Below are 45,527 nucleotides of genomic sequence, written 5' to 3' on the forward strand. Positions count from 1 at the left end.
CCGGTGGTGAAGCTGTGGGAGGGCATCGTCGCCGTGCCGCTAGTCGGCACGCTCGACTCGGCCCGCACCCAGGTCGTCATGGAGAAGCTGCTCCAGACCCTGGTCGACACGGGCTCGGAGCACGCGGTCATCGACATCACCGGCGTGCCCGCCGTCGACACGCAGGTCGCGCAGCACCTGCTCAAGACCGTCGTCGCGGCCCGCCTGATGGGCGCGGAGTGCGTCATCTCCGGCATCCGCCCGCAGATCGCGCACACGATCGTCACGCTGGGCATCGAGTTCGGCGACATCGTCACCAAGGCCTCGCTGGCCGACGCTCTCGCGTACGCACTCGGGCGGAGCGGCGTGGAGATCACGGGCGCCGCGCGGACGCGGGTCGCGGTCAGGGCGGAGCGCGCCTGATGGAACGCGTGCCGATTCTCAAGCTCGGCGACATCCTGATCGTCTCGATCCAGATCGACCTGGACGACCAGAGCGTGCTGGCCCTGCAGGAGGACCTGGCAGACACGGTGGTCTCCTCGGGAGCGCGAGGGGTCATCATCGACATCACGGCCGTGGAGATCGTCGACTCGTTCATCGGCCGCATGTTCTCCACGATCGCCGCGATGACCCGCATGCTCGACGCGGAGACCGTGGTGGTCGGCATGCGTCCCGCGGTGGCGATCACGCTGGTCGAGCTGGGGCTGTCGCTCGGCGGCGTGCGCACGGCTCTCAACCTGGAGAAGGGCGTCGCGATGCTGGAGCACGTCAGGGGCGCCGCGGGGTGAGCGCGCCCCGGGAGCTGCCCATCGCCACCAACGGTGACGTCGTAGTCGTACGTCAGCAGGTCAGAAGCCTCGCGGCCGAGATAGGGCTCTCCCTGGTCGACCAGACGAAGATCGTGACTGCCGCCAGCGAGCTCGCCAGGAACGCCCTCGTGCACGCCGGGGGAGGCCGGGTGCTGATCGAGGTGCTCGAGGGCGTGCGGCGGCCGGGCCTGCGGCTCGTCTTCACGGACGAGGGGCCGGGCATCCCGGACCTCGATCAGGCGCTGACCGAGGGCTGGAGCACCGCCGGGGGGCTGGGACTCGGGCTGAGCGGATCGCGGCGGCTCGTGGACGAGTTCGACCTCGTCTCCGCGCCCGGCGAGGGCACCCGCGTGACGGTGACCAAGTGGGCCCGGTGACATGACCATGACGCACCGGTACGAGGACGTCTGGGTGTCCACCGCCGATCCGAGTGTGATCGGCGCGGTGCGCAGGACGGCGGTCGCCTTGGCCACGGCCTCCGGGTTCGACCAGAACCGCACCGGCCAGGTCGCGGTGGCGGTGACCGAGGCGGTCTCGAACCTGGTCAAGCACGCGGTGGAGGGTGCCGTGCTCGTGCGCCCCCACCTGGAGCGGCCTGGCGCGGTCGAACTCGTGGCCGTCGACAAGGGCCCCGGGATCGCCGACCTCGGCCGCGCCCTGCGGGACGGCTACTCCACCTCCGGCACGCTCGGCATCGGTCTCGGCGCGATCGCCCGCATGGCCACCGGCTGGGACGTCTACTCGGTGCCCGGCAGGGGCACCGTGCTGGTCCTGCACTTCACCGCGGACGGCCTGCCCGGGCCGCCGCTGCGGGTGAGCGGGCTGCGCCGTCCCATCGGTGAGGAGAGCGTGTGCGGCGACTCCTTCGCCTTCGCCGACGACGGCGACGCGATCAGCCTGCTGGTCTGCGACGGGCTCGGCCACGGCGGCCTCGCCGCGCACGCCTCCCGCGAGGCCGTGCGGATCTTCATGGAGGACCCGCACGCCCTTCCTGCCGTCGCCCTCGAACGCCTGCACCGGGGGCTGGGCCACACCCGGGGCGGGGCGGTCGCGGTGGTGCGGGTCGGCCGTGAGAGCGTCACGTTCGCCGGGCTGGGCAACATCTCGGGCTGGATCGCCCACGCCGAAGGCCGCCAGGGGATGATCTCGCTGCCCGGCATCGCCGGGCACAAGGGCAGGCGTCCCCGGCAGTACGAGTACGCGCTGCCGCCGCACGCCACGGTGGTGCTCCACTCCGACGGTCTCACCGACCGCTGGGACCCCGCTTCCTTCCCCGGACTGTTCGCCCATTCCCCGGCCGTGGTGGGCGCGACCCTGCTGCGCGACGCGGGCAGCCGCAGGGACGACGCCTGCGTCGTGACCGTCAAACAGGGGCAGTGATGGGCGAGGTGCTCACCCGCGCGGAGATCTGCAGGGACCAGGACGTCTTCGCCGTACGGCAGCTGGGCCGCCAGATCGCCGAACTCGTCGGGCTGGAATCCCAGGACCAGATCCGGGTGGCGACGGCGCTCAGCGAGATCGGCCGTGAAACGCTGGCGCGGGGCGCCGGGAGCGCGGTCGTCTTCGACCTGCGTGAGGACCGGCTGGTCATCACCGTGGACTATCGCGACGGCGCCGACGTTCGGGAGAGCGAGGGCGTGAAGCTGGCCGGTCGCATGGTCGACGAGATCGCGCTGTCGGCCGAGGACGGACGCGTCACGCTGGTGAAGCGGGTCCCCGGGCACCGCAGCCGCCGGCCGCTCGACGGCATCCGCGAGGAGCTGGCCCGTCTCTCGCCTCCCACGGCGGCCCTGGACGTGCTGCGTGAGCAGAACAGGGAGCTGGCCGGCACCCTGGAGGAGGTGCTCCGGCTCAACGCGGAGCTGGCCGAGACCAACCAGGGCGTCCTGGCGCTCTACAACCAGCTGTCGACCGAGCTGGAGGAGACCAACCGCGGCGTCGTGGCGCTCTACGCCGAGCTCGACGAGAAGTCGTCCCAGCTCCGGCAGGCGGCCGAGGCCAGGCAGCGGTTCTGGGCCAGCGTGAGCCACGAGCTGCGGCTGCCGCTGACCTCGATCATCGGGCTGGTCCGGCTGCTGCTCGGCTCCGGCGCGGAACCGCTCAGCGAGGAGCAGGCGCACCAGATCACCCTCATCGGCACTTCCGCGGAGACCCTGCTGGCGCTGGTGGGAGAGCTGCTCGACCTGGCCAAGGCCGAGTCCGGTCGGCTGGACCCGCAGCCGTCGATGGTGGACGTGATCGCCCTGGCCGAGGAGCTGCACATGACGCTCCAGCCCACCGGGCGGGCCGACGGGGTCACGCTGTCGGTCGACGTGTCGGACGAGATCGGCGAGATGTTCGTCGACGAGACCATGCTGACCACCATCCTGCGCAACCTGCTGTCGAACGCGCTGAAGTTCACCGAGTATGGCGAGGTGCGGCTGACGGCCGTCGTGGACCCCGCGATGGCCGAGGTCGTCTTCACCGTCGCCGACACCGGCGTGGGCATTCCCCCCGAGCACCTGGAGCGCGTTTTCGAGGAGTTCTTCCAGGTGCCCGGGTCGCTGCAGCTCAAGACGAAGGGCACCGGTCTCGGCCTGCCGTATGCGCGGAGGCTGACGGAGGCGCTCGGCGGCACGCTGGACCTGGCGAGCAGGCCGGGCGAGGGCACCACGGCCACGCTTCGGGTGCCGCACCGGATGGCCACTCCGGAGGTGGGCCGGGTGCTCGTGGCCGACGACGACGCGGGCTTCCGCGCGGTGGCCCGGCGGATGCTCTTCGGCTTCGCGGACGGGGTGGACGAGGCGGCCGACGGAGTCGAGGCCCTGAACCTGATGCGTGAGCGGCCCCCTGATGTGGTCCTGGTCGACCTCCTCATGCCGCGCCTGGACGGCACGGCGCTGCTGCACCGGATGGCCGAGGACGACGTCCTGCGGGGGATCCCGGCGGTCGTCGTGTCGGTGGTGTCCGAGCAGCCGGGAGCGTCTCACCCGGTGCTGTCGAAGCACGGGTTGCGCAGGGACCAGCTTCTGGAGGCGATCAGGGAGGCCGTACGCGACAAGGCCGGACGAGACGCCGGGAGCGTGGAGGACGACAGGGGGTGGGGCTCGTGATTGACGCCGCAGCGACGGTGCTGGTCGTCGACGACGTCCCCACCAAGCGCTACATCCTGGCGAGCTGGTTGCGCCGTGGCGGGCACCGGGTCGTCGAGGCCGGCGGCGGCGAGGAGGCGCTGGCCGTCGTCGCCGCGCTCAAGCCCGACCTCGTCATCCTCGACGTACGGATGCCCGACGTGAGCGGCATCGAGGTGTGCGAGAAGATCAAGGCGGACCCGGAGACCGCCTCGATCCCGGTGATCCAGGTGTCCGGAAACGCCGTCACCCCGGCCGACCGCGCCGAGGGGCTGGAGCGCGGAGCCGACGCGTACCTGTCGGAGCCGATCCAGCCCGACGAGTTCGCCGCGACGGTGCGGGCGACCCTGCGCTACTACCGGGCGCGGCAGCGTGCCGAGCGGATGGCGGCCAGGCTGAGCGAGCTGGCCGAGATCACGCTGGAGATGAACCAGGCGGAGGACTTCGAACGGCTCCTGTCGGTGGCCGCCGAGGGCTGCTCCCGCCTGCTGGAGCGCTACTCGCGGGTGCTGGCGGTCCCGGCGGACGGGAGAGTGCGCAGGTTCTCCGCCCGGCCGGGGGAGCGCGCGGCGGCGAGGCTGGTCCATCCCGACACCCTGGAGCGCCTGAGCACCATCTCCATCGGGGCGTCCCCCGGAGTGCAGACGTTCGAGATCGACAACGCGACCTGGGCCCGCGTCGTCCCCGACAGCGACGTCGTCGCGCGCGTGTCGGGCATGCTGTGCCGTACGAAGACGGGCCGGCCGCCGGTGTTCCTCGGGGTGGAGACGGACTCGCCGCTCGACGGCGAGGAGCTGAGCCTGCTGCGGCAGCTCGGCCAGGCGCTGGCGCTGGCGGTCGACGCGGCCCGTGCCTACGCGGAGGAGCACACGATCGCGCTCACGTTGCAGCGCAGCCTGCTGCCCGCCGAGATCCCCAGCATCCCCGGCCTGCGGATCAGCGTGCGCTACCAGCCGGCGGTGGACAACGTGGAGGTGGGCGGCGACTTCTACGAGGTGCTGCCCCTCGGCGATCGGGTCCTGGTCGCGCTCGGCGACGTGCAGGGCCACTCGCTGCACGCCGCCACCGTGATGGCGGAGCTGCGCAACGCGCTGCGGGCGTCGGTCATCGACGCCGTCGATCCCGCCCGGTCGATGAGCCTGCTCAACGCCGTCCTGCGGCGCTACCACCCCGGCATGACGGCGACCGTCTGCCTGATGCTGATCGATCCCGCGACGGGGGAGAGCGAGATCGTCAACGCCGGCCACATCCCGCCGCTGCTGGCCGGGAAGGGGGCGGCCTACCACCGGTTCGGCAACCTGTTGCTCGGCGTGGCCCACGAGTGGTATCGGGTGGACCGGGTCCGGCTGCCCGAGAACGCCACCGTTCTGATGTTCACCGACGGGTTGATCGAGGACCGCGACAAACTGCTCGACGAGAGCCTGGAGATCGCCCGGCAGCAGGCCGAGGACGTGAACGACGACCTGGAGGGCTTCTGCGACCGGCTGATCGCCACCTTCGGTGCCCGCGAGGACGACGTGGCGCTGGTCGCCGTCCGCCGCGTGCCGTTCTGAGGCGTCGTCCACAGGCCGAGCGTCGTCCACAGGTGGGCCTGCCGCCGCCACATCGGCTGTGCGGGACCGAATAGCCTTTAACGCATGCGGAGCCCTTTGCTTGACACACCCGGCGCGGTGGCCGCGCAGGCGCCGGACGAGACGGTCGCGGCCCACTACGGCGATCCCTATGCCGAGCAGCGTGCGCTGGCCGGCGGGCGGGCGCTGGTCGACCGGAGCAACCGCGAGGTCGTGCGGATCACCGGGCCCGACCGGCTGAGCTGGCTCAACAGCCTCAGCTCGCAGAAGCTCGACACGCTCCAGCCGGGCGCGCCCACCCAGACGCTGCTGCTCGACCCGCAGGGCCGCGTCGAGCACCACCTCACGCTCGTGGACGACGGCGAGGCCGTGTGGGCCCACGTGGAGCCGGGCACCTCGGCCGAGCTGGTCGCCTTCCTGGAGAAGATGCGGTTCATGCTGCGTGTCGAGGTCGCCGACGTCACCTCGGACTACGCGGTGGTCTCCCTCGCCCCGCCTACTCCGGACGAGAGCGCCGAGGCGCTCGGCGTGACCGTGGAAGGAGCCGTCGCGATCGGCGGCGACCTGCTCGTGCCGCGCGAGCGGCTGGGCGGCCTCCCGGACGCGCTGGGCCTGCGTCCCGCCGGTCTGTGGGCCTACGAGGCGCTGCGCATCGCCGCGTACGTGCCCAGGCTCGGGTTCGAGACCGACCACAAGACGATCCCCCACGAGATCGGCTGGATCGGCGTGGCCGTGCACCTCAGCAAGGGGTGCTACCGGGGCCAGGAGACGGTCGCCCGGGTGCACAACCTCGGCCACCCACCCCGCCGCCTGGTCTTCCTGCACCTCGACGGCAGCGTGGACGAGCTGCCCCCGCACGGCGCCGCGGTGACCCTCGGCGTCGGCACGCCGGTCGAGGCCGAGCCGGAGGCCGCCGTGGAGGGCTCCGCCGAGCCCGGGCAGATCGGCTTCGTGGGCTCGTCGGCCCGCCACCACGAGCTGGGCCCGATCGCCCTCGCGGTCGTGAAGCGGACGGTGCCGGTGGACATCGACCTGCTGGCCGGCGGTGTGGCGGCGGGCCAGGAGATCGTGGTGCCGCCGGACGCCGGGCGCAACGTCAAGATCGACCCTGCCCTCCGCCGCCGCATCCGTTAGGAGCTTCCTGACGGCGGGCCCACCACCTGCGGGTGCACAGGGCCGCGAGCACTGCGCCCGCCGCGTTGAGGATCACGTCGTCCACGGAGCTCACCCGCCCGAGCCGCAGGCCGTACTGGAGGATCTCGACGCCGAGTGAGGCGGTGGCCGCGACGGCGGCCACCGCCGCGAGCGAGGCGAAGCGCGCGGAGCGGACCGGGAGCATCGCGCCGAGCGCGGCGAAGACCAGCAGGTTGCCGCCGATCTGCACGACCGCCGCTCCCGGCGACAACCGCGTGACCTGGCCCGCCAGGTCCACCAGGGGGACGAGGTGCACGCCGTCCTCCGTTCCCGGCGTGAGGATCATCCAGATCCAGGGCGCGGTCGCGGCCACCATGACGACGTCGGCGACGGCGGTGCGGAGGGGAGCGGGATGTCCCCGGCGCGTGCGGCGGCGGGCGAGAAGCAGGACGGCGAGGGCGGCCACGGGAACGGCGCAGACGGTCGCGATGACGACGTGTCCCCATGTGCTCCACGCCTCCCGCATCCGATCATGATGGCAGGCCGGGGGAGACCGTGGCGGTCAGACGTCCAGGACGAGGGTGATCGGGCCGTCGTTGGTGAGGGTGACCTTCATGTCGGCGCCGAAGACGCCCGTCTCCACCCGTGCGCCGAGCTCCCGGAGCTCGGCCACCACGGCCTCCACGAGGGGCTCGGCCACCGGGCCGGGCGCGGCGGCCTGCCAGGTGGGCCTGCGGCCCCTGCGCGCGTCGCCGTACAACGTGAACTGGCTGATCACCAGCAGCGGCGCGCCGATATCGGAGCAGGACTTCTCGCCGTGCAGGATGCGCAGTCCCCACAGCTTGGCGGCGAGCCTGGCCGCCTCGGCCCGCCCGTCGGTGTGGGTGACGCCCACGAGCACGAGCAGGCCGGGTTCGTCGATGGCGCCGACGACCTGACCCTCCACCACAACGGACGCGGAGCTGACCCGCTGAACGACCGCACGCATGGCCCCGAATTCTGCCACGTCCGGGGGCTTCATAGACTGCCCGTTATGTCGGAGATGGTCGTCGAGGTCGTCCGGTCGGGGTTCGTCGAGTCGGTGCACCGCGCACGCGTGCACGTGATCGGGGCGGACGGCGCCCCGGTCATGGTGTGCGGGGACACTTCGAGCCTGGCGTCGCCGCGTTCGGCCATGAAGCCCCTGCAGGCGCTCGCGATGGTGCGGGCGGGCCTGCCGCTCGAGAACGAACTGCTCGCGCTCGCCGCCGCGAGCCACAGCGGCGAGCCCTTCCACATCGACGGCGTACGGAAGATCCTCGCGGGCGCGGGGCTGGACGAGACCTACCTGCGCTGCCCGGAGGACCTGCCGCTCGACGAGGAGGCGCGCCGCCTGGTTCTGCGGGAGCACGGCGACGCCCGCCGGATCTTGATGAACTGCTCGGGCAAGCACGCGGCGATGCTCGCGACCTGCGCGGTCAACGGCTGGCCGGTCGACGACTACCGCCATCCCGGCCACCCGCTGCAGCGGGCCATCCGCGCGACGGTGGAGGAGCTCACCGGCGAGCGGGTCGCGGCGACCGGCGTGGACGGCTGCGGCGCGCCGCTGTTCTTCGTCTCGATGGCGGGGGTGGCGCGGTCCTTCCGCACCCTCACGCTCGCCCCGGCCGGCACGCCGGAGCGGCGCGTCGCCGACGCGATGCGCGCGCACCCCGAGTGGACGAGCGGCACGACCCGCGCCGAGAACCTGCTGATGCGGGCCGTTCCCGGGCTGCTGGTGAAGTCGGGCGCGGAGGCGTTCGACGCCTTCGCCGACGCCGAGGGCCGGGCCGGCGCGGTGAAGATCGTGGACGGCGGCGGCCGGGCCCGTGTGCCGGTCACCGTCGCCGCCCTGCGCGCCGCCGGGATCGACGCCCCGGAGCTGGCCGGGCTGGCCACCGCCCCCCTGTTCGGCGGCGGGGTCCCGGTCGGCGAGGTCCGCGTCCGTCCCGCCTGACCGGCCTCGGGTCACACCCACACGCGGTCGAGGAACGCGGCGATCAGGGGAGCGATCTCGGGGAGCCGGTCCTCCAGCGCGAAGTGACCGGTGTCGAGGACGTGCAGTTCGGCGTCGGGCAGGTCGCGCAGGTAGGCGTGGGCCCCGGGCTCGGGGAAGAACATGTCGTCGCGGCCCCACGTGATCAGCGTCGGCGGCCGGTGCTCGCGCAGCCAGGCCTGCCACAGCGGGTAGCGCTCCACGTTGCTGTGGTAGTCGAAGGCCAGCGCCACCTGGGCCTCCTTGCGCCCCGGCAGGTCGAGGAAGTGCTGGTCGAGGGTCCATCCGTCCGGGGCCACCAGTTGCGGATCGGCCGTGCCGCCCTCGTACTGGCCGCGGGTCATCTCCAGCGTCAGCAGCGCCCGCACCTTGTCCTCGTCGCCCTCGACGTCAGGGCGCAGCGCGACGAAGGCGCGGGCGCCGTCCGACAGGCCCTCCTCGTACGCGTTGCCGTTCTGCACGACGAGGCCGGCGATCCACTCGGGGTGCCGGGTCGCCAGTCGGAATCCCACCGGAGCTCCGAAGTCGAAGACGTACATGACGAACCGGGTCAGCCCGAGCCGTTCGACGAAGCCCTCCATCACGTCGGCGAGGTCGTCGAAACTGTAGGTGAAGCCCGCGGGCGCCTCGGTGTGCCCGAAGCCGGGGTAGTCGGGCGCGATCAGCCGATAACGGGATCCGAGCACGTCGATGAGCCGGCGGAACTGGTGTGACGCGGAGGGGAATCCGTGGAGCAGCAGCATCACGGGGGCGTCGTCGCCGCGCCCGTCCGGCACCGACTCGCGGTAGAAGACCCGCACGCCCCCGACCTCGACGTGCCGGTGGAGCGTGCGCGGAACGGTGAGCAGCGTCATGCCTAATGCCTCCTGATGCTGATGACGCATTAGTTGTAGCGGTCGGCCACCTAATGCGTCAACCGATGGAGGTAGCATTAGCTTCATGATTGATCTGGTCCCCCTCACCGGGGAGCCGCTCGCCCTCGACCTGGTCAACACCCGGCCGCGCACGCCTGACGGCCGGGTCGACCTGATCGCCACCGCCGAGGGGCTGCGCACCTGGCTGGGCCTGCAGGCCGACCGGCTCGGCGGCGCGCTGCCGGAGAGCGGGCAGGCGCCGTCGACGGACGACGAACTGGCCGCGGCGGTGCGCGCGGTGCACGAGGTGCGTGAGCACGCGGCGGCCGCGATCGATCAGGCGAGACGGGGCCTGCGGCCGCCCGAGGACGCGCTGCGCGGCCTCAACCGGGCACAGCGGGCGGCGCCCGCCGTCCGCGCACTGGCCTGGGACGGCGCCGCCGTGACGGCCGTGCCGCACAGGGAAGGCCCGTCGGGCGTCCGGCTGGCGGCGGTGCTCGCCGAGGCGGTCGCCGAGTTGCTGACCGACCCCGCGGTCACGACCGTGCGGGAGTGCGCGGCGGACGACTGCGTGATGCTGTTCCTGCCCGCCCATCCGCGGCGGCGCTGGTGTTCGGCGGCGCGGTGCGGCAACCGGGCCCGCGTCGCCCGGCACTACCGGCGTCACCGCGCCGCCGACTCCGGCTTATAGCGAGCGGAACTGGCGCGAGGTCGAGATCGCCCCGGAGGTGGTCATGACGAACGTCCGCATCGAGTCGGCGAACCTGGACAGGTCCCACTCGGCCGGGCCCTGGTACCAGTACAGGTGGTCGGTCTGCCGCCCGTTGCCGTTGAATGCGCTGACCACCCGCGCCCACCGGTCCACGCTGTCGAAGATCACCGCGTACGGCAGGTAGCGGGAGAACAGCTCCACGCGCTGGCCGGCGGGGACGTCGTCGACGCTCGCCCCGGCGAGGTACTCCCGGAAGCCGAGCGTGTGCGCCAGGGCCGCGGCGCCCTTGGCCGTCTTGGCCGGCATGTACTGCGCGCCGAAGGCCAGCGCCGCTCCGGCGATGATCAGGGCGAGTCCCAGCAGGCCGTACGTCGTGAGCCAGGCGAGCAGGACGGTGGCGATCACCCCGAGCGCGACCACGGCCAGGCCGAGGGTCGTCCAGCGTGACCGGGTGGAGTCGGGCCGCCGGGCGAACCAGCCCTGCGACACGACGTCCTGATACAACGCGTCGCGCACCGTGGCCAGGCGTGCGGAGAACGACCCGTGCAGCTCCGACAGCAGCACCCTGTCGCGGCCGTCGAAGATCGCGTCGTGGAGGGCGCGCTCGTACGGCAGCAGTTGGCCGACCGGGGCGCCGGGCAGCTTCACCAGGCACCAGTCGGGGGTGTCGAAGGTCTGGCGCGGCCGCTCGTCGATCCGCAGGAAGTTGCGCACGGCGAGGTCCACGATGGTCGCGGTCACGTCGACCACGTCGGCCTGCTCGTCGAACAGCGTGCCGATCTGCCCGGGGCGCACGCCGTCCGGCGGGCTGAAGTGCCCGTCGCGGTGGCCGCTGACCGGGGCGGACTCGCTGCCGACCACACGGGCGTCGCGGCCCCGCGTCCAGTAGAGCAGCCCCACGCCGCCCAGCAGCAGCACCAGTAGCGCCGCCAGCGAGCCGCCGGTCACCGCGTTCAGCGTGAACGCGGTGGACAGCTCGAACCTGCGCTCCAGGATCGGCCTGGCCCCCGTCGCGCCCTTCGGGTAGCCGACGACGACCGTGAGCGTCTGGCCCTCCCCGAGGCCCTGCTGTTCGAAGGTGGAGGTGGTACCGGTCTCCTCGACGGAGGCGCTGGTGCAGGCGATGGCCGCGCTCAGCTCACCGGCGAAGCAGGACAGGTTCTGCACCCGGCCCGGGCCGGTCACGGTGACGACCGCGTCCTGCACGGGGCCGGACACCGCGAACCACCGCAGTTCCTCGCCCGACGCCGTGGGCGTCACGGCGCCGGTCACGTCGTACTCCACCGTGCCCTTGAACGACAGGGTCTCCCCGTCGTACGAACCGCCCTTGACGTTGGAGATGCGGTAGACGCGGTCGTGGCCGTCGTCGAAGCGGGTCCGGGTGAGCGGCGTGCGCCTGACCGCCTCGCCGGCGGGGGCGACCGTCTCCTTCACATGGAGCACGCCGTTCTCGCGGAGCTCCATCGTCACCTCGTCCTTCGCCAGAGGCGCGGAAGCCGCAGTGACGGCGTGCGCGGGGGAGGCGGCGAGGACGGCGAGCAGTGCCGCCAGTCCGAGCCGGCGCGCGAGATCCACCATGAGCCGCAACCCTATCGGTCCCGGTGCTCCAACCGGGGATCGGATGCGGGCCGCACGACCGGTCAGGAATCGAGAAGCACGGGGAGCACCGCCGGCCGTAGCGTCATCGGCATGGAACTCACTCTTCACTACTGCTACATCACGGTCGACGACGGCGACGCGGCGCTCGCCTTCTATAGGGACGTGCTCGGCCTCGAACTGCGCAACGACGTCGGCTACGAGGGCGCCCGCTGGCTGACCATGGGCCCGTCGTCGCAGCCGGACGTCAACATCGTCCTCGAGACCGTCAACGCCGACCCGACCGCCTCCCCGGAGGACCGCGCGGCGCTGAGCGACCTGCTCGCGAAGGGCAGGCTGCGCGCCGTCGTCTTCGCCACCCCGGACTGCGACGCGACCTTCGAGAAGATCCGCGAGTCCGGCGCCGAGGTCCTGCAGGAGCCGATCGACCAGCCGTACGGCGTCCGCGACTGCGCCTTCCGCGACCCGGCGGGCAACATGATCCGATTCCAGCAGCTCGACAAGGGCTGACGCGGCGGCGCCGCCGGTGGCCGGCGCCGTGCGAGACGGGGGCGTCCTCCTGCGTATTCCCAGGAGGACGCCCCCTTCGGCGGGGTTCGCCGGATGGGTAGGGTAACCGTCCATGGGACACACCCGGTTGTACCGGAACGGAACCCTGGAGGCCGAGGGCTTTCCGGTCGCCGACGTCTCCGAGCACGTGAAGGACCCGTCGGCGGTGGTGTGGTTCGACATGTGCGCACCCACCGAGGACGACCTCCACGCCATCAGCGAGGAGCTGGGACTGCACGCCCTGGCCGTGGAGGACGCGCTGCAGCACCGGCAGCGGCCCAAACTCGACGTCTACGACAGCCACATGTTCCTCAGCGTCTACGCGTCGGCGTTCGACAGCGAGTCAGGCCAGGTGCGCATCGCCCCCGCCACCGCCTTCATCACGAAGAACGCGCTGGTCACCGTACGCCAGTCGGACGACTTCTCCATCCAGGAGGTGGTCCGGCGCTGGGACGAGGGGGCGGCCCTGTCCCGGCACGGCGTCGCGTTCCTGCTGCACGGCCTGCTCGACTACGTGGTGGACAGCCACTTCGAGACCGTCGAGGCGATGGACGAGCAGGTCGAGGACCTGGAGGGGACGGTGTTCGGCGACCGGCCGGTCGGCCCCGAGGACCAGCGGCGCACGTTCGAGTTGCGCAAGAGCCTGGTGACGCTGCGCCGGATCGTCATGCCCATGCGGGAGGCCGTGAACACGCTCCTGCGCCGCAACGGCCTGAGCGACGACGGTGAGATGACGCCGTACTTCCAGGACGTGTACGACCAGGTGCTGCGGGCCACGGAGTGGACGGAGTCGCTGCGCGACCTGGTCAGCAACATCCGCGAGACGCACCTGACCATGCAGAGCAACCGGATGAACCTCATCATGAAGCGGGTGACGAGCTGGGCCGCGATCATCGCGGTGCCCACGCTGATCACCGGCTTCTACGGGCAGAACATCCCGTTCCCCGGCTTCGGGCACTCGTGGGGCTTCTGGGCGTCCACTGTGCTGATCGTCGTCGCCTCGGCCACGCTCTACCGGGTGTTCCGGGCCCGCGACTGGCTCTGACCCGGGCGCCTCACGCGGCCTTTCACCACGGCCCGTACGGCCCCTGGTTGCCGCCGCCCCGGTAGCCGTTGACCGCGGGCTTCACGTCGGCGAGGTAGATGCCCGCCGCGATGACGGCGGCGATCGTGAAGATGTTGGGCAGCCCCATGCCCATGCCCAGGTAGTTGATCGCGGCGGCGAAGGTGAACAGCGTCGCCAGGCCGAGGATGATCAGCCAGAGCTGCTTGGTCTGCTTGCCGGCCGCGGGGAAGGCGCGTGCGGGGATCCGCAGAGCGTGCACCAGCGCCCAGCCGGACAACACGAAGGCCCCGACGGAAAGCAGCCAGAAGATGATGTCGAGGATGCCGTACAGCCCGAACATGGACGCTCCCACACGGTCACAGTCACTGACGCCCCCAGACTAGTGGGCGGCGCCGACACGTGGCGCGGGCGCGAAGGCCGGTCTCCGCGAACTTCCCGAGGCGCCGCGCCACGGATCCGCCAGGGGCCCGTGAACGGCGGCGGCCCGCCTCCCCCGGAGGGAAGGCGGGCCGCCGCCGTGTCGTTCGCGTGAGCCGCGGATCAGCTCTGGCTCGTGGTGGCGCGGGCGCGACCGGTCCGCTTGGAGGTGGTCTCGGCGGCGATCGCCGGCTCGGCGGTCTCCGAGACCTCCGTCAGCTCCAGCGCGGCCTCGCCGCTCACCCGGCTGACGACCTTGCGGCCGCGGCTGGCCAGGTCGTCGTACAGCCGGTTGAAGCGGGCGGCGGCGGCGTCGGCGTAGCCCTTCGCCTTCTCCGGCAGCTCGCGCGCGACGACCTCCGCCTTGTCCTGCACGGTGGAGGCGTAGGAGCGGGCCTTCTCCACGGCGTAGTCGCCGGCGCCCGTGAGCGCGTAGAACGGCTTGGACTCCGTGATCTTCTTGGCCTGGGTCGTGATGGTCATGGGCTATCCTTCCTTCGAATCCGGTGTAATGCCGTCGCGTGGGAGAACCGGGTCGTCCCCGAGATGCTCAGCCGATTGCGGCGGCTGGGCGGTGTCGGCCCGGTTCTCCTTACGGAACGACTCGTATATGTCGATCAGCACCTGGCGTTGCCGCCCGGTGAGTGTGACGTCGGACCGGATCGCGGCCAGCACGTCGCTGTGCGGCTCGCGGTCCTCGATGAGGCCGGCCTGGACGTAGAGCGCCTGGGCGGAGATGTGCAGACCCTTCGCGATCTGGTTCAGGATCTCCGCGCTCGGCTTGCGCAGGCCCCGTTCCACCTGGCTCAGGTAAGGGTTGGACACACCGGCCTGCGCGGCGAGCTGACGAAGCGAGATCTTCGCCTGCTGCCGCTGCTGGCGGATGTACTCACCGAGCGAGGCGACCTTGGGCAGTTCCATGTCCCCAGTCTGCATCGCACTGCTTGCAATTGCAAACTGGACGGATAATTCCAGCTAGCACCCAAGGTTCACCCAGGAAGCAGCCAAAGCAGCGGGGCGCTGGTGGCGAGCACCACCGATCCGGCCAGGATCAGGAAGCGGTGGGCGGCCGGAAGCGCGACCTCGGGCCGTACGAGCCGGTCGACCCGGGCCATCACGCTGGACGGCGCGGACACGCCGAGCGCGCCCTGCGGCGTGGGCAGCGCGGCCGAGGTGCCGAAGCGCAGCAGGGCGGTGGCCAGCCTGCGGGGGCAGCACCGCTGCCTGGCGCGGTCGTCGGCGGCCATCTCGACCAGCAGCTCGACCGACGCCTGCGCGTCGCGGACCAGCTTCGACCACGGCAGCGCGCGGCGCAGCGCGGCGAACGGCAGCAGCACCAGGTCGTGGCGCTCGCGCACGTGGGCGGCCTCGTGTGCCAGCACGGCCTCCAGCTCCGCGGACGACAGCAGGTGCAGCGTCCCGTCGCTGATGACGACCTGCGACTTGAGCCCCGGCAGGCAGTAGGCGGCGGCCCCGGGGAAGTCGACCACCCGCACGCCGGGCACGGCCGGCTCGTCCCTGGCGACCAGCGCGAGCAGGAGCCGGTGCCGGCGGCGGGCACGCAGCGTCTGCGCCCCGGCCGCGAGAGGCAGGGCCACCAGTACGGCGAGCAGCGACAGGCCCGCGACCAGCGCGGCCAGCCGGAGGTAGTCGTACGGCTGGCGCATGCCGAACTCCACGCTCAGCAGGAACTCCGCGAGCCCGTGCACGACGCCCCTGCGGTAGGGGTCGAGCGCGAAGGCGAGCAGGGCGCCGATGGAGGCGAGCCCCCAGGTCAGCCCGAGCGACTGCCACAGCAGGATCGCCGTGCGCGGGGCGCGCCACGTCCAGCGCGCGAACGTCAGCCGCCACGCGGCCACGGCGCAGATCATCGCGAGCGCCGCTAAGACCGCCGCCGCGATCACTCTTCCTCCAGCTCCGTGAGGGCTTTCAGCAGGATCTCGGCCTCCGAGCCGGAGACGGCGCGGGCGAAGCGGGTCAGCGCCGCGTCGCGGTCGCCGGTCAGGTCCAGGGCCTCGAGCATGAGCTCGGCGACGTACGCGTCACGGCTCGCGGCGGGCTGGTAGCGCCAGGCGCGGCCGTCGCGGGTGCGGGTGAGGAAGCCCTTGCGGGCCAGCCGGTCGAGCACGGTCATCACGGTCGTCGGCGCGAGGTCGCGGTCCTCGATGAGGCGTCCTACCTCGCGAGCCGTGAGCGGGGTGTTCTCCGCCCAGAGGATGTCCATGATGCTGCGTTCAAGCTCTCCCAGTCCCTTCACGTCTTTCAGCCTACCCGGGGTAGTACTACGTCCTGTAGAGAGGTGGGAGGCATGAAAATCGTTCTGATCGAAGGCGACATCACCGAGCAGCGGGTGGACGCGATCGTCAACGCGGCCAACTCGTCCCTGATGGGCGGCGGAGGGGTGGACGGCGCCATCCACCGGCGCGGCGGCCCCGAGATCCTCGAGGAGTGCCGGGCGCTGCGCGCGTCCCGGTACGGCAGGGGACTGCCGACCGGTCAGGCCGTCGCGACCACCGCGGGACGCCTGCCCGCGCGATGGGTGATCCATACGGTCGGGCCCGTGTACTCGCGGAGCGAGGACCGATCCCATCTGCTGGCCTCCTGCTATCGGGAGTCGCTCGTCGTCGCCGACGCGCTCGGCGCCGGCACGGTGGCGTTCCCCGCGATCTCCACGGGGATCTACCGGTGGCCGGTCGAGGACGCCGCCCGTATCGCGATCACCGCGGTACGGCAGGCCGCCCCGGCCGTGGTGGAAGAGGTGCGCTTCGTACTGTTCAGTACCGCAGCCTATGCGGTGTTCGATTCGGCCCTACGGGACATCGGATAAGCATTGGGCCAAAACTTTCAGAGCCACTTGAGCATGTAGATCTCGTCGCGGTCGTCGCCGGGGGCCACCCGGATCGAGCGGGGCACCCGGCCGACCTCCCGGTAGCCCACGCTCGCGTAGAAGCGGTCGACCCCGGTGCCGCCGCGGCAGGTGAGCTGCAACGCCTCAAGGCCGAGCGACCTCGCGGCGTCGTCCGCGGCGAGCAGCAGCGCCCTGCCGTACCCCTTGCCCTGGTGCTTGGGGTGGACCATGACCCGCAGCAGCCAGCGCCAGTGCGCCCGCAGGCCCGAGCCGTTGTCGCCCAGGATGAGCCAGGCGCCCGCGGCGCCGTCGTCACCGAACCCGACGAGGAGGCTGTCGGGGGCCCCCGGCCCGGCGGCCGCGCGCGTGCGGGCGAACGCCTTGTCCGCCGTCGGCCTGACGTCGTCCGGTGTCACGGGAGGCACGAAACCCACCGCGCCACCCGCGTTGGTCACCTCCGCCCAGCAGCTCAGGAGCTCCTCGAAGAGCTCGGGGGTCATCTCCGGGTCGAGGACGAAACGCATGGGCGGGACGTTATCAACCACCGGAATCATCGATCGCGGGGGGAGACGCTGCTCCAGGGCAGGGTCAGTTCGCCGAGCCGCCAGCGGCCGGGGCCGCCGGTCGGCGGGGCCGCCTCCACCGGCCAGTCCCGCGCCAGCAGCTCGGCCGCCCTGATCCAGCGCTGCCGCGTGCCGTAGGCGCCGAAGGAGGCGCAGGTCGCCCAGGCACGATCCCAGTCCGTCAGGAACGCGTGGACGCGTTCGCCCGGGACGTTGCGGTGGATCAGCGTCTTGGGCAGGCGCTCGGCCAGGTCGGAAGGGCGTTCGAAGCCGGTGAACCGGGCCGCGAAGGTGAGCGTCCGCGGCCCCTCGGCGCCGAGCGCCACCCAGGTCGCCCGGTGGCCGACCTCCGAGCAGGTGCCCTCCACGAGCACGCCCGAGGGGTGCAGACCGGCCCGCAGCCGGTCCCAGTGCTCCCACGCCTCGGCCTCGCCGTACTGCCGCAGCACGTTGAACGCGCGCACGATCATCGGCGGGCGGGGGACCGGCAGTTCGAAGCCGCCCCTGACGAACGACAGCCCCTCCCGCTCGTACGGCTTGGCCGCCGCGACCCGCTCGGGGGCGATCTCCACGCCCACCACCTCGACCGTGGGGCAGACCCGGCGCAGCCGCGTGAACAGCTCGGTCGTCGTGGTGTGGGACGCGCCGTAGCCGAGGTCCACCACCAGCGGCGCCGCCCCCGCCCGGGCCGAGCGCAGCAACGGACCGTACACGGCGGCGATCCAGCGGTCGCAGCGGCGCAGCCGGTTGTGCCCGGTGGTGCCGCGCGTGACCGTCCCGACCGGCCTGGTCGGCCTCATGCTCCCGCGCTCATGTACCCGGCGAGACCCGGTGCACCTTGTGCTGGGCGGCCTGCGCGCGCGGCCGGACGACCAGCCTGTCGATGTTCACGTGCGACGGACGGGTCACGGCGAAGGCGATCACGTCGGCGACGTCGTCCGCGCTCAGCGGGTCGGGGACGCCCTCGTACACCTTGGCGGCGCGCTCGGCGTCGCCGCGGAAGCGCGTCACGGCGAACTCCTCGGTCATCACCATGCCCGGCGCGATCTCGACGACCCGCACCGGGTCGCCGCACAGCTCCAGGCGGAGGGTCTCGGTCATCGACGTCTGTGCGTGCTTGGCCGCGCAGTAGCCTCCGCCCCCCTCGTACGACACGAGCCCGGCCGTCGAGGTGAGCATCACCAGGACGCCGTCCCCCGACTGGATGAGCTTCGGCAGCAGGGCCCTGGTCATGCGCAGGGAGCCGAGCACGTTCACGTCGTACATCCGCTGCCAGTCGTCCACCCGGCCCTCGGCCACCGGCTCGAGCCCGAACGCGCCGCCCGCGTTGTTCACCAGGACGTCGCAGCGGTCCAGCGAGGCGGCCAGCGCGTCCACCGACGCCTGGTCGGTCACATCCAGCGTCACCGGGCGCACGCCGGGAACCTCGGCCGCGAGCTTGTCGAGCCGGTCCCGCCGTCGCGCCGCCGCCACGACCCGGTATCCCTCCGCGGCGAGCCGGCGGGCCGTCGCCTCGCCGATGCCGCTGCTCGCGCCGGTCACCACCGCGGTCCTGACCACGGTCTCGGTCGCCGCGGGATTGGTCATCGTCACCGCCATCGTCCTTCCCCATCGCCTCGATCGGCAGGCGACATCCTCTCAGGGCCCCCGGTTCTCACCGATGTCGGGGAATCCAGTGATGATTTTGGTGGTTATAACGCTTTCGGAGGTGGTTCGGGTGTCGGTGTTACGGCGTCGGGTCAACCGCGTCGCGACGATCAGCGTGCACACGTCCCCGCTGGACCAGCCGGGCACGGGGGACGCCGGCGGCATGAACGTCTACATCCTCGAGGTCGCCAAACGTCTCGCGGCGCTGGGCATCGAGGTGGAGATCTTCACCCGCCGCACCGCCCGTGACCTGCCTCCGGTCGCCGAGCTGAGTCCGGGCGTGCTCGTGCGCCACGTCACCGCCGGGCCGTACGAGGAGCTCGACCGCGCCGATCTCCCCGGGCAGCTGTGCGGCTTCCTGTCCGGTGTGCTGCGCACCGAGGCGATGTACGACCCCGGCCGGTACGACGTGATCCACTCGCACTACTGGCTGTCGGGCCAGGTGGGCTGGCTGGCCAAGGAGCGCTGGGGCGTGCCGCTCGTGCACACCATGCACACCATGGCCAAGGTGAAGAACGCGCTGCTCGCCGAGGGCGACAAGCCCGAGCCGGCGATGCGCGTGCTCGGCGAGGAGCAGGTCGTGGAGGTCGCCGACCGCCTGGTCGCCAACACCGCCGCCGAGGCTGAGGAGCTGATCAGCCTGTACGGCGCGCCGCGCGAGCGGGTCGCGGTCGTCAACCCCGGCGTGAACCTCGCCGTCTTCCAGCCCGCGTCCAAGGGCGCCGCACGCCGCCGCCTCGGCCTGCCGCAGGACGCCCACGTGCTGCTGTTCGTGGGCCGCATCCAGCCGCTCAAGGCCCCCGACGTGCTGCTCAGGGCCGCCGCCCGGATGCTCGTGGAGGACCCCTCGCTGCGGTCGCGGCTCGTCGTGGCCTGCGTGGGCGGGCCCAGCGGCAACGGCCTCGCCCATCCCTCCCTGCTCAGCGACCTCGCGGCCGAGCTGGGCATCGCCGACGTCGTACGGCTCGCGCCGCCCGCGCCGCAGCCGGAGCTGGCCGACTGGTATCGGGCCGCCGACGTGACCGTCGTGCCTTCGTACAACGAGTCGTTCGGGCTGGTCGCGCTGGAGTCGCAGGCGTGCGGCACGCCCGTCGTCGCGGCGGCGGTCGGCGGCCTGCGCACGGCCGTCAAGGACGGCGTGTCCGGCGTTCTGGTGGCGGGACACGACCCGCACGACTGGGCGCGCGAGCTCGCCGTGCTGGCCGGGCACCCGGACCGGCTCGCCGAGCTGGCCGCCAACGCCGTGCAGCACGCCACCGCCTTCGGCTGGTCGGCGACCGCCGCCCGGCTGGCCGACGTGTACGCCGGCGCCATGGCCCAGCTCCACCGGACCCCCATCGCGGTCAGCTCATAGGGTGGGGCGTATGAGACCGGATCTGGAAGCCGTCATCGCGTCGGCGCTGGAGTCCGCCGAGCTGTCCTACGAGCGGCCGAAGCCGGGCGCGTTCCTGGTCAGGCTGCCGGGCCAGCACAAGCTCGCCACGCTGACCTGGCTCGTCATCGGCGACCAGGCGCTGAACATCGAGGCGTTCTTCTGCCGGCAGCCCGACGAGAACCACGCCGAGTTCTACCGCTGGCTGCTTCACAAGAACGGCTCGATGTACGGCGTCCACTTCGCCGTCGACGCCACGGGCGACGTGCACCTGGTCGGCCGGCTGCCGCTGGACGCGGTGACCGAGGAGGAGATCGACCGGGTCCTCGGCTGCGTCCTCACCTACTCGGACGAGTCGTTCGACCGCGCACTCGAGCTGGGCTTCGCGACGTCCATCAGGCGTGAGTGGGAGTGGCGGGTCAAGCGCGGCGAGTCGCTGGCCAACCTCCAGGCCTTCGCGCGGGTGGTCGAGTCCTGACCAACGGGACGTCTGCCGCACGCCGATAGGATTGGCCGCATGGCGACTTTGGTGCTGCTGCGGCACGGCGAGAGCGAATGGAATGTCAAAGGCCTGTTCACCGGCTGGGTGGACGTGACACTCTCGCCGACCGGCGAGGAGGAGGCGCGGCGCGGCGGTCAGCTGCTCCTGGAGGCCGGCATCCGGCCCGACGTGGTGCACACCTCGGTGCTCACCAGGGCCATCAAGACCGCCAACATCGCGCTTGAGGCGGCCGACCTGCTGTGGCTCCCGGTGAAGCGCTCCTGGCGGCTGAACGAGCGCCACTACGGCGCGCTCCAGGGCAAGGACAAGGCCCAGACCCGCGCGGAGTTCGGCGACGAGCAGTTCATGCTGTGGCGCCGGTCCTACGACGTGCCGCCGCCGCCGATCGCCGACGACGACGAGTACTCCCAGCTCGGCGACGGCCGTTACTCCCTGCTGCCCTCGGAGCTGGTGCCGCGGACCGAGTGCCTCAAGGACGTCGTCGGGCGCATGCTGCCGTACTGGTACGACGCGATCGTCCCCGACCTGGCGGCCGGCCGCGACGTGCTGGTGGTGGCGCACGGCAACTCCCTGCGCGCGCTGGTCAAGCATCTGGAGGGCATCAGCGACGCCGACATCGCGGGCCTGAACATCCCGACCGGCATTCCGCTGCGCTACGAGCTGGACGCCGACTTCCGCCCGGTCGGCAAGGGCGAGTACCTCGACCCCGAGGCCGCCAAGGCCGCCATCGAGGCCGTCGCCAACCAGGGCAAGAAGTAACCCTCACGTCTCTCACGAAGGCCGCGTCCCTCAGCGGGGACGCGGCCTTCGGTCATTTGTAGACGACCGGCTTCTTCGCCGTGCCGGGGAACACCATGACGAGGAGTTCGACGGCGCCCGGCGGGGGATAGGGCACCTGGTAGACGAGTTCGCGGCCGCGCAGATGGACCCTCACGCGGTATGAGCCCGGGCCGCGCGTGGTCAGCCCCTTCAGCGTCGGTCCCTCTCCGCCGCCCAGCTGCAGGGACCCGGACGGGCTCTCGTACCCGACCTCGACCACCTCGTCCCAGCCTCTGGTCTCCAAGGGCGGGCGCCGGGTGTAGGACTCGACCGTCACACAGGCGGAACCGGCCTCGTCTGCGGCCCAGATCGCCAGCGCGCCCCGGCCGCTTCCCACCAGGTCCTTCAGCAGGTCGGGAGGATTGCCCTCGTAGCCGTCCTCCCAGCCCTCGATGGTCCAGAACTCGGTCCAGAAGGTGGCCCGGCGCTGTCGTACAGGCCTGATCTTCGGCCGGTGCCGGGGATGCGCCGCGCAGGCCCGCTCCTCCCTGGCGACGTACGCGTCCGACTCCGCCTGCCGCCGATCTTCCTCCGCCTGCTGCGCGCGGGCCACCGCAGGGCACAGGCTGGGCAGCGCGATCGCCAGGGACGCCTGCGGGGCCTCGTCGACGGCCCGCGCGCCGACGTCGCCTCCGTGCCGGGTCGCCAGCGCGCATAGATAGCGTCCCTGATCCAGGACGGCCTGGTCGGAGACCTCGTCCCACCGCTCCAGGCCTGAGCCGTACCGGTGGTCGTGGCTGCGGACGACGCAGAGAAAACGCTGCTCCGTCGCGCTCGACCCCTTGACGGTGCCGTCACCGAATCCGGGACAGCCGAGCTCCCACTGCGCGCTCACCTTCCCCGGTGGGGCCGACGCCGCCGGGAGCAGGACGACCGCGGTCACCGCCAGGACGGCCGCCGTCGTGCGGACGACCGCTCCCCGGCGCACGAACGCGCGCCGGGGAGCGCGTACGGCGAACAGGACGAGGACCGGCGGAAGGCAGTCGTAGAGGCCTCGCCCGATCTGCCAGGACAGCAGCTCGGGCGGCCCCCAGATCTGCGTGCACGCGGGGCCGAGCGCCGCATCCAGCGCGGGAAGCAGGAAGTCGGGGAGGTTGAGGACGAGCAGGACGACGGCCACGCAACGGCCGACGACCCTGCCCGGTCCGGCTCGCCCGCTCCGCAGGCTCAGACACCAGCCCGCGAAGCCCAGGACGATCAGCGGTGCACCGTCGTACGAGAAGAGGGGAAAGGCCTTGATGGGGGATGCCCAGGGGGAGACCTGATCGTAGATGTCCCAGCCGAGGCAGGAGCCCGAGGACATCGACCAGTAGCTCCGGCTGCCGTCGTCGCCGGTCAGGATCGACACGGCCCAGAAGTAGAGGGCGGGAGCCGCCGCGGTCAGCGTCGCCGCCGCCCAGAGCACCCATGATCGTCTCGGCACGAGAGCGAAGACTATTCGGCACGTGCGACAGACGACCTACGCCCGGCACTGTGCGAGGGGCACGCGAAAGCCCCGGCCCCCCGAGGACCGGGGCTTCCGCGCCCCCGTACGCCGCCGCGTCAGCCGGCGAGGGCGTCCGCGTCGCGCGTACCCGTGACGAGGTACACGACGTCGCGGGCGACGCGTACGGCGTGGTCGGCGTACCGCTCGTAGTAGCGGCCGGCCAGCGTGATGTCGATGGCGGCCTCGATGCCGTGCTCCCAGTCCTTGGAGAGCAGGACGCGGAAAAGCCGGCGGTGACGGCGGTCCATCGCGTCGTCGTCCTCCTCCAGCTCCTTGGCGAGGTCGACGTCGCGGGAGGCGATGCAGCTGCCCGCCTTGGTGATCAGGTTCTCGGCGATGGCGCCCATCTCGACGAACGTGTCACGCAGCTCGGCCGGGATGGCGGACTCGGGGTGGCGCATCCGGGCGAGCTTGGCGATGTGCTCGGCCAGGTCGCCCATACGCTCCAGGTCGGCGGCCATCCGCAGGGCGGTGATGACGGTACGCAGGTCGACCGCCACCGGCTGCTGCGTGGCCATCAGCTCGAAGATCGAGGCCTCGAGTTCCTTGTGCAGCCGGTCGACCTCGGCGTCCTGGGAGATGACGCTCTCCGCCAGCTGCAGGTCGGCGTCGAGCAGAGCGGTCGTCCCTCTCGACATGGCCGACCGCACCAGGCGGGTCATCTCCACCAGGCGGTCGGTCAGGGCCGCAAGCTCTTCGTGATAGGCGTCGCGCATGGCCGCCACGCTACGCGCGGGTCTATGAACGAATCCCGACCGCCGGATGAACTTTTCCGGAAACAGGGCCGTCGTGCCAGGTCGGGCAGGTGGAAGAACCAGAAATGCCGCCTAGGCTGCTGAATGTGAACGAGTTGCTGGCGAGCCTGGCGGCGATGGGCGGATTCGTCCTCGGCTCCTTCGTCATGCTCGCGATCCGACGGCAGGCGGACAAGCCCCGCGCACCCGAACCGGTGGACGACGGCCTGCCTCCGGGGGTGGCGTCGGTGCTCGCCGTGCTGCCCTCCTCGGCGGTCGTCCTCGACCGCGAGGACCGGGTGCTGCGCGCCAGTTCGGCCGCGCGCGCCTTCGGCCTCGTACGCGGGGAGTCCCTCATGGCCGCAGAACTGCTCGCGCTGGCCAGGAAGGTCCGCAGGGACGGCGAGATCCGCGAGAGCGAGATCGAGACCGCCGGACGCAAGTTCGGGCAGGAGTCCACGTCGTTCGCGGTGCGGGTGGCTCCGCTCGGCTCCCACGGACAGGTGCTCGTGCTCGCCGAGGACCAGACGGAGCGGCAGCGGGTCGAGGCGGTGCGCAGGGACTTCGTGGCGAACGTCAGCCACGAGCTCAAGACGCCGGTCGGCGCGCTGAGCCTGCTCGCCGAGACCGTCCAGGACGCGGCCGACGACCCCGAGGCCGTGAAGCGGTTCGCCGGCCGGATGCAGCACGAGGCCGCCCGCCTGACCTACCTGGTGCAGGACCTGATCACGCTGTCGCGGATCCAGGGCGGCGAGCCCATCCCGGCGCCCGAGCAGGTGCCCGTGGACGAGGCCGTCCACGAGGCCATCGACCGGTGCAACACGAAGGCGTCGGCGAAGGACATCACGCTCGTCGCGGGCGGCACGGAGGGCCTGAAGGTCTGGGGCGACGACGAGCTTCTCGTCACCGCGCTGCGCAACCTCATCGACAACGCCGTCGCCTACAGCCCCGAGCACACCCGCGTCGTGATCAGTGCGAGGCCGGCAGGAAGCGCCGTCGAGGTGAGCGTCAGCGACCAGGGCATCGGCATCCCGGAAAGCGCCCAGGAACGCATCTTCGAGCGGTTCTTCCGCGTCGACGCGGCCAGGTCCCGGGCCACCGGCGGCACCGGGCTCGGCCTCGCGATAGTCAAACACGTGGCCGTCGCCCACGGCGGCGAGGTCGCGGTGTGGAGCAAAGAGGGCTCCGGTTCGACCTTCACTCTTCGCCTTCCCGCGTTCGGCGGTCAGGCGGTCCCCGTACCAAGCACGACCATCCCCCAGGAGGCCGCTAAGTGACTCGGGTACTCGTCGTCGAGGACGAGGAGTCGTTCTCGGACGCCCTGTCGTACATGCTCAGGAAAGAGGGGTACGAGGTCGCGGTGGCGGCCACCGGCCCCGACGCGCTGGACGCGTTCGACCGCAACGGCGCCGACCTCGTCCTGCTCGACCTGATGCTCCCCGGCCTGCCCGGAACCGAGGTGTGCCGCTCGCTCAGGCAGCGTTCGAAGGTGCCGGTGATCATGCTGACCGCGAAGGACAGCGAGATCGACAAGGTCGTCGGCCTTGAGCTGGGCGCCGACGACTATGTGACCAAGCCGTTCTCGTCCCGCGAGCTGGTGGCGCGCATCCGCGCGGTGCTGCGCAGGCAGGGCGACATCGAGGAGGTGGAGTCGGCAGTCCTGACCGGGGGACCGGTCCGCATGGACGTCGACCGGCACATCGTGGCCGTGCGCGGCCAGCAGGTGCAGCTCCCGCTGAAGGAGTTCGAGCTGCTCGAGGTCCTGCTGCGCAACGCCGGGCGGGTGCTCACCCGCGGCCAGCTCATCGACCGGGTCTGGGGCGCCGACTACGTGGGCGACACCAAGACGCTCGACGTGCACGTGAAGCGGCTGCGGGCCAAGGTCGAGGCCGACCCGTCCAACCCCCGCTGCATCCTCACCGTGCGCGGCCTCGGCTACAAGTTCGACCCCGCCGACGACTGAGCCCGTACGAGCTCCTACGGCTCACGCGGCCCATCCCATGGAAGGAGCCCCTGTCCGGCCGGACAGGGGCTCCTTCGCGTCTACACGGCCGCTAACCGGCGTTCGCGGCGGGCGTCTCGGAGGGAGTGGCCCCGGTGGTCTCCGGGGTGGCGGTGCCCGACGGCGCCGGGCTGCCGGTGGCGAGCGGCGAGGCCGTCGGGAGGGCCGTCGGCGCGGGCGGCAGCGTCGCGAACTCGCGGCTGCGGGCGACGACCGGCACGGTGAGCGCGACGTCGCCGGCGTTCTTGAACTGGAGCGTGAGCTTGATGCTCTCGCCGCCGCGCAGCGCCGTCTTCAGGCCCTCGACCGTGACCCCCGGGGTCTTGGCGAGCGTGCCCGGCTGGAGGTCGATGGGGCTCTGCACCTTGACCGAGGTGGCCTTCTGCTCCTCGGGGACGATGCTGGTGAGCTGGTCGGCGGTCCCCGTGTCGTTCAGGAGAGTCAGGTAGAGCGGCGCCGACCCGCCGGCGGCGAGCTGCTGGCCGGAGTCCGGCCCGAGGATGAACGCCTGCGGGATCATGACGCCGTTCTGGCCGTAGGCCTTGCCGGGGCCGTCGCCGTCGTAGAGGACGCCCGCCTCGTTCGGGGCGTACGGCACATTGGTGTTGGCGTCGAAACCGGCGCCACACGCGGCCAGTGCAGGGATGGCGGCGGCGAGGAGCGCGGCAATGGCGATCGCCCTGCGACGGCTGCTGCTGGTCACGGTTCCAGGTCTCCTTGGTACGCACGTGTATGGGCAGCAATCACCTTATCCGCGCCGGTCACCGGTCCGGCGTCGGCTCCCGGTCCATCCGCCGCAGCAGTGCAGGTCATCCGGTATGTCCCATATGCCGATTCACAGAGTGAGCGGCTTGTCAAGTCCCAAAACGAGGCTTTGACCTGCAGTTATGTTCCTTTCACTGTTCCGGGAGGCGGTAACCGCGTGGTACTCTGGAGTACAGCGGAAGGGGTACTCGTCACATGACTTTCCAGGTCGGCGACACTGTCGTCTACCCCCACCATGGGGCTGCTCGGATCGAGGCCATCACGACCCGAACCATCAAGGGTGAGGAAAAGACCTACCTGGTGCTGAAGGTCGACAAGGGCGACCTGACCGTACAGGTACCAGCGGAAAATGCCGAGCTCGTCGGTGTGCGCGACGTCGTCGGCCAAGAGGGGCTCGAGCGGGTGTTCGACGTGCTGCGTATGCCGCACACGGAGGAGCCCACCAACTGGTCCCGCCGCTACAAGGCCAACCTTGAGAAGCTGGCGTCGGGGGACGTCAACAAGGTGGCCGAGGTGGTGCGCGACCTGTGGCGGCGCGACAAGGAGCGCGGCCTGTCCGCCGGTGAGAAGCGCATGCTCGCCAAGGCACGCCAGATCCTCGTCAGCGAGCTCGCGCTGGCCGAGAAGACCAACGAGGACAAGGCGGAGGCCCTGCTCGACGAGGTGCTGAACTCCTGAACATCACATCGCCAAGGGTGGGCGTCGGAGTCGACGTCCACCCTTTCGCGTCTGGCAGGGAGCTCCACCTCGCCGGACTGTTCTGGCCGGACGAGACCGGGCTGGCCGGTCACTCCGACGGCGACGCGGCGGCGCACGCGTGCTGTGACGCGCTGCTGTCGGCGGCCGGACTCGGGGACGTGGGCGCGCTCTTCGGCACCTCCGATCCCCGTTGGGCGGGCGCCGCGGGCGTGACTCTCCTGGAGGAGGCGGCTCGCCAGGTGCGGGCGGCCGGATTCGAGATCGGCAACCTGGCCGTCCAGATCATCGGGAACCGCCCGAAGGTCGCGCCTCGCCGCGCGGAGGCGGAGAAGGCCCTCGGGGCGGCCGCGGGGGCGCCGGTGAGCGTCAGCGCGACCACGACCGACGGCCTCGGGCTCACCGGCCGCGGTGAGGGCGTGGCGGCCATCGCGACCGCCCTGATCCTCCCGGCATGAATGTTCCGTTCCAATCGGACATGCCAACCTGAATGAGACCCGGAGCGTCTCACTAAGGCGTGGGCGGCGACTCGAACCAAGGCGCGGAATCGAGCCGCCGCCCTCTTTTTTCTTTCATGGGACGCATATTTCCCTTCCGTGGGGTATCCGACAGTCCGAGGATGAAAGGGTCACCCTCATCGGGAGGTCGATATGACAATCGAGTCCATTCTCGGCGCCATCGTCATCGGTGCGGTCATCGGCGCTCTGGGCCGCCTGTTCCTGCCGGGCCGGCAGCCCATCGGCTGGCTGCTGACGATCGTCGTCGGTATCGTGGCGGCGCTCATCGGTACCGCGATCGCCCAGGTCATGGGCGTGGCCACGACGGATGGCATCGACTGGATCGAACTGGTCATGCAGGTCGTACTGGCCGTCGTGGGTGTCGGCATCGTCGCCGGCCTCAAGCGAGGGTCGCGGGTGTAAGACACTCGCTCGGTGGGGCGGCCCCCGCCCTCACCCCATAGCGCGCAGGCCCGTCCGGCTCCCCAGCCGGGCGGGCCTGCGCGTGTACGCCTATCGCTCGGGTGTCAGCCGCTCGTGGAACTGACGGACGGATGGCGCGGCCTGTGCCTGCCATGGGTGTGGCAACCGCCGTGGGGCGGGCGGGCCGGTGGCCCCACGGGCGGTTTCCGCGGACCCTGTCAGGCGGGCGGGCGGGGCGTGCTGCGCATCCGGCCCGAGGGAGGGGCCATCGGCACAGTTCCCTCGTCGGCGCCCGCTTCGGCGTCCGCGGCTTCCGACACGCCCCGAGGGCCGTCTTCCGTGGCGTACCCCTCCTGCTCGACCGGGTCGGCGCAGTCCGACGCGTGGGCGGGGTCCGGCACGTCCCTGATCTGACGGAGCGGCTGGGTGTCGACGCCCGCCTCGTCTTCCGGCTGCTCCGGCTCGGCGTCGGCGGGCTCGTCCGGTTTGGGGCGCGGGTGCACGAGGACGTCGCCGGTATGCGGCCGTACGAGGTCGCCCCAGCGCACGGGACGGTTGCGGCGGGGCTTCGCCGGGCGGTCGCCCGTTTCTGCGGGAGAAGACGCCTCCGGGGTGGGCTGAGCGGCCGTCCCGTCGACGGCGGATTCCGCGTCGCGGGCGTGCTCGTCCGTGGCCGTCTCGGTGACCGGCTCCGTCTCGGTGACCGGCTCCGTCACGGCCGGCTCTGTGACGACCGGATCGGCCTGCTCGGTGACGGGCGGGGTGCTGGGCGCCGCCGTCGGAGGGACGACCGGCAGAACCTCGGGCTCGTCCGGCGCCTGGTCCGCAATCGCCTCGGACCCGGTCTCGGACGTGGGTTCGGGGACGGTTTCCTGGATCGCCTCGGGCGGCAACCGTACGCCGTCCTCGTCGGTGTCGGGGGTGACGGCGCGCGATCCGGCCTCGCCCTCGGACTGCGGAGGGGTGACGGACTGCGGAGGGGTGACGGGCAGCGGCGGGGCGTACTCGGGGGGCGCGACGGTCTCGGATACCGGGCTGACCGGCAGCGGGGGGACGTAGCCGGGGGGCGCCACGGCCTCGGGAACCGGCTGCAGGGGCGGCGCGCCGTGCTCCTCGGTGACGGCGTGCGCGGGCGCGGGGGGCTCCTGCACGGCCACCGGATAGGGGGCGGCGGCGGCCCTGGATTCGCGCGCGCCGTCGAAGGGCACCAGGTCGTCGTCGGAGTCGTCGTCGTCTTCCAGATCGGCCCGATTGGTGCGCACATGCTTCAAGAGGAGCAGCAGCAGCCACAGCCCGATGGCGAGCATCACCCAGGGCGACAACGCGACGACGAGAGCGGAGGCGTCGGGGTCGAAGGAGACGCCGATGGCGGTCGCGGCGTTCGCGGCGGCGGCCGACGCCAGGAGCAGGAGCAGGACGAAGCCCGCCTGTAACCGGACCAGGAAACGCGCGCCCCGCAGCAACGGCACGCTGACCAGGGCCACGACCAGCAGAACGTCGAACGCCGCGGGATACAGGTAGGCGAGCCGCGGCTCGGCGCGCCCGGAGACGGCCAGAGCCCGCAGGTCGTCGAAGGACAGCGCACAGGCGACCCCCGCGAGCACCGCGAGGGCGGCGCCCGCGAGGCCGATGGCCAGGCGGCGCAGCACCAGCGGGAATCCGGAGGGGGTGTTTCGGGACGGGCGGGAGGCCGTGCCTGCCGCGCCGGGGGGAGTCACGTCCATGGCGTTTCGAGCCTACAGAATCGGAGTGACGATCGATCACACCCGCGTGATCACCTGTTTCGTGTCGGAACCGGGGAGTCCGCCGGGAACCTCCGGCGCGGTCCCGGCGACGCTGCGTGTCCGCCCGGGCCCTGCCCGAGGCACGGGGCGCTCGCGCGGATTGCCATACAGATCGTTACGGGTTTTGTGTCGGGTTATATGGGGACTTAAGTGTCGCAAGTTTCCGGGATCGGCCACTCCATGCCGTTCACAGGCGCCCAAGTAGCCCTGTGCCATGCCGTCAGGCGTTAGCCTTGCCTTCGTGAGCCTGCACCTCTACGACACCAGCACGCGTACGGTCCGTGAATTCGTACCGGTCGAGCCCGGCCGGGTTTCGATGTATCTGTGTGGTGCGACCGTTCAGGCTCCGCCACACATCGGGCACATCAGGTCCGGGGTGAACTTCGACGTTCTCCGCCGGTGGCTGGTGCGGCAGGGCTACGACGTGACCTTCTGCCGCAACGTCACGGATCTCGACGACAAGATCATTAAGGTCGCCGCCCAGGAGGACGTTCCCTGGTTCGTCGTGTCCGAGCGCAACCAGCGCGCCTTCACCTGGGCGTACGACCAGCTCGGCTGCCTCCCGCCGACCGTGGAGCCCCGTGCCATGGGCCACGTGCCCGAGATGATCGAGCTGATGCGGCGCCTCATCGACAAGGGGCACGCGTACGCGTCGGGCGGCGACGTCTACTTCGACGTGGTCTCCTACGCCGACCGGTACGGCAAGCTCTCCAACCAGAAGCTGGAGAACATGCGGGCGCCCGGCGACACCGACACCGACTCGTTCAAGCGCGACCCGCGCGACTTCGCGCTGTGGAAGGGCGCCAAGCCCGGTGAGCCCACCTGGCCGACGCCGTGGGGCCGAGGTCGTCCCGGCTGGCACCTGGAGTGCTCGGCCATGGCGACCAAGTATCTCGGCGGCACCTTCGACATCCACGGCGGCGGCGTCGACCTGATCTTCCCGCACCACGAGAACGAGATCGCCCAGTCGCAGGCGGCGGGCGACGGCTTCGCGCGTTACTGGCTGCACAACGGCATGCTCAAGCTCGGCGGCGAGAAGATGAGCAAGTCGCTCGGCAACTCGCTGCTGATCCCCGACATGCTCCGCAAGGTGCGCGCGGTCGAGCTGCGCTACTACCTGGTCGCGGCGCACTACCGTTCGGCGATCGACTACTCCGACGAGGCGCTCCAGGAGGCGGCGGCCGGATACCGCCGCATCGAGGGGTTCGTCACGCGGGCCGCCGAGGTGATCCACGACGTGGACGCCGCCGCGCCGCTGCCCCAGGCGTTCGTCGACGCCATGGACGACGACCTGAACGTCTCGCAGGCGCTCGCCGTGATCCACGAGGTGGTCCGCGAGGGCAACGTCGCGCTGGCCCAGGGCAACAAGGAACAGGTCGCCCGGCTGCTCGCCGAGACGCAGAACATGCTCGACGTGCTCGGCCTCGACCCCAGGTCGGAGCAGTGGCGTACGACCGGCGACTCGGGGCTCCGGGAGGTCGTGGACGCGCTCGTGACCGTGGCGCTTGAGCAGCGGCAGGCCGCGCGTGCCCGCAAGGACTACGCGGCGGCCGACGCGATCCGCGACCAGCTCGCGGCGGCCGGGATCGTCGTGGAGGACACCCCGCAGGGCCCGCGGTGGGAGCTGGCACAGTAGGCGTGGCCCTACGCTAGAGACCATGGCGGGAAGGGCTTCAGGGAAGCCGTCGAAGAAGCAGGGGCCGGCGAAGGGCTCGGGTGGCAAGGTCAGGCGCTCTCTTGAGGGCAAGGGAGCGACGCCGCCCGCGCACATGCGGCACTGGTACAAGGACAAGGCCCGCGCCGAGCGGATCGAGCGCGAGGGCCGGGGCGGCGGGGGTTCGCCCTCGCGTGCGCCGAGCCGTACGCGCCGGGAGGACGCCCCGGAGGTCATCGGCGGCCGCAACCCCGTGATCGAGGCGCTGCGTGCCCACGTGCCCGCCACCGCGCTGTACGTGGCGCAGCGGGTCGAAAACGACGACCGCGTCCGCGAGGCCATCAAGATCGCGGCTGACCGTGGCATCGCGCTGCTGGAGGTCAGCAGGGACAAGCTCGACCGGCTGACCGAGAGCACCGTCCACCAGGGCATCGGCCTGCAGGTCCCGCCGTACGACTACGCGCATCCCGAGCAGCTCGTGGAGCGGGCCAGGGACGCCGCCGAGGTGCCGTTGATCGTCGCCCTGGACGGCGTGACCGACCCGCGCAACCTTGGTGCCATCGCGCGTTCGGCGACCGCCTTCGGCGCGCACGGGCTGCTCGTCCCGTCCCGCCGCTCGGCGGGCGTCACCGCCGGCGCCTGGAAGACCTCGGCCGGCACCCTCGCGACCCTCCCCGTCGCCCGTGCGTCGAACCTCACCCAGACCCTCCAGGCGTACCGGGAGGAGGGCCTGTTCGTGGTCGGCCTCGACGGCACCGCCACTGTGGACATCGCCGACGTCGAACTCGCGGCAGAACCGCTCGTCGTGGTCGTCGGTTCAGAGGGCAAGGGCCTGTCCCGCCTGGTCAGGGAGGCGTGCGACCAGATCGCCCGCATCCCCATGAACGCCGCCGCCGAGTCGCTGAACGCCGGTGTGGCCGCCGGGATCGCCCTCTACGAGGTCGCCCGCCACCGGCGGCGGTGATTTCACCGTGACGGTACGGCCCTCGGCCCACTAAACTCGTCTGGGTAACAGGCCGCCTTAGCTCAATCGGCAGAGCATCTGTCTTGTAAACAGAAGGTCTGGGGTTCGATTCCCCAAGGCGGCTCTCGTACGACAGGCCCCTGAACAGCGGTTTCGCTGTCAGGGGCCTTGTGCTTTCGCGGCTCATCCGGTCTCTTCGGCGTCGTTGGGAGCCACCCTGGGAGCCACCCGCTTTCGTTGCCCCAGCAGAGCGCCGGAAATGGCCTCCGTCGCCGCCCGCCGGTCACCCTCCATGAGATGCCCGTAGACGTCTTTGGTGATCGCGACGCTGGCGTGGCCGAGGACTTCGGAGACCACGTGCAACGGGGTCCCCTGGGCGAGCATGATCGAGGCGCCGGAGTGGCGGAGTTCGTGCGGATGCCAGTGGCCCAGGCCCGCGCTCGTGGTCAGTCGCGAGAAGACGTGAGAGAAGTTGTCCGGGTCGGACGGACGCCCCGACGAGGTAGGGAAGATCAGGCCGATGTTCCTGCCATGCGTCGCCGGCCTTCAACTGTGCGGCGTTGTGCTTGGCCCGGTGCGCCTTGAGTGCGTCGACCAGTTCGGAGGTCAGCGCCAGTGTCCGGCGTGACTTCGGAGTCTTGACCTCGCTGATCACGATCTTCGTCCTGGTCTCGGCGTTCGCGTCCCGGTTCTTGAGCCGCTTCACGGCATGTCTTCGCCTCGGGATCGAACGCGTCCCACATCAACCCACGGGCTTCCCCACGCCGCAATCCGAAGACGAGCGAGAGAAGGACCACCAGGCCGAAACGATGTTCGGCGACCGCGTCAAGGGCAGCGCCTCGCGCCACCTCGCGGCCCATCGCTCGCTCGGCGGCCGTGCATGCGGCCAGGGGGCGGGTCCCGCCCGCCGGCGGCTCAGGCCGCTCACGCAACACACGCCGTCAGTACTACGCACCATAAGCACACCGGGAGCTGATCACGTCCAAAGGACTGCAATGAAGCACCATCTACAGTTGGCGGCATGGCCGAGATCAAGCCACCCCAAGACGGTCGCTATGCCGAACTACAGAGACTCGGCGAAGAAGAACGCCGCATGGCGCTTGAACTGAGAGAGATCCGCGCACAGATAGCAAGCCTTGTGCAGCAGCTCTTACCTCACCACGCACGCACAGAGAAGATCGATGAAGTGGTACAAGCGAGCGGATACAGCCGACACCTGATCGATGTCCTCCGGTACAAGGAGCACCCCTGGCACCGGCCGCAATAAGGTCGGCGCCGGGGCGCAGACGCAGGCAGGCCTCCAGCAGAGCGTCGCGTGACTGCTGGCGCATCTGTTCACGCAGCTCGGGGGGAGCGGTAACCAGCAGGGCTTTGAGCTGGTTGATGGTGGCGGTACGTGCCTTGACCGCGCTGGCGCGGGCTACGTGCAGGGCACGGATCGCTTCTACGAGGCCGTCGCGGGCCTTGGGTACCGTGGTCGCGCGCCCTGACAGCGCTGCCTCGGCTGCGGCGTAGGCGTCGATGAGGTCTGATTTTCCCTGGTGGCGTCGAGTCTTGCGGTCCGGGCGGTCGACGTCGATCACGCGCACGTTCTCGCGATGCAGGTGGCGATATAGGGCGGCTCCATAGGAACCGGTGCCTTCCACTGCGACCATGGCAAGTCGCCCGAAGCTGCGCAGCCAGGCGAGCAGTTCGCCGTAACCCTGTTCGATGGCGGCGAACTCGCGATCGCCCAGCCGGCGACCGTTCATCAAAATCACTGCCGCATGGTGGCTGTTGGCGTGGGTGTCGACCCCGCCGATGACCCGCATCTTGCGGTTACGTGCCATGCTGAAACCGCCGCTCTCTTATCCGATGACAGAGACGGCACGCATGCATCCGGTTGGGCGGACGGACAACACAGTGACGGGCAAGCTGGCAGGCTCCTATCAGGTCACACCGCCCGTCCGGCCGCGTGCAGCGCAGATGTCACCGAGAGCCGACAGATCCTACGAAAGGCACTGCCAGGGCAGGCCGGTGGCTGATTGAGTCAAGCTCTCGGCAACATCTGCCCCACTAGGGCGTGTATTTGGTTGTGATCAAAGGCTCGTCCAAGTGAGGTCTTTGATCCAGATCATCGCGGCGCGAAGGTGGAGGCTGGCGAGGTAGCTCGCAGGGGTCTTGTCGTAGCGGGTGGCGATGCCTCGCCAGGCCTTCAGCTTGTTGATCAGGCGTTCGACGGTGTTCCGCTCCTTGTACAGGTCGGCGTCGTGGCTGACGGGCCGGCCGCCCTTGCTGCCTTTCTTCTTCCGGTTGGCGGCCTGGTCCCTCTTTTCCGGTATGACTATTTGGATCCGACGTCTTCGCAGGTAGGCGCGGTTGCCGTGGGAGGAGTAGGCCTTGTCGGCGGCGACCGCGCCGGGCCGGGTGCGGGGACGGCCGACGGGCACCCGGACGCGTACTTGCTTGAGCACGGGGACGAACTGCGGACTGTCGGCGGCCTGTCCCGCGGTCAAGACGAACGCCAGCGGGCGGCACTTGCGGTCGGAGGCAAGGTGAATCTTGCTGCTCTGCCCGCCCCGGGAACGTCCGAGCAGGGCAGCTTTCAGCCGGAGCTCACGCCGGTGCCGGACGCGTCGTCGTTCTTCTGCTTCGGGGTCGTTTGCGGCGTTCTGCTCCTGTCGTCCTTTCGGGTCGCCCCCTTTTGCTCTTCGGTGGCCTTCTCCAGGGCGGCGACAAGGTCGCGGCCGAGGTGCATCCCGGCAGCGTCGTGATGAGCCCGGGCGGTGGTGGAGTCCACGCTGACCAGAGATAAGTCCACCTCGCCGCGTTTGGCGGCTTCTGCGATTGCCCCTTCCAATAGGGCTTCGAACACACCGGCGTCCCTCCACTGCCGGAAGCGGTTGTGGACGGTCGGCCAAGCGCCGAACTCCTCGGGCATCTCCCGCCACTGCCCGCCCGTCTTGAACCGCCAGATCACGCCCTCGAACTGCTGCCGCAGCCGCTCGGGGTAGGGGCCGAACCTGCCGATCGGCAGGTAAGGCTTGATGAACTCCCACTCCTCGTCTGTTAACTGGGCCCGCGTCACACATGACGACCTACCGGATCAGGCCCTGTCGCGAGGGCGAATCCGAATCATTGATCACAACCCGATACGCGCCCTAGTCTCACTGTGGCGTCGAGGAAGACGTAGGGGAAGGTGGTGTGGGAAAGGGGCCGGTCGCGGAAGGCGGCCACCTCGCTGTCCAGGTCGGCGCAGATGCGTGCGACCTCGCTTTTGGAGATCCCGGACTCGGCGCCGAGGGCTTTGACGAGGTCATCGACGCTGCGGGTGGACACCCCTTGCAGGTAGGCCTCCATGACCACGGCGAACAGCGCCTGGTCGATACGGCGGCGGCGTTCCAGCGGGGAGGGGAAGAACGACCCGGACCGCAGCTTGGGGATCTTCAGTTCCAGGTCGCCGGCGGCGGTGGTCAGCAGCCGGTCACGGTAGCCGTTGCGCTGCGCGGTCCGGGTCTCGGTGCGCTGGTGTGGGGCGGCGCCGATGACCGCGCTGGCCTCCGCCTCGTTGAGCGCTTGCAGCACGGCTTGCAGCGCCTGGCGGATGACGTCGCCGGCGTCGGCGGCTTTCAAAGACTCCAGCAGGTCGAGCAGGGCAGACTGGTCCAGAGCCATCGGGTGGTGTCCTCCGCGAGAACCTTTGGTCGGGAACTCGCTGACCGTCACACGATGGCTCGCCCCATGTCCGGGACTTGCATCAACAGCTTGGAGTTACACCACCCGAAGGGACGTCACCTTTCGGGCGATATGTCGGTCTCGCTCGGGACGTCTGCAGTGCACGTAGCCGGACGAGCGGCGTGACTTAATAGGAGCCTGCCAGCTGCCCATCACTGTGCTGTCCGTCCGCCCGGCCGGCGCGTGCCGTCTTGTCTCGACGACAGAGCGGCGGTTCCAGCATGGCACGCAACCGCAAGATTCGGATCATCGGCGGCGTTGACACCCACGGCAGTACCCACCATGCGGCGGTCATCCTCATGAGCGGCTGGCGCCTGGCCGACCAGGAATTCCCTGCCACCCCCGACGGCTACGCCGCCCTGCTGCAGTGGATGCGCAGCTTCGGCCGCCTGGCCATGTGGGAGTCGAGGGCACCGGCGCTTACGGCGCCGGACTGTCCCGTGACCTCCATCAGGCCCAGGTGAAGGTTGTCGACGTGGACCGGACCGACCGCAAGACACGCCGACACAAGGGCAAGTCCGATCCCGTCGACGCCTATGCCGCTGCCGAGGCCACCCTGGCCGGCCGCGCCAGCACCGTGCCCAAGACCCGTGATGGCCTGGTCGAAGTCATCCGTGTGCTGCACATCACCCGTGCCAGCGCGATTAAGGCCCGTGCAGCGACGATCAACCAGCTCAAGACGCTCCTGGTGACCGCGCAGGCCAATTTGCGCGAGCAACTGCGCGGCCGACCCTCTCGAGCGCTTGGGGAAACCTGCCTCAAGCTCCGCCCCGGCGATGGCCCCGTTGACCCCACCACCGCCGCCAAATACGCCCTGCGCAGCCTGGCCCGCCGGTACCGGCAGCTCTCCGACGAGATCAACGACCTGGATACGCAGCTTCGGCCGCTGGTCACCCAGGCGGCTGGCCGTCTGCTCGACCGCCGGGGGATCGGCTTCGAAACAGCCGTCCAACTGCTCATCACCGTCGGAGACAACCCCGACCGGCTAACCAGTGAGCCCGCCTTCGCCCACCCTGGTCGGCGTTGCACCCATCCCCGCCTCCAGCGGGCAGACCCGCCGCCACAGGGTGAATCGCGGCGGCGATCGCGATGCCAACCGCGCCTTGCACGTCATCGTCATCAGCCGCATGGCCCACTGCCCCACCACCATCGCCTACGTACAGCGCCGTACCGAGGAGGGGCTGTCCAAGAAAGAGATCATCCGCTGCCTAAAACGCTAGGTCGCAGGGGAGATCTACAAGGACCTCACCACCCCAGACGCCGCCTCAGCACGCGCGGATCAGGCCGCTTGACAGTCAAAGGAGCATCGCGAGACGGGCTTGCCCCTCCGTCGCTGGCCCGCTGCCGCTCCGCGGTGGGTCGACGGCGTACGAGGTGATCAGGACGTGGAGGAGCGCGCGATATGCCTCTCAATCAAGGCTATATCTTCTTGATCTTTCGGGCGATCGTGCCTTTTTTTCCACCGACATACGTCCCCCAAAGAGGCATATTGGATGCCGTCGATCACATCGGAGCGGCTGATTAGCTCATCTATGGTAAAAATCTCGGGAAACCATCCATTGAGGATTTCGATCTTTCCATCCAGAAGAAGAATGCGCTCGACGTCATCACCGAATGGGGCAGGACTCGGTGTGCCCAGTTTGAGGGCTTTAGACCACGCCTTATCGCGAGCAACCACATCGAGGTCGCCGATGTCTGATCTTATGCCGTTAGCAAGCAGTGGTCCACTTCCTGCGATAACGAAGTCGTCTGAAGGGAGGTGCAGGGACAACAGTTCCCGGACGAGTGGATGTTCTATGGCTCTCATTGGCGATCTCCCGGCAGGCGACATCCGTGCGAGGGCTTATGTGATTATAGTGCGTACCCACCACCCGATGCCGACCGCCACCGCCAGACTAGACATGGTGCCGATCAGGAAGTATTCAATGAAACCTTTCTTGTCTTCTTTGAGCTCTGGGAATCTAGCTAGGGCTTTCACTGCCACAACGAGTGCTGCACCCTCGGGCTTCCCCGCAATGACAAAGCCGAATATCAATGATCGTTCAAGCCAGCCGATCAGTGCACCGGCCCCCTTGAGGGCTTTGATGTTACTGTCGCTCTCGCTGCCGAGGGCTTCAGTGAATGGCCGTAGAAGGTGAGTAACAAATTCACCGCCAATAAAAGTTGAAAACAGTGCTCCTGATATGATGAGGGCCGCCTTATTATCGAGCGCTGCTGAATGTATGCTCGAGACTGCAGTCTCGGCATTCACGATTAATGCGGTCAAGGCGAGTATAATTACCAGGCATACCATGGGGCGTGCGAACAATTTAAAATTGGAGATCGATCCCGCTGGTGGTGCTTGAGTGTTCTTGTCTTTCTGGGCCACTCTGGCCAGGTAAAGTGCGACAACTGTTGATGTTGCTAAAAGCGCTGCGGCTTTCCATGTGAATATTATTGGTGCGACCGTGTAAGCCCCATAGCTGAGGGTTGCTAATAAGGTCCTCCACCATTTTTTGCGAGCCCAGGGCAAGCTGTATGCGATAAGGATAGAAACAGTCATCCCAGAGAGTAGGCGTGCCAGTTCCATTTCGTATCCTTCTGGTGTATGGGCCTCGTTGGGGTGTAAGGCAACTTGCCGTAGGTATCTGTGTAATACGTCACGTTCGATAGATCAAGCCTGGAAAGCTCCGACTCGTGACCCGATCCCTCCGAGTCGCACTTGGCGCGGGAGCACTGGTGTCCGTGAGACACCTCATTAAGCTGCGGGCCTGCTGCTGAGGGATGCCGCTTCCGCTGTGAGGCACTTCGTGCTGATCACAAGAAGTGGCCATAGGCGGCTGAGCGAGTCAGCGAAAAGTCAGCGAACCTGCTGACACGCGGCCAGAGCCGACGTGTTCGGAGTCATCTCGGCGAACGTGGCGACACGGGTTGGCATCCGATGATCTGGTCTAGGAAGCCCTACCGGCGTTCGCATCGAAGGTGGCGGCCCAGGCGAGGTTCGCCCCCATGCGATCGGTGCAAGCATGGCCAGTATTTCAGTCGTGATCCAGCCACGCGATCAATAACGTATCCCCATGCGAGGTCGAAGCGGGAGAAGTCTGAAGGCGGGCGTTGCGAGGCTGCGCCACCATTCAGACTTGGTTGCACCATTCCAGGGTGCGGAGCTGGTGAGGGCGGCGGCAGGTCCCAAGGGAGAGCTGGTCGTAGTGTGGGCGTCGCGGGAGAACGCCGATGCGCTGACCGCACGGACCGTCCGGCCAGATGGGGGTCTTTTCCTCATTCACGTACCGCCGCGCCCGTCTCGGTACATGTCGCAACGTACAGTCCCCACCAGGCGACGATGGTGTCCATCGCCGGGCAACCACTCGCGCACAGCCATGTCCAGCCGCTGCCGGACGGGGGCGTGCTCTTGGTGGGCGCGCGATGCCGCTGGCGTAACGGGACAGCCGAGTCCAACGCCGCCGTCTACGATGCCGACGGGGAGCTCCAGCGAGAGGGTGTGCTGGGAGACGGAATTGCCGACGTGCAGACGACGCCTTCCGGCGAGATATGGGTGAGCTACTTCGACGAAGGCGTGTACGGCAACTTCGGCTGGGGAGAGGCGGACAGCCCTGCACCTATCGGCTCCCCCGGACTGATCCGCTTTCGGCCGGACCTGGACATCGCGTGGCGTTACCCGTATGACGGCGAGTTCGGTGCAATCTCCGACTGCTACGCGTTGAATGTGGCGGGGGAGGAGGCTTGGGCCTACTACTACACCGACTTCCCCATCGTGCGGATCCGAGCTACCGCGGTCGCCGGCTGGTCCACGGAGGTGCGCGGCGCTCATGCGCTTGTAGTCGCCGATGACCAAGTCGTTCTCGTCGGCGGCTATGGCGAGGACCGGCGTCGGCTAGTCGCTGGGAGCATTCAAGGAGAAGCCTTTTCGGTGGATCGTCCCGCACGGCTGGTGATGCCCAACGGGCGACCGGTGCCCAGGACGGCGACTGTGCTGGGTCGAGGCAGTGAGCTTCATGTCGTCGTGGGCAGAGCTGGCTCAAGCTGGGCTTCGAAGATCTCGCTACACGATGAGCGACCGAGGGGAGACACAGCAACGCGCTCTGATCACCCGCTGTGCCTGGAGACGATGCTTTCGATGGTGCTCAGCCAGAGGGCTCGGTCTGTTGCCTGGAAGTGATGGCCGCAGCCGAGACATTGCCAGCCCTCTTCTATGGCGTCCTCCCACACGACACATCCGCCGAGGATCAGCTCGCCTGCTGCGGCTGCCTTACTGGCGGCGGGAGTAGGCAGGCCGAACAGGAACGGCACGGTTGTGCCGGAACAGCGGGGACAAGGTGGGCTGGACATCCCTCACAGGATCGCAGAAAGCATGGGAATAACGATAGGCCCACTGGAGCGATCTCCAGGGGTCGATGTTGTAGGTCTACTAATCACAATGGCTGTCGAGCCTCTGGCTTAGACGATCGAGGGCCATTCGGGTGGCCGGCGACGGGATCTGCGTGTAGACGTTCATGGTCAGCGAGATCTGCGAGTGGCGCAGGATGCGCGTCGCGACACGCGGGTGAACGTTGAGCGCGGCCAGGAACGAGGCGCCGTTGCGGGTCCGCTGCCGCTACGCGCTGGGTCGATGGCAGACGAGAGATCGGACAGGACACGTCCGCGAAGAGGTGACGACTTTGGGATGGCACTCTGAGTCGCTGTTTCGACTCTGCCCCAGATACTGGGTGCATGCCTGACAGCAGCTCAGAACAGATAACCGGGTGGCTGTCCGAACAGATAACCGAGTTCAAGGGGCTGACCGGACGCGTCGTCGAGAGTTGGAGAGGCATTGAGATGGCCCTCCGCGAGTACACCACGAACGGACCACAGTTCTCCGACCCCAACGTTCCGTGTCTTCAGTTGGTCCAGTTGGAGCCAACCCTTGACGGCGCCGACTGCCGAACGATCGACACCTATCAGGATGATGCGTGCTTCGGCCTTCGTCTCGCAATACCGCACCTACACGGTCAGGAGTGGGCCGGTATCTATCGGGAGTCCGAACTCAGCCTCCCGATTGGACGGATCGATGCAGCCACAGTGCGACTCGAGACAGGAACGCTCGCCGAGGTCACACTCTCGATCGGCTCCGTCTCCATCCTTCTCATGGCGGCTGAGATCAACGAACGCAACAACGGATCCTTTGAATGGCATCGATTCGACGAGTCTGTACTGGTGTTTCTGGAGCCCACCGACGCGGACCAAATCGAGTGGATACCTCCTCGCTTGTCTGAGTGACGAACTGCGTGACAACGTCGCGGAACGACGCTGGACACTGGCAGACGAGAGTGGATTGTTTCCGCAAAGTAGAGCCTCTGTCAGGCCAGTTCGAGCACCTGCTGTCGCTGCCTCGTAAGGAAGCAAGAGCAGGGGACGACGAGGTCAGGGCTACGCACGTCCGTATACCGGTCGCCAGTTGAACCACTCCGTCGGGAGGCTCTCACGGATGGATTGGAGAGCCTCCTGGGTGCGGGCACGAACGTGGAGGTCGGCTTGCCTGCCGATGCGGTCCCAGCCCGGAAGCACCGGGTGGTCATGCTTCAAGGGCTCGTTGTAGGTCTCCAGAGACAAAATCACATCCTCGTCCACGTACCACTGATGTCCGGTGTCGCACTCCACATGCTCGGCTGGATACGAGGGGAGCGCAGCCGTCGGGAATCGTTGCCCGACCATCGCAATCTCGTCCGGGAGAAGTTGCCCATAGAGCGTGAGGGCGCCTTCGTGACTGTAGAGCGATTCCGTCAAGACGATCGCGATGCAGGCCGTCGACAGCCGCTCAAACCACGGGATGCCTGACTGGTAGTGCTCCTCGTGGCTGCAGTCCGGGCGTAGGACAGTGGGGGGATCGTCGAAGGAGATGTCCGAAGGTCGAATGCAGCAGTTCCAGACGCCTTGGTTCTCGCAGTAGAACATCAGCAGGCCGGAGTCACACAGATGGAGCTCATCGGGAGGCAACAGATGCTGCATCGTTCGGCAGAGATCGAGCCGTTTTCCGAACAGAGCCAATGCCTCCCGTAGCGCTGAAGGGAGCGCAAGACCGAGCCGGTCTTCGGCGGCGACGAGCTCTCGCTCGGTGTAGCCGTCTCCGTCCCGTAGCGGCTCCATCCAGGCATCTGCGAAACCTCGGATGAAGGACCACGCCTGATCTCTGGACTGCACGCCTGCGATCAGTGCGGATGGCAAGTCGAATTCGGTGGGCACAGACAGATCTTACGAAGCCGCAGCGGCTCACCCTCTTGGGTGCAGGTTGCTGTACAGCAGCACATACAGCAACGCCGCCTTACACGATCACACCCCACCGGCCCGCATCTGCCACCCGACCAAGGCGGCTCCAGCTCAGAGGCCCCCCATGATCGGGAAGGGGCCTCTGGTATCGGTAGAGCACCGTCCTCCGTCGCTACCGGCGCTCCTCTGGGCTCGATGGGTGGCAGAAGGCCGACGAGGAGCATGCTGTCAGCTGCGGGGATCGCAAGGGACTCAGCCTCTGTCGGCGAGTTCGTTCATGGGGCGGGCTGTTGCCACACCGAGGTGACGTTGAACGGTGTTCCGGCGACCAGTGAACCCGAGCCGGTTGGATCCGGTCGCGACCGTGGAGAAACTTCTACGGGACGCTGTAAAGGAACCACAGGTTGTACTGGTAATCACAGTGATACCAGCTCCAAAGGTGGTTCTGGACGCCGTAGTCCCCGTACCGATAGCAGTCGGACGAGGAGTAGTAGACGTTACGAAGCGTATCGGCGTGCGCGGGGACGGCATTCGCGACTACTACCAGCCCACTGACCAAAGCACCGGCGACGGCTAAAGCTCTGATTTTCCGCACTTACTCTCCTCGCAGTGGATGTCGTGCCGAACTTCCACTGCGAAGCATTGCAGCGCGGGCGATATCAGTACAGGTCACGTTATCCGCCGTCGTTCTCCTACGAGGTGACCTGCGGCTCTACCGGGCAAGGGCTGAAACTTTCCCTGCGGATCTTCCACGCTGACGGCCGGTTTTGGATGCACCTGGGAAAGCGGTAGGGGCTGTGGAAGACGCCCACCCGCCGGTAGGGTCGTCCGCGTGGATCTTGACGACACCGCGGCCAGGCTCGGGGTACCCGTCGAGGACGTCGAGCGCGTGCATCGGCTCGCCGGCGACCGGCCGTCGGCTCCGCTGCCCGCCAAGACCGACGCGCCCGCGATCCTCGACCGGCTCGCGGTTCGGCCGGACGACGCCGCCGAAATCATGGCGGGCTGGCCCGACCCCGACTCTCCACTGTGGACGCCGGAGCTGCGCTGGCTGCTCGACCGTTCGATCGCCCTGGTCCGCGCCGATCTCGGAGGTCATGGCTGGCTGCCGCCCGGTCCCGAGTTGCCGCGCGAACGGGGCCCCGCCTGGCGCCATCTTTACGTGTACGCGTACCTGGCCCTGGTCGACGTCGTCGCGGGGTACCACCGCGACCACGGCATCGCCGATGCCGTGTCGTGGGTGACCCTCGCGGACCTGGGCCGCAACCTCGCGGTCGACCGGCGGATGAACCGCGAGGGCTGGCCGGTCATGCAGAGCTGGCTGACGCTGCACGCGCGCGGCGGCGTCTACGAGCTGGGCCGGCTGCAGTACCAGCGCGGCGAGACCGCCATAGGCCTGCATATCCCCGAGGCAGGGCCGATGACCCCGGAGGCGATCGCGGCGTCGCTCGACGAAGCCCGCGCGTTCTTCCCACGCCACTTTCCCGACGAGCCCTATACGGCGTTCTCCTGCGGCTCTTGGCTGCTCGACCCGCAGCTGCTGGAGTACCTTCCCGAGGACTCCAACATCGTCCGGTTCCAGCGGAGGTTCGAGCTGGAGCCCTACGAGGAACCGGAAGGGATAGACGCCGACGTCGAGGTGCTGCGATTCGTGTTCCGCACCCTGACCACGCCACTCGACCAGCTGCCGCGCCGCACCGTGCTCCAGCGTGCGATCGTCGACCACCTGAAGGCCGGCCGCCACTGGCAGTGGCGCCGCGGCCGTTTCCCGATCTAGCCACACCCCTGGGTTCTGTCTCGCGGATATCCCGCCGCATCCTGCCCAGCGTGTCGGGCCGGGGCTGATCGCCCTCCGCTCGCCTCTCGCCCGCAGAGGCCCGGGGATCGCCGGCGCTCACGATGGGCCACCGGAGCCGTACCGTGCGGTGATGGACGCGATCGCAATGCTCGAATGGCTGTTGGCACACGACGTCAACGCTCTGCATCCGAGTCGACGCAGGCTCCGCGGAAGAATGCGTTCATCGAGCGCGCACAGCGCTGGAGGCTCATGGTCTCGATCTGCCTGAGTAAGACACGGTTGCTCAGGCCCCCGCCCTCGACTCAGCGAATAGCGCGCCGCTGGCCGTTCCCCATCACATACCGGTGATCAAAAAACGTCGCTCCCGCCTGCTTGAATCCATCTCGGGAAACATGCCGGCCGATTCGATGAATCACGGACTAGGGAGGACCGACTGCATTGGGAGAGCTGGCTTCGTACCTTGTGGAGGAGGCGTACGACGAGGAACCCTGGATGGTGGTCGACGAAACCGTCGTCACTCGCGAGGAGACCGCTCCCTGGGAGGAGGAGTGGCAAGGACAGGGCGACTGGGTCGAGGTCGGGCCCAATGGACTCGTCTGCCAGCCCCACGGGGACGTGAGACCGTACGTCCGGTTGGAGTTGTGGAGTGGCGAACCTCCCTTGGCCGAGCCGGCCTGGGATCGCTCGTGGACCGGTGAGATCTTCCTTCGCTCAGGAAAGATCCAGCTCATGGGATATTTCGGAGAGACCGAGCCCCACCATTGCCTCTTGGACCTGGGCCACCGAGACAGCACCTGGCTCGTTCGGGCGCAACACAAGACGCTGGAGAACGATCGGGATGCCGACTTCCCCCCTTATATCTATCGGGCCGAGATCTACAAGTTCCAGTTCTGGCGGCCGATCGGAATCGCGGGCACGTGATGCACACATCCTTTTCTGGTGGCCGCCAGTGGGTGGACACCTTGGGCGGCCCGCACATCCTTGTGCCGCAGTCAGCACTCCCGTACTGGGACGGGGCGCCGATGGACTCTTCCGAGGAGGAAGGCGACTACGGCCGCGCCTGCTCCGTGCGGTCGTAGGTCACGTCCAGGGAAGTGGTGTACGAGCTGCCACCGCGTGATCCGTTTCTGCAGGTTATGCGGTGAGGCTGTCCGGGAGCTGTTCCTGGTCCGGTGTGTCGCCGGGGATCACCCGTAGGCGGGCTT

General features: G+C 69.3%; 49 protein-coding genes, 1 tRNA gene and 3 pseudogenes (1 of these 53 cut by a window edge). 30 read left to right on the top strand and 23 right to left on the bottom strand.

The features are described 5' to 3' along the window. The 7 genes from FLW16_RS35440 to FLW16_RS35470 all read left to right on the top strand — a co-directional run. A protein-coding gene (locus FLW16_RS35440) for an STAS domain-containing protein (RefSeq protein WP_260615930.1) crosses the window boundary here: on the top strand, positions 1 to 402 show its final stretch. The gene continues 435 nt to the left of window position 1, outside the view; the window shows 402 of its 837 coding nt (coding positions 436–837); its start codon lies off the left edge, out of view; its stop codon occupies positions 400 to 402. Then, positions 402 to 767, top strand: a complete 366-nt coding sequence (locus FLW16_RS35445; RefSeq protein WP_185949729.1) for an STAS domain-containing protein — start codon at positions 402 to 404, stop codon at positions 765 to 767. Before FLW16_RS35440 ends, FLW16_RS35445 begins: the two co-directional genes overlap by 1 nt. Further along, positions 764 to 1,165: an ATP-binding protein gene (locus FLW16_RS35450; RefSeq protein WP_142564925.1), complete on the top strand. Its 402-nt coding sequence runs from the start codon at positions 764 to 766 to the stop codon at positions 1,163 to 1,165. Before FLW16_RS35445 ends, FLW16_RS35450 begins: the two co-directional genes overlap by 4 nt. A 1-nt stretch (position 1,166) precedes the next feature. Beyond that, positions 1,167 to 2,168, top strand: coding sequence for an ATP-binding SpoIIE family protein phosphatase (locus tag FLW16_RS35455; RefSeq protein ID WP_221891441.1), 1,002 nt, complete (start codon positions 1,167 to 1,169; stop codon positions 2,166 to 2,168). Further along, positions 2,168 to 3,880 (top strand): ATP-binding protein, encoded by a 1,713-nt coding sequence (locus FLW16_RS35460; protein ID WP_142564927.1) that lies wholly within the window; start codon positions 2,168 to 2,170, stop codon positions 3,878 to 3,880. Before FLW16_RS35455 ends, FLW16_RS35460 begins: the two co-directional genes overlap by 1 nt. Continuing rightward, on the top strand, positions 3,877 to 5,451 hold the full coding sequence (locus tag FLW16_RS35465; protein WP_142564929.1) for a fused response regulator/phosphatase: 1,575 nt from the start codon (positions 3,877 to 3,879) through the stop codon (positions 5,449 to 5,451). Before FLW16_RS35460 ends, FLW16_RS35465 begins: the two co-directional genes overlap by 4 nt. Before the next feature lie 84 nt (positions 5,452 to 5,535). Next, positions 5,536 to 6,603, top strand: a complete 1,068-nt coding sequence (locus FLW16_RS35470; RefSeq protein WP_142564931.1) for a folate-binding protein YgfZ — start codon at positions 5,536 to 5,538, stop codon at positions 6,601 to 6,603. On the opposite strand, the gene FLW16_RS35475 is transcribed toward FLW16_RS35470, so the two are convergent. After that, positions 6,566 to 7,129 (bottom strand): VanZ family protein, encoded by a 564-nt coding sequence (locus FLW16_RS35475; protein ID WP_142564933.1) that lies wholly within the window; start codon positions 7,127 to 7,129, stop codon positions 6,566 to 6,568. The genes FLW16_RS35470 and FLW16_RS35475 overlap by 38 nt on opposite strands. Before the next feature lie 36 nt (positions 7,130 to 7,165). Further along, complete coding sequence (gene dtd, locus FLW16_RS35480; protein WP_142564935.1) at positions 7,166 to 7,591, bottom strand: D-aminoacyl-tRNA deacylase; 426 nt, start codon at positions 7,589 to 7,591, stop codon at positions 7,166 to 7,168. Positions 7,592 to 7,636: 45 nt separating this feature from the next. Between dtd and FLW16_RS35485 the strand changes: the two genes are divergently transcribed. After that, a complete protein-coding gene (locus tag FLW16_RS35485) occupies positions 7,637 to 8,578 on the top strand; it encodes an asparaginase (protein WP_142564937.1) in 942 nt (313 codons plus the stop codon). A gap of 11 nt (positions 8,579 to 8,589) precedes the next feature. Here FLW16_RS35485 and FLW16_RS35490 read toward each other — a convergent pair whose 3' ends face one another. After that, positions 8,590 to 9,471 (bottom strand): alpha/beta fold hydrolase, encoded by an 882-nt coding sequence (locus tag FLW16_RS35490; RefSeq protein WP_142564939.1) that lies wholly within the window; start codon positions 9,469 to 9,471, stop codon positions 8,590 to 8,592. Between the two features lie 85 nt (positions 9,472 to 9,556). Between FLW16_RS35490 and FLW16_RS35495 the strand changes: the two genes are divergently transcribed. Further along, positions 9,557 to 10,162 carry an ABATE domain-containing protein gene (locus FLW16_RS35495; RefSeq protein WP_142564941.1) on the top strand — a complete coding sequence of 202 codons (606 nt, stop codon included), beginning with the start codon at positions 9,557 to 9,559 and terminating at the stop codon, positions 10,160 to 10,162. Here FLW16_RS35495 and FLW16_RS35500 read toward each other — a convergent pair. Further along, a complete protein-coding gene (locus tag FLW16_RS35500) occupies positions 10,157 to 11,761 on the bottom strand; it encodes a DUF2207 domain-containing protein (protein WP_260615932.1) in 1,605 nt (534 codons plus the stop codon). The two genes, FLW16_RS35495 and FLW16_RS35500, sit on opposite strands and share 6 nt — an antisense overlap. 111 nt (positions 11,762 to 11,872) lie before the next feature. On the opposite strand from FLW16_RS35500, the gene FLW16_RS35505 reads away from it, so the two are divergent. Then, positions 11,873 to 12,289, top strand: a complete 417-nt coding sequence (locus tag FLW16_RS35505; RefSeq protein WP_142564943.1) for a VOC family protein — start codon at positions 11,873 to 11,875, stop codon at positions 12,287 to 12,289. A 112-nt stretch (positions 12,290 to 12,401) separates the two neighbouring features. Further along, positions 12,402 to 13,373: a magnesium transporter CorA family protein gene (locus FLW16_RS35510; protein WP_142564945.1), complete on the top strand. Its 972-nt coding sequence runs from the start codon at positions 12,402 to 12,404 to the stop codon at positions 13,371 to 13,373. A gap of 22 nt (positions 13,374 to 13,395) precedes the next feature. Here FLW16_RS35510 and FLW16_RS35515 read toward each other — a convergent pair whose 3' ends face one another. The 5 genes from FLW16_RS35515 to FLW16_RS35535 all read right to left on the bottom strand — a co-directional run bounded on the left by FLW16_RS35515 (position 13,396) and on the right by FLW16_RS35535 (position 16,068). Continuing rightward, entirely contained in the window at positions 13,396 to 13,734 is a 339-nt protein-coding gene (locus FLW16_RS35515; protein WP_142564948.1) for a DUF2516 family protein, read from the bottom strand. Between the two features lie 200 nt (positions 13,735 to 13,934). Then, positions 13,935 to 14,294, bottom strand: a complete 360-nt coding sequence (locus FLW16_RS35520; protein WP_142564950.1) for a hypothetical protein — start codon at positions 14,292 to 14,294, stop codon at positions 13,935 to 13,937. A 3-nt stretch (positions 14,295 to 14,297) separates the two neighbouring features. After that, positions 14,298 to 14,732 (bottom strand): helix-turn-helix domain-containing protein, encoded by a 435-nt coding sequence (locus FLW16_RS35525; RefSeq protein ID WP_142564951.1) that lies wholly within the window; start codon positions 14,730 to 14,732, stop codon positions 14,298 to 14,300. A gap of 68 nt (positions 14,733 to 14,800) precedes the next feature. Beyond that, complete coding sequence (locus FLW16_RS35530) at positions 14,801 to 15,715, bottom strand: M56 family metallopeptidase (RefSeq protein ID WP_142564953.1); 915 nt, start codon at positions 15,713 to 15,715, stop codon at positions 14,801 to 14,803. Next, a complete protein-coding gene (locus tag FLW16_RS35535; protein WP_142564955.1) occupies positions 15,712 to 16,068 on the bottom strand; it encodes a BlaI/MecI/CopY family transcriptional regulator in 357 nt (118 codons plus the stop codon). Before FLW16_RS35535 ends, FLW16_RS35530 begins: the two co-directional genes overlap by 4 nt. A 51-nt stretch (positions 16,069 to 16,119) precedes the next feature. On the opposite strand from FLW16_RS35535, the gene FLW16_RS35540 reads away from it, so the two are divergent. Further along, positions 16,120 to 16,638 carry an O-acetyl-ADP-ribose deacetylase gene (locus FLW16_RS35540; RefSeq protein WP_142564957.1) on the top strand — a complete coding sequence of 173 codons (519 nt, stop codon included), beginning with the start codon at positions 16,120 to 16,122 and terminating at the stop codon, positions 16,636 to 16,638. A 17-nt stretch (positions 16,639 to 16,655) separates the two neighbouring features. Here the strand turns inward: FLW16_RS35540 and FLW16_RS35545 are convergent, their stop codons facing one another. From FLW16_RS35545 to FLW16_RS35555, 3 genes are read right to left on the bottom strand one after another with little or no spacing between them, the layout of a single operon-like run. Beyond that, complete coding sequence (locus tag FLW16_RS35545; RefSeq protein ID WP_260615933.1) at positions 16,656 to 17,183, bottom strand: GNAT family N-acetyltransferase; 528 nt, start codon at positions 17,181 to 17,183, stop codon at positions 16,656 to 16,658. A 26-nt stretch (positions 17,184 to 17,209) separates the two neighbouring features. Beyond that, positions 17,210 to 18,022, bottom strand: a complete 813-nt coding sequence (locus FLW16_RS35550) for a class I SAM-dependent methyltransferase (protein ID WP_142564961.1) — start codon at positions 18,020 to 18,022, stop codon at positions 17,210 to 17,212. 10 nt (positions 18,023 to 18,032) lie between these two features. Beyond that, complete coding sequence (locus tag FLW16_RS35555) at positions 18,033 to 18,782, bottom strand: SDR family NAD(P)-dependent oxidoreductase (protein ID WP_221891447.1); 750 nt, start codon at positions 18,780 to 18,782, stop codon at positions 18,033 to 18,035. A gap of 118 nt (positions 18,783 to 18,900) precedes the next feature. On the opposite strand from FLW16_RS35555, the gene mshA reads away from it, so the two are divergent. Genes mshA through FLW16_RS35570 form a run of 3 tightly spaced genes read left to right on the top strand, consistent with a single transcriptional unit; the run spans position 18,901 to position 21,502 of the window. Next, positions 18,901 to 20,223, top strand: a complete 1,323-nt coding sequence (mshA, locus tag FLW16_RS35560; RefSeq protein WP_142564963.1) for a D-inositol-3-phosphate glycosyltransferase — start codon at positions 18,901 to 18,903, stop codon at positions 20,221 to 20,223. Between the two features lie 10 nt (positions 20,224 to 20,233). Next, positions 20,234 to 20,719, top strand: coding sequence for a YbjN domain-containing protein (locus FLW16_RS35565; RefSeq protein WP_142564965.1), 486 nt, complete (start codon positions 20,234 to 20,236; stop codon positions 20,717 to 20,719). A gap of 39 nt (positions 20,720 to 20,758) precedes the next feature. Further along, positions 20,759 to 21,502, top strand: a complete 744-nt coding sequence (locus FLW16_RS35570) for a phosphoglyceromutase (protein ID WP_142564967.1) — start codon at positions 20,759 to 20,761, stop codon at positions 21,500 to 21,502. A gap of 52 nt (positions 21,503 to 21,554) precedes the next feature. Here FLW16_RS35570 and FLW16_RS35575 read toward each other — a convergent pair whose 3' ends face one another. Both FLW16_RS35575 and phoU read right to left on the bottom strand, forming a co-directional pair. After that, positions 21,555 to 22,985: a hypothetical protein gene (locus FLW16_RS35575; RefSeq protein WP_142564968.1), complete on the bottom strand. Its 1,431-nt coding sequence runs from the start codon at positions 22,983 to 22,985 to the stop codon at positions 21,555 to 21,557. 119 nt (positions 22,986 to 23,104) lie between these two features. Continuing rightward, a complete protein-coding gene (phoU, locus tag FLW16_RS35580) occupies positions 23,105 to 23,764 on the bottom strand; it encodes a phosphate signaling complex protein PhoU (protein ID WP_142564970.1) in 660 nt (219 codons plus the stop codon). A gap of 104 nt (positions 23,765 to 23,868) precedes the next feature. On the opposite strand from phoU, the gene FLW16_RS35585 reads away from it, so the two are divergent. Together FLW16_RS35585 and FLW16_RS35590 are read left to right on the top strand one after the other, a co-directional pair. Beyond that, positions 23,869 to 25,059 carry an ATP-binding protein gene (locus FLW16_RS35585; RefSeq protein WP_185949730.1) on the top strand — a complete coding sequence of 397 codons (1,191 nt, stop codon included), beginning with the start codon at positions 23,869 to 23,871 and terminating at the stop codon, positions 25,057 to 25,059. Then, the gene (locus FLW16_RS35590; protein ID WP_142564973.1) at positions 25,056 to 25,745 is read left to right on the top strand and encodes a response regulator transcription factor; all 690 of its coding nucleotides are present in this window, start codon (positions 25,056 to 25,058) and stop codon (positions 25,743 to 25,745) included. Before FLW16_RS35585 ends, FLW16_RS35590 begins: the two co-directional genes overlap by 4 nt. A gap of 91 nt (positions 25,746 to 25,836) precedes the next feature. On the opposite strand, the gene FLW16_RS44100 is transcribed toward FLW16_RS35590, so the two are convergent. Then, positions 25,837 to 26,487 carry a copper chaperone PCu(A)C gene (locus tag FLW16_RS44100; protein WP_260615936.1) on the bottom strand — a complete coding sequence of 217 codons (651 nt, stop codon included), beginning with the start codon at positions 26,485 to 26,487 and terminating at the stop codon, positions 25,837 to 25,839. Between the two features lie 257 nt (positions 26,488 to 26,744). Between FLW16_RS44100 and FLW16_RS35600 the strand changes: the two genes are divergently transcribed. The 3 genes from FLW16_RS35600 to FLW16_RS35610 all read left to right on the top strand — a co-directional run bounded on the left by FLW16_RS35600 (position 26,745) and on the right by FLW16_RS35610 (position 28,165). After that, the gene (locus tag FLW16_RS35600; protein ID WP_030510364.1) at positions 26,745 to 27,227 is read left to right on the top strand and encodes a CarD family transcriptional regulator; all 483 of its coding nucleotides are present in this window, start codon (positions 26,745 to 26,747) and stop codon (positions 27,225 to 27,227) included. 17 nt (positions 27,228 to 27,244) lie between these two features. Then, positions 27,245 to 27,703, top strand: a complete 459-nt coding sequence (gene ispF / locus FLW16_RS35605) for a 2-C-methyl-D-erythritol 2,4-cyclodiphosphate synthase (protein ID WP_142564975.1) — start codon at positions 27,245 to 27,247, stop codon at positions 27,701 to 27,703. 192 nt (positions 27,704 to 27,895) lie between these two features. Beyond that, positions 27,896 to 28,165: a GlsB/YeaQ/YmgE family stress response membrane protein gene (locus tag FLW16_RS35610; protein WP_139580418.1), complete on the top strand. Its 270-nt coding sequence runs from the start codon at positions 27,896 to 27,898 to the stop codon at positions 28,163 to 28,165. Positions 28,166 to 28,383: 218 nt separating this feature from the next. Here the strand turns inward: FLW16_RS35610 and FLW16_RS35615 are convergent, their stop codons facing one another. Beyond that, on the bottom strand, positions 28,384 to 29,889 hold the full coding sequence (locus FLW16_RS35615; protein WP_142564977.1) for a DUF2637 domain-containing protein: 1,506 nt from the start codon (positions 29,887 to 29,889) through the stop codon (positions 28,384 to 28,386). Between the two features lie 301 nt (positions 29,890 to 30,190). On the opposite strand from FLW16_RS35615, the gene cysS reads away from it, so the two are divergent. The 3 genes from cysS to FLW16_RS35630 all read left to right on the top strand — a co-directional run bounded on the left by cysS (position 30,191) and on the right by FLW16_RS35630 (position 32,691). Then, a complete protein-coding gene (cysS, locus tag FLW16_RS35620) occupies positions 30,191 to 31,585 on the top strand; it encodes a cysteine--tRNA ligase (RefSeq protein ID WP_142564979.1) in 1,395 nt (464 codons plus the stop codon). A gap of 22 nt (positions 31,586 to 31,607) precedes the next feature. Beyond that, positions 31,608 to 32,567: a 23S rRNA (guanosine(2251)-2'-O)-methyltransferase RlmB gene (gene rlmB, locus FLW16_RS35625; RefSeq protein WP_142564981.1), complete on the top strand. Its 960-nt coding sequence runs from the start codon at positions 31,608 to 31,610 to the stop codon at positions 32,565 to 32,567. Positions 32,568 to 32,618: 51 nt separating this feature from the next. After that, positions 32,619 to 32,691 (top strand) — tRNA-Thr (locus tag FLW16_RS35630). Positions 32,692 to 32,750: 59 nt separating this feature from the next. Here the strand turns inward: FLW16_RS35630 and FLW16_RS35635 are convergent. The 4 genes and pseudogenes from FLW16_RS35635 to FLW16_RS35650 form a co-directional block, all read right to left on the bottom strand. Beyond that, positions 32,751 to 33,089, bottom strand: a complete 339-nt coding sequence (locus FLW16_RS35635) for a tyrosine-type recombinase/integrase (RefSeq protein ID WP_142565025.1) — start codon at positions 33,087 to 33,089, stop codon at positions 32,751 to 32,753. Between the two features lie 509 nt (positions 33,090 to 33,598). Continuing rightward, positions 33,599 to 34,396 (bottom strand): transposase, encoded by a 798-nt coding sequence (locus tag FLW16_RS35640; protein ID WP_142564983.1) that lies wholly within the window; start codon positions 34,394 to 34,396, stop codon positions 33,599 to 33,601. 249 nt (positions 34,397 to 34,645) lie between these two features. Continuing rightward, positions 34,646 to 35,634, bottom strand: a pseudogene (locus FLW16_RS35645) (IS5 family transposase). A 71-nt stretch (positions 35,635 to 35,705) separates the two neighbouring features. Then, positions 35,706 to 36,221 (bottom strand): annotated as a pseudogene (locus FLW16_RS35650) (transposase); the annotation flags it as partial. 457 nt (positions 36,222 to 36,678) lie between these two features. On the opposite strand from FLW16_RS35650, the pseudogene FLW16_RS46305 reads away from it, so the two are divergent. Continuing rightward, positions 36,679 to 36,912: pseudogene (locus FLW16_RS46305) on the top strand (IS110 family transposase); the annotation flags it as partial. 361 nt (positions 36,913 to 37,273) lie between these two features. Then, positions 37,274 to 37,501: a transposase gene (locus tag FLW16_RS44725; protein WP_221891442.1), complete on the top strand. Its 228-nt coding sequence runs from the start codon at positions 37,274 to 37,276 to the stop codon at positions 37,499 to 37,501. 158 nt (positions 37,502 to 37,659) lie between these two features. Here the strand turns inward: FLW16_RS44725 and FLW16_RS35660 are convergent, their stop codons facing one another. Together FLW16_RS35660 and FLW16_RS35665 are read right to left on the bottom strand one after the other, a co-directional pair. Beyond that, on the bottom strand, positions 37,660 to 38,088 hold the full coding sequence (locus tag FLW16_RS35660; RefSeq protein WP_142564985.1) for a hypothetical protein: 429 nt from the start codon (positions 38,086 to 38,088) through the stop codon (positions 37,660 to 37,662). A gap of 36 nt (positions 38,089 to 38,124) precedes the next feature. Then, positions 38,125 to 38,850: a hypothetical protein gene (locus FLW16_RS35665; RefSeq protein WP_142564987.1), complete on the bottom strand. Its 726-nt coding sequence runs from the start codon at positions 38,848 to 38,850 to the stop codon at positions 38,125 to 38,127. Positions 38,851 to 39,603: 753 nt separating this feature from the next. Between FLW16_RS35665 and FLW16_RS35670 the strand changes: the two genes are divergently transcribed. Both FLW16_RS35670 and FLW16_RS35680 read left to right on the top strand, forming a co-directional pair. Next, positions 39,604 to 40,440 carry a hypothetical protein gene (locus tag FLW16_RS35670; protein WP_142564989.1) on the top strand — a complete coding sequence of 279 codons (837 nt, stop codon included), beginning with the start codon at positions 39,604 to 39,606 and terminating at the stop codon, positions 40,438 to 40,440. 551 nt (positions 40,441 to 40,991) lie between these two features. Further along, positions 40,992 to 41,537 (top strand): hypothetical protein, encoded by a 546-nt coding sequence (locus FLW16_RS35680; protein WP_221891443.1) that lies wholly within the window; start codon positions 40,992 to 40,994, stop codon positions 41,535 to 41,537. Positions 41,538 to 41,687: 150 nt separating this feature from the next. Here the strand turns inward: FLW16_RS35680 and FLW16_RS35685 are convergent, their stop codons facing one another. Further along, on the bottom strand, positions 41,688 to 42,500 hold the full coding sequence (locus FLW16_RS35685; protein WP_142564993.1) for a hypothetical protein: 813 nt from the start codon (positions 42,498 to 42,500) through the stop codon (positions 41,688 to 41,690). A gap of 856 nt (positions 42,501 to 43,356) precedes the next feature. Between FLW16_RS35685 and FLW16_RS35695 the strand changes: the two genes are divergently transcribed. The 3 genes from FLW16_RS35695 to FLW16_RS46310 all read left to right on the top strand — a co-directional run bounded on the left by FLW16_RS35695 (position 43,357) and on the right by FLW16_RS46310 (position 45,401). Further along, on the top strand, positions 43,357 to 44,301 hold the full coding sequence (locus FLW16_RS35695; RefSeq protein WP_142564997.1) for an acyltransferase domain-containing protein: 945 nt from the start codon (positions 43,357 to 43,359) through the stop codon (positions 44,299 to 44,301). Between the two features lie 513 nt (positions 44,302 to 44,814). Beyond that, the gene (locus FLW16_RS35700; protein ID WP_142564999.1) at positions 44,815 to 45,243 is read left to right on the top strand and encodes a hypothetical protein; all 429 of its coding nucleotides are present in this window, start codon (positions 44,815 to 44,817) and stop codon (positions 45,241 to 45,243) included. Then, positions 45,243 to 45,401, top strand: coding sequence for an Imm21 family immunity protein (locus FLW16_RS46310; RefSeq protein ID WP_142565001.1), 159 nt, complete (start codon positions 45,243 to 45,245; stop codon positions 45,399 to 45,401). The genes FLW16_RS35700 and FLW16_RS46310 overlap by 1 nt, the downstream gene beginning before the upstream one ends. The last annotated feature ends 126 nt before the right edge of the window (positions 45,402 to 45,527 follow it).

This window comes from Microbispora sp. KK1-11, from assembly GCF_006874435.1.
Taxonomy (GTDB): domain Bacteria; phylum Actinomycetota; class Actinomycetes; order Streptosporangiales; family Streptosporangiaceae; genus Microbispora; species Microbispora catharanthi.

Bases quoted from the DNA above. Each gene is read 5' to 3' on its own strand.
- FLW16_RS35445 (WP_185949729.1), top strand. From the start codon at position 402: ATGGAACGCGTGCCGATTCTCAAGCTCGGCGACATCCTGATCGTCTCG.
- FLW16_RS35455 (WP_221891441.1), top strand. From the start codon at position 1,167: ATGACCATGACGCACCGGTACGAGGACGTCTGGGTGTCCACCGCCGAT.
- FLW16_RS35460 (WP_142564927.1), top strand. From the start codon at position 2,168: ATGGGCGAGGTGCTCACCCGCGCGGAGATCTGCAGGGACCAGGACGTC.
- FLW16_RS35470 (WP_142564931.1), top strand. From the start codon at position 5,536: ATGCGGAGCCCTTTGCTTGACACACCCGGCGCGGTGGCCGCGCAGGCG.
- FLW16_RS35475 (WP_142564933.1), bottom strand. From the start codon at position 7,129: ATGCGGGAGGCGTGGAGCACATGGGGACACGTCGTCATCGCGACCGTC.
- dtd (WP_142564935.1), bottom strand. From the start codon at position 7,591: ATGCGTGCGGTCGTTCAGCGGGTCAGCTCCGCGTCCGTTGTGGTGGAG.
- FLW16_RS35485 (WP_142564937.1), top strand. From the start codon at position 7,637: ATGTCGGAGATGGTCGTCGAGGTCGTCCGGTCGGGGTTCGTCGAGTCG.
- FLW16_RS35490 (WP_142564939.1), bottom strand. From the start codon at position 9,471: ATGACGCTGCTCACCGTTCCGCGCACGCTCCACCGGCACGTCGAGGTC.
- FLW16_RS35495 (WP_142564941.1), top strand. From the start codon at position 9,557: ATGATTGATCTGGTCCCCCTCACCGGGGAGCCGCTCGCCCTCGACCTG.
- FLW16_RS35500 (WP_260615932.1), bottom strand. From the start codon at position 11,761: ATGGTGGATCTCGCGCGCCGGCTCGGACTGGCGGCACTGCTCGCCGTC.
- FLW16_RS35505 (WP_142564943.1), top strand. From the start codon at position 11,873: ATGGAACTCACTCTTCACTACTGCTACATCACGGTCGACGACGGCGAC.
- FLW16_RS35510 (WP_142564945.1), top strand. From the start codon at position 12,402: ATGGGACACACCCGGTTGTACCGGAACGGAACCCTGGAGGCCGAGGGC.
- FLW16_RS35515 (WP_142564948.1), bottom strand. From the start codon at position 13,734: ATGTTCGGGCTGTACGGCATCCTCGACATCATCTTCTGGCTGCTTTCC.
- FLW16_RS35520 (WP_142564950.1), bottom strand. From the start codon at position 14,294: ATGACCATCACGACCCAGGCCAAGAAGATCACGGAGTCCAAGCCGTTC.
- FLW16_RS35525 (WP_142564951.1), bottom strand. From the start codon at position 14,732: ATGGAACTGCCCAAGGTCGCCTCGCTCGGTGAGTACATCCGCCAGCAG.
- FLW16_RS35540 (WP_142564957.1), top strand. From the start codon at position 16,120: ATGAAAATCGTTCTGATCGAAGGCGACATCACCGAGCAGCGGGTGGAC.
- FLW16_RS35545 (WP_260615933.1), bottom strand. From the start codon at position 17,183: ATGCGTTTCGTCCTCGACCCGGAGATGACCCCCGAGCTCTTCGAGGAG.
- FLW16_RS35550 (WP_142564961.1), bottom strand. From the start codon at position 18,022: ATGAGGCCGACCAGGCCGGTCGGGACGGTCACGCGCGGCACCACCGGG.
- mshA (WP_142564963.1), top strand. From the start codon at position 18,901: ATGATTTTGGTGGTTATAACGCTTTCGGAGGTGGTTCGGGTGTCGGTG.
- FLW16_RS35565 (WP_142564965.1), top strand. From the start codon at position 20,234: ATGAGACCGGATCTGGAAGCCGTCATCGCGTCGGCGCTGGAGTCCGCC.
- FLW16_RS35570 (WP_142564967.1), top strand. From the start codon at position 20,759: ATGGCGACTTTGGTGCTGCTGCGGCACGGCGAGAGCGAATGGAATGTC.
- phoU (WP_142564970.1), bottom strand. From the start codon at position 23,764: ATGCGCGACGCCTATCACGAAGAGCTTGCGGCCCTGACCGACCGCCTG.
- FLW16_RS35585 (WP_185949730.1), top strand. From the start codon at position 23,869: ATGCCGCCTAGGCTGCTGAATGTGAACGAGTTGCTGGCGAGCCTGGCG.
- FLW16_RS35600 (WP_030510364.1), top strand. From the start codon at position 26,745: ATGACTTTCCAGGTCGGCGACACTGTCGTCTACCCCCACCATGGGGCT.
- FLW16_RS35610 (WP_139580418.1), top strand. From the start codon at position 27,896: ATGACAATCGAGTCCATTCTCGGCGCCATCGTCATCGGTGCGGTCATC.
- FLW16_RS35615 (WP_142564977.1), bottom strand. From the start codon at position 29,889: ATGGACGTGACTCCCCCCGGCGCGGCAGGCACGGCCTCCCGCCCGTCC.
- rlmB (WP_142564981.1), top strand. From the start codon at position 31,608: ATGGCGGGAAGGGCTTCAGGGAAGCCGTCGAAGAAGCAGGGGCCGGCG.
- FLW16_RS35640 (WP_142564983.1), bottom strand. From the start codon at position 34,396: ATGGCACGTAACCGCAAGATGCGGGTCATCGGCGGGGTCGACACCCAC.
- FLW16_RS35660 (WP_142564985.1), bottom strand. From the start codon at position 38,088: ATGAGAGCCATAGAACATCCACTCGTCCGGGAACTGTTGTCCCTGCAC.
- FLW16_RS35665 (WP_142564987.1), bottom strand. From the start codon at position 38,850: ATGGAACTGGCACGCCTACTCTCTGGGATGACTGTTTCTATCCTTATC.
- FLW16_RS35670 (WP_142564989.1), top strand. From the start codon at position 39,604: ATGGTGTCCATCGCCGGGCAACCACTCGCGCACAGCCATGTCCAGCCG.
- FLW16_RS35680 (WP_221891443.1), top strand. From the start codon at position 40,992: ATGCCTGACAGCAGCTCAGAACAGATAACCGGGTGGCTGTCCGAACAG.
- FLW16_RS35700 (WP_142564999.1), top strand. From the start codon at position 44,815: ATGGTGGTCGACGAAACCGTCGTCACTCGCGAGGAGACCGCTCCCTGG.
- FLW16_RS46310 (WP_142565001.1), top strand. From the start codon at position 45,243: ATGCACACATCCTTTTCTGGTGGCCGCCAGTGGGTGGACACCTTGGGC.